Origin of the sequence: Pseudomonas sp. NyZ480, assembly GCF_029537255.1 — a bacterium.
GTDB classification, from domain to species: domain Bacteria; phylum Pseudomonadota; class Gammaproteobacteria; order Pseudomonadales; family Pseudomonadaceae; genus Aquipseudomonas; species Aquipseudomonas taiwanensis.
Genome location: NZ_CP120626.1, coordinates 2,729,423 through 2,787,093 on the forward strand (window position 1 = coordinate 2,729,423; position 57,671 = coordinate 2,787,093).

Below are 57,671 nucleotides of genomic sequence, written 5' to 3' on the forward strand. Positions count from 1 at the left end.
TGGGCGATACCTGCGCCCATGGCGCCGGCACCGATCACGGCAACCTGGGCAGTGATGGCGAGTGCGCTCATGTTCAATGCCCCTCGAACGCGGGTGTGCGCTTGTTCATGAACGCGCTTACACCTTCGCGGTAGTCATCGCTACGCCCAGCCAGGCGCTGCAGGTCGCGTTCGAGTTCCAGTTGCTGATCGAAACTGTTGTCGAAGCTGGCGTTGAGGCTGCGCTTGATCAGGGCAAGGCCGTAGGTAGGCTGGGTGGCCAGGTGACGGGCAAGGGTAAGGGCTTCGTCACGCAGGTCTGCGTCATCGACGACGCGATGGATCATTCCCCAGCGCTCGGCTTGCTCGGCGCTCAGTCGCTCGCCCAACAGGGCCAGGGCCTTGGCGCGAGCCATACCGACAAGGCGCGGCAACAGCCAGGTACCGCCAGAATCCGGAACCAGACCGATCTTGCAGAAAGCCTGGATGAAACTGGCCGAGCGGGCTGCCAGCACCAGGTCGCAGGCTAACGGAATATTTGCCCCGGCGCCGGCAGCGACGCCGTTGACGGCACACACCACAGGCATCGGCAGGTCACGCAAGGCGCGCACCAGCGGGTTGTAGAACTGGTCGATGGATTCACCCAGGTCAGGCATCGCCGCTCCCGGCGCGACATTGCGGTCTGAAAGATCCTGGCCAGCGCAGAACCCGCGGCCCTCGGCGGTCAGCAACAGGACCCGCGCCTCGGCGCTCTGGCGTACCTGCTTGATGGCTTCACGTACCTCCATGTGCATTTGCGTATTGAAGCTGTTCAGCTGTTGCGGACGGTTCAGTGAGAGGAGGGCGACACCGTCCTCGATGGAAAACAGGATGTGCTCGAAGGTCATGGCGGACTCGCTGTGTCGAACGATAAAGAAGGGGGATCAACGGCCTGTGAACCGGGCCGGGCGTTTTTCCATGAAGGCGCGTACGCCTTCGTCGCGGTCAGCGGTTCCGGCGAGCAACGTGAACGCATGGCGCTCGAAGCGCAGACCGCTGGCAAGGTCGATATCGCCGGCCTTGAGCAGGGCCTCCTTAGCCAGTCGCACGGCCAGGGGGGCTTTGGCGGCGATGCTTCGGGCGACCTGTAAAGCACGCTCTACAGTCAGTTCCGGCTGAGTGATTTCACTGACCAGCCCGGCCTGCAAGGCATGGCGGGCGCCAATGGCCTCGCCTGTCAGCACCATCTGCATGGCCAGCGGTTTGCCGACGGCACGCAGCAAGCGCTGGGTGCCGCCGGCGCCTGGAATGATGCCGAGGTTGATTTCGGGCTGGCCGAAGCGGGCATCCTCGCCAGCGATGACAATGTCTGAGCACATCACCAGCTCGCAGCCACCGCCCAGGGCATAGCCATTCACGGCGGCGATCAAAGGCTTGGCAAAGGTTGCGATCCGCTGCCAGTGCGCAACGCGGGGATCGTTGAGGATGCCCACCAGATCACGCTCGGCCATCTCGCGAATATCGGCACCGGCGGCGAAAGCCTTGCGGCTGCCGGTCAGCACGACCACCTGGGTGTGCTCGTCGCGTTCGGCGTCTTCAAGCTCGGCGGCAAGCTGCTCCAACAACTCGGTGCACAGGGCATTGAGGGCTTCTGGCCGTTGCAAGGTGATCAGACGCACGCCGCTTTCAGGGGCCTGCACATCAAGGTAACGAGGCATGTCGTATTCCTCAGGCTGCTCGCGCGGCGCAGTGGATGGCCGGCTTTTATTGGAATTGTTTGCAGGGGCGCGGCACGAACCACGCTCAGGTATTTCAGTATATGCCTTATGCGATACACAATATCAAGCATGAATACGTGATTATGTATCCAATAGTGCGCGTGATGCATTGATGGAACCGCGGCTTGACCTGACGAAATCCCGCAGAAAATGGTTGAAAGGCGATTTCTGGCGGGCGCTAATCACGCGCATCCACGCTGAAAAAAGCGATACATGGATGATGGCAATTGACGAAAAATATCGAAGTGATACAAGATCAAGCAACGCTTCAAATCATTTCTGGAGGTGCGAGATGCCTTGCTATCGTTTGGACGGGCTGACCCCCGTCATCCATCCAACCGCCTACGTGCACCCCAGTGCGGTACTGATTGGCGATGTGATCGTTGGCCCTGATTGTTATGTAGGCCCACTGGCGTCCTTGCGTGGGGATTTCGGTCGAATCGTGCTCAAGGAAGGCGCCAACCTTCAGGACACCTGCGTGATGCATGGTTTCCCAGGGGGCGACACCGTCATCGAGCGAAACGGCCATGTTGGCCATGGCGCAGTGCTGCATGGTTGCCAGGTGGGGGAAGACGCTCTGGTGGGCATGAATGCCGTGGTCATGGATGGTGCGCGCATCGCACCCCGCTGCATCGTCGCCGCCGCGGCCTTCGTCAAGGCCGGCTTCGAATGTCCCGAGCAGAGCCTGGTGGTCGGCTCACCAGCGCTAGTCAAACGTTCGTTGAGCGAGCAGGAAGTGGCGTGGAAACAGCGGGGTACCGAGGCGTATCAGCAACTGACCCGGCGCTGCATGGCGGCACTGGTTGAGTGCCCACCCTTGAGCGAAGTGGAAGCGCAGCGCCCGCGCATGGGTTATTCGGGCTTCAGGCCCAAGAGCGAGGCGGGCGCATGAGTGTGGGCGCGCTCGGCAATGGCCAGGCAGCCCGCCGCACAGGTATAGTCGGTACTTTATCTGCGCACAGTTCCTCCATGAGCAACCTTGCCCCACTCAATACTCTGATCACTCGCTTTCAGGAACAGACGCCGATTCGCGCCAGTTCGCTGATCATTACCCTGTACGGCGATGCCATCGAGCCCCACGGCGGCACCGTGTGGCTGGGCAGCTTGATCAACCTGCTGGAGCCGATCGGCATCAACGAGAGGTTGATTCGCACGTCGATCTTTCGCCTGACCAAAGAGGGATGGCTCACGGCCGAAAAGGTTGGCCGACGCAGCTATTACAGTTTGACCGGCACCGGCCGCCGACGCTTCGAGAAAGCTTTCAAGCGGGTCTATAGTCCAAGCCAGCCAGCGTGGGACGGTGCCTGGACACTGGTGCTCCTGTCGCAGCTGGAAGCGGTCAAGCGCAAAAACGTGCGCGAAGAGTTGGAGTGGCAAGGCTTTGGCGCCATCGCCCCCAACGTGTTGGGCTGCCCCCGTGCCGACCGTACCGACCTCGCCGCGACCTTGCGCGAGCTCGATGCCGACGAGGACAGCATCGTCTTCGAAACCCATGCCCAGGAAGTGCTGGCCTCCAAGGCCATGCGCGCGCAAGTTCGCGAGAGCTGGCGCATCGATGAACTGGGTCAGCACTACAGTGAATTCATCCGCTTGTTCAGGCCGTTGTGGCAGGGACTGAAGGAGCAGGAACAACTGGACGCCCAGGACTGCTTCCTGGCGCGCACCCTGTTGATCCACGAGTACCGTCGTTTGCTGCTGCGCGACCCGCAATTACCAGACGAGCTGTTGCCAGGGGACTGGGAGGGCAGGGCCGCACGCCAGTTGTGCCGCAACCTGTATCGTTTGGTATTTGCCAAGGCTGAAGAATGGCTAAACAGCGCACTGGAGACCGCAGACGGGCCGTTGCCAGAGGTGGGGGAGAGTTTCTACAAGCGTTTTGGTGGCTTGGTGTAGATGATGCGCTTTCGTTACCAGGCCTTAGTCAAGGCGAAAACAGCCGCGGAAGCGGAGTTTACGGGTTGTAAATGAGCGTTCCGAGGCTGTTTTCAACGCAGCATCACCGAGTATGAAGGCTTTTCGAACAGAGCCTATGAAGCAGAGGCGGTCTTGATGCCGTTGGGCACATGATAGGTTGGCCAAGGTCACCAGCGACCAATTGCGAGCAACCGCGCCTAGACGGATGCGTCGGGGTGCTCCGGGACTTGCAATTGACCAAGGTTCACCGACAATAGCCTCGCCCTCTGCAAGCCAACTGGAATGCCCCGTACCATGATGCTTACCCAGCAATTTTCTGATATCGCCCTGGCCGACACGCTATTCGTGTTCGCCCTAGAGGCAGAAGCTGGCAACCTGTTCACTGGCATGAACACCGTGTTCACCGGTATCGGCAAGGTCAACGCCGCCATCGGCCTGACTAAGGCCATTCAGCAGCGCAAACCCAAGCTCATCGTCAACCTCGGGTCGGCCGGCAGCCAGGGGCACGGCAAGGGTAGCTTGGTTTGCTGTACCCGTTTCGTGCAGCGTGACATGGATGTGACGCCGCTGGGCTTCGCCCGTTACCAGACGCCACTGTCGGAGATACCTGTGGTGCTGGAATATGGCGTTGCACTGCCAGGGATCGCCCAAGGCATCTGCGGCAGTGGCGACAGTTTCGAGGTCAACCACGGCCAAGCCCCTTACGATGTGGTCGATATGGAGGCATATGTCCTGGCATTGATCGCGCGCGGGGAGGGCATTCCTTTTGTTTGCCTGAAGTACATTTCCGACGATGCGGGCGACGACGCGGCCAATGACTGGTCGGTGCAGGTGCACCTGGCTGCCGAAGCGTTCAAGCGTGTGCTGCTCGACTGACGTTCTAGACTGTCGCGAACGGGCGATAAGACGTTTTCGTACCTTCTGATTGTCGACAGCTGGCGCGCTACGGGAGTTTCGCGAAGTGCACACGTCTGTAATGGAAGCGAGATTGAATAACCCAAACTTTATTAAGGGTGGAGTCGGGTTATTCAACGGACGGGGATTTACTATATCTTAATTACACTAAATGATTATTTAGTCGAGTTAAAGGAAAAACGCCGGCAAGTGAGTTTGCCGGGGACAACGTCAGAGCAGCGGTATTGCTGCCTCCAACTGGATGTTTTTGCTGATGTTGTAGCCTACCACGCGCCATTGATCATCCTCTTCGACGAGCAACACAACTTCAATCACTTCGAGATTAGAAAAGGACGACTGTATCTGGACCGCGGCGTAGAGCCCTGGCGGTGCATCAGGCATTTCTCGAGTGAAGCTGATCTGTGCATGGTTACGATGTTTGAACTCGCCAACACCCGTGCGCAAACCACTGATGCCTTTGACCCAGTTGGACTCGGAGGTCGACGCCTTCAGCGCCGAACCGGCTGGGAGCCAAGTCAAATCGGCCCGTCCTTCATCGAGCAACATCAGGAACTCTAAGGCTCTGCTAACGATAACGCGCTGTTGCGGCGTGATAGCGGCATCTGGCTGGAGTGCCGGCACAACGACCGGAATGACTGGAGCGTTGGTATTGATTGAAACATCGCATGCTGAGAGTAACGACAGGCAGATAATCAGAGTGACGGATTGCTTCATGCAAATAGAGCCTCGTGGCGTAGAGCGGGCGTGATAGGCATTAGAGCGGATTGGGGTTGAGACGGATAGTCGAAGGTTGGGATCGGGCTTGTAGTATGAAGAGTGATTCTTGCATCACCTAGCTCAGGTGCCTGCATATGGATCTGCGCATAATGCATATTATGTTAAATACAGTGTCACGTTCGAGCGCTCTTGATAAACTCGCCTCAATTGTTCGCGAGCCCTGTCGCGTCAAAGAATGTCTCAACGCGATAGGATGTAGTGCCTTGTCGACCGATCAGAACCTGATATTCAAAGCTCCTGCAACCACCCGCGCACAGGCTGTCGCCGACCGTGGCAAGGCACAAGTGGCCCCTACCGGCGTGCAACCTGCCTTGTACCGCGCCGATATCGATGGGCTGCGTGCCGTTGCCGTCCTGCTGGTGCTGATTTTCCATGCTGGACTGGCGGTGTTCCCTTCCGGGTTCATCGGCGTCGATATCTTCTTCGTGATCTCCGGCTACCTCACCACCTCGATCATCCTGAGCGCGGTCGGCCGGGGTGACTTCAGCCTTGGGCAGTTCTATGTCAAGCGCTTGTGGCGCCTGCAGCCAGCGATATTGGCGCTGTTGATCGTTACGCTCGGCGCGGCCAGTGCGCTGTATCTGCCCAAGGACTTCATCGACTTTCTCAAAAGCGAGAAGTACACCAGCCTGCTGCTGTCCAATCAGTATTTCTCCAAGTCCACCGACGGCTATGCCACCGCCGAGGCGGCGACCCTGCCCTTGCTGCACACCTGGTCGCTGGCCATAGAATGGCAGTGGTACATCTTCTTGCCGCTTGGGTTGCTGGTACTTACGCGCCACCTGAAGCCCCATCGATTGAAAACCGCTGTTGTGGTGCTGACCATCGTCTCCATCGGCATTGCACTGTTCATCGCAAGAACATCCCCGGATAAAAGCTACTACGCGTACCTGGCGCGGATCTTCGAGCTGCTGGTCGGCTCGTGCACGGCCGTGTTCGCTAACGACCGCCTCCGCCTCGGCCGTGTCAGCGCGTCCGCACTGGGGCTAGGCGCCTTTGGCGCGGTCTTGTTCAGCGCCACACTATCCATACCGACCACCGCCTATCCTGGCTTCCCCGCCATCGTGATCTGTTTGGCGACGGCGGTACTGGTCTCGAGCCAGGTTGGGCAAGTGGGCATCACGTCAAGGCTGCTGTCATGGTCACCGCTGGTATTCGTCGGAACGATTTCCTACTCGCTATACCTCTGGCACTGGCCTGTCATCGCCATCGTGGAGTACCTGGGAGTTGTAAAGACGCCGGCCATCCTTGCTGGCTACTTCATCGCCTCGTTTGCCCTGGGCACCACCTCGTACTACCTGGTCGAAAAGCCCCTGCGCCGTACCCGGCTGGGTTTGGGCAAGACGCTGATCCTGCTGCTCGTCGTACCGGCCATCGCGTTTTCGGCGCTGTACTCGGCGGGCAAGTCCGCCGATGGCTGGCTGGAGCGTTTCGGCAGTGACCCGGCAAACATCCTGCCGCGCCTGAAGGCAAGCGAAATACCCAAGCGCGAGCCGTGCCTGGGCGGTGCCAGCGATGGCTCTGATAGCAGCTGTCTGCTCGGGCACGTCAACGCTAGCACCACCGCGCTGTTGATGGGCGATTCCTATTCCAACCACTTCTGGGGCTTTATTGACACGCTGGCCAAAGACGCCAACGTCTCCGTCATGGCCCAAGGCAGCCCAGGGTGCCTGGCTCTGCCGGATGTCTATCTCTACGACTGGTGGAAGTACAAGAACACACTCTACAAGAAGTGCCATGATGCCGCCGCCGAGTACCACAAGCTGATTGCTCGCAGCCACTACGACTACGTGATCATCGGCCTGACCTGGGAGACCTACGCCGACAGCAGCGCAGTGGTGTTGTCGATCGATGACCAACGCTCCCAGGCCCTGTCGCGCGAGCGCATGAAAGCCGCCCTGCTCAAGAGTCTCGATATCATAACGCGCTCCGGTGCCAGGCCCGTACTGATCAAGAGCAACATCGTCATGCCCGAAGGCGCCAATGACTGCCTGTACCGCAGCATCAAGCTCAGGGGCACGATCGAGGAGCATCATTGCGCGACGAGTATCGCGCAACCGGAAGAAAACCCCTGGCTTGCGCAGTTGTTCCGGGACGCCAAGCAAGCACATCCGGACTTGCTGATCATCGACCCCAAGGACGTGCAGTGCGTCGATGGCCAGTGCAAGCTGTCGATCGACGGCCTGCCGATCTACCGGGACATCGGGCACATCACCGATTTCGCCTCCACGGCAATGGGCAAGCTGTATTTACAGGCCAAGGGCAATCCCTTTGCCCAATACAAGCCTTGAACCCCAGGCCGGACAGCCGCTGCATCTGCCTGTCCGGCCGCGAACGGCCAAGCGCTAGAGGCCCGGTTCACTCAAGCCTGGTTAGCTGTCGTCATCAAGCGCCGGGCATCCCTTCGTATCGTTTGAGGCGGTACGCCGAGACCGCGAATGAACACCTCGCGCATATGCCGGCGATCCCTGAATCCGGTTTCCTTCGCCACCACGTCCAGGCTGTGTCGGCTCTGCTCTATCATCAAGCGGGCTGCCTCCAGGCGCAAACGTTCCACGGCCTTGGCCGGAGATTGTCCCGTCTCGGCAGTGAATACGCGGGTAAACTGGCGGGGGCTCAAATGCACGGTTTCGGCCAGTTCCTCGACACTCAACGGGCGATTCAGATTCTTGCGCGCGAAATCCAGGGCGCTTTGAATTCGATCTGACTTCGGCGAAAGCGTCAGCAGTTCGGAATGTTGGGACTGCCCACCGGAGCGGCGTTGATGCATCACGAGCTTTCGTGCCACTGATCTGGCCATCTCAGTGCCCAGATCCTTTTCCACCATACCCAGCGCCATATCCAGGGCGGCGGTCATGCCCGCAGACGTCCAGATCTGTCCGTCCACAATGAATATCCGATCTTCTTCGACCTCGATCTTCGGGTGAAGCTCACGCATTTTTTTCGCATAGGCCCAGTGCGTGGTGGCGCGCCGGTTATCCAGTACCCCCGCCTGGGCCAAAACGAAACAGCCGGTACACAGCCCGGCCGTGCGCCGGGCACCGTCGACAAATCCTCGCACGCTGGCCAGCACTTCCTCACTCGGCGGCGTCAACGGGGTCAATGTTCCCGTAACCATCCAGGTGTCAGCCAGGCCAGGTGTTCCTAGTGGGAGCGTATCCATGTACATCCCCAGTGAAGAGCGGACGGTGCCGCCTTCGATGGAAAAATTCTGGATCTTGTAAACGGCTTCGCCCGCGACGATGTTCGCAAACTCGAATACGGCCTGCGTCGCCAACGACATGATCTGGAAGCCTTCGGTGATCAGATAGCCGACCCGGTGCACAGTGGAAGCTCCAATAGGTGATGACCTAAAAACGTATCCTATACGTCGTTTGAGACGAAAGCGATCGACTGCATCATGCGTCCATATCAAACAGCGGAGCACGACCATGACGCAGCAATCAAAAGGCACTGCCCTCATCACCGGCGCCTCCACCGGCATCGGCTCCATCTACGCAGAACGCCTGGCCCGCCGGGGATACGACCTGGTACTGGTCGCCCGTAATCGGGAGCGCCTCAACACCTTGGCAAATCGGCTCACCACCGAAACCCGCCAGAGCGTGGAAGTCTTCCCGGCAGATCTGGCCAACCCGGAAGAACTGGCCAAGGTGGAACACAAATTGCGCGAGGACGCCACCGTCACCTTGCTGGTGAACAACGCTGGGATCGGCACCCACACCAGCCTGCTGGAAAGTGACGTGGAACGGATGGCCGAAATGATCACCCTCAACGTCACCGCCCTCACCCGCCTTACCTATGCCGCTATCCCGGGATTTGTAGCCCGCAATCAAGGCGCCGTGATCAACATCTCGTCCATCGTTAGCCTGGCGCCAGAGCTGCTCAATGGCGTTTACGGCGGCAGCAAGGCGTATGTCACTGCCTTCACGCGGTCTTTGAGCAAGGAGCTCGCGGACAAGGGCATCCAAATTCAGGCGGTGCTGCCAGGGGCGACTGCCACCGACTTCTGGCAAATCGGCGGTTTGCCGGTCGAGCACCTCGACCCGGGGATCGTGATGTCGGCCCAGGATCTGGTGGACGGGGCCCTGCAAGACTTCGACGACCAGGTACTCATCTCCATCCCCTCAATGCACGACCTTCAGGCATTCGAACGCTACGAAGCCAGCCGGCAACACCTGTTCAGCCAGCTGTCGAGCAATCGGCTTGCCCCGCGTTACACCACCAACTGATCGGAAAAAGGAAACGGATCATGAAACTCAGTGCTAACACCATTTTCATCACCGGTGGAACTTCAGGCATCGGCCGAGCCTTGGCAGAGGCCTTTCATCAGCGCGGCAACAAAGTGATCGTTGCGGGGCGCCGCCAGGCACTGCTGGATGAAATCGCCCAGGCCAACCCAGGCATCGATACCGTGCGCCTGGACATCAACGATCCGCAGCAGATCAAGGCGGTGGCCCAAGAAGTGATCCGCCGCCATCCTTCACTGAACGTGATCATCAACAATGCCGGCGTGATGCCATTCGACAACCCGGCCTCAGGAGACCATGACGACGAACAAGCAGTGAGCCTGCTACAGACCAACCTGCTGGGCCCGGTACGCGTCAGCGCTGCCTTCGTCGAGCACCTCAAGCGACAACCGGATGCCTACATCATCAACAACAGCTCGGTACTGGCCTACCTGCCGCTAGCGGCCACCGCGCTGTATTCGGCGACCAAGGCGGCCATACACTCCTACTCGCTGTCACAGCGATTCAGCCTGCGTGACACTAGCGTCAAAGTGTTGGAAATCGCGCCGCCTTGGGTCGACACCGACCTGATTCACAAGAGCGGTGATGAGCGTGCCATGCCATTGGGTGACTTCATCCAGGAGACCCTGGCCAAGCTCGAATCCGCCACTACAGAGGTCCTGGTGGATCGTGTCGTCCCACTGCGCGCTAATCAGGGCGCGAACGAGCACGAACTGATTCACCAATTCAACCAGTCGCTGGTTGACAACCCGATCCCCGTAGCCTGAACCCAACTCACCGAATCCGCGCCTGGATTCAGGCATGGCTGAACCTGAGCTCAGGGACAACAGTCTGTTCCGGTGAGCGTTTCGTCACGCTAATCGCCGAAGTCTTTTTCAAGTGGGTAGGACGTGCCATTCGCCAGAGCGATGCAGCGCTTGGCACATCCCCATCCATGCTGTTGGATCTGAGCTTGCCTCCCGTCGACAAACAACTCTGCACCATTCACAAAGCTTGAATCATTGCAGGGCAAGAACACCGCCGCGTTGGCGATCTCGATGGCTCAGCACCCTGCCCCCGCGGCACCTGCGATGCGAGGTAGTCGAGCAAACGGGGGTTGATACCCCACAGACACCAGAAGCTCCCCAATATGCCCCATCTCACGTTGGAAGCTTGTGCCATTGAGGCTCCTTCGCGGCTTGGGTTCCCCCCGGCCCTTCTCGTATGATCTGCCCATTCTGTTCTGGAACCAGACACGTGAAGTCGTTACCTGAAAACTTGCCAACTGGCCCACAAGCCGCCAAGGATGCGAAATGGAACGTGGGCGAGGCTGCCAATCAGCTTTCCTGGGATGATCTGCGGATCATCAAAACGCTGAGTGAATGCGGTAATCGCGCTGCCACGGCCAAGAAACTCGGCATCAACGTATCAACCGTCTCGCGTCGGGTTTCCCAGGTGGAAAAAACACTGGGCGTGGCTTTGTTCGATCACCGCAAGTCAGGCTATCTGCTCACCCTCGAAGGCGCGGAATTGCGAGCGCTCGCCGAGCGTGTGGAACTGGACATCGTCAGCGTGACACGGCGAGTATCACGTGCCGGCCAGGGGCCGCTCGGTAAACTGCGCATTACCACCAGCGACTCACTGCTTCTGTACTTTCTCACCCCAATCATCGCGGACTTCAAAGCCCTCAACGAAGGCATCACGATCGAAGTGCTGGTGGGCAACGAATCACTGAGCCTTGCCCGGGATGAATCGGATATCGCCGTTCGGGCGACCAAAAAACCCGCCGAGAGCCTGGTTGGTCGCAAACTGGCCTCGATCGCCTGGGCTCCCTATGGCAGCAGCAATCACATGACGCCTGCTGCGCTCTTCGCTGAAGGCCAGGCTTGGGTTTCCTATTCCGCCGCGCTAAGAGGCTTGAAAGCGACGAGCTACGTCGAAAACAGGGTCGCTGCCGAGTGCATCGCCTTCCGCACCGACTCAGTCGCAGCCGCAAGCGCTGCCATAGCCGCAGGACTGGGCGTGGGTTTTCTGCCCTGCATGCTCGGCGATATCACGCCAGGGTTGGAGCGCATCGGCCCGGTGGTGCCCGAACTTCAGGATGAACTGTGGTTGCTGACTCACCAAGACATCCGCAAATCCTGGCGGGTCAAAGCATTCATGACGTTCTGTGCTGCCGCCGTTGCCAACCAGAAGCCTTTGATCGAGGGTCAACGGGAACTCCCGGTCCCTTAGCCCGAGACCGGGAGTGCCGCTCACTCAGCCCGTGACCCGATCACTGCTTTGCAAGCAATTTCGATCAACTGAGGGCGTTGGGCCAGCCTCGATACGCCGATGATGTTGCTCGCGCATTGCGGCCGCTCGGTGCCGTAGGCAGCCTTTCGTACCTTTCCGACCACTGCGAATGCAGCGTCCATGTCCAACACGTAGAGCGTTTCCTCAACGACATCCTCGAGCGTCGCACCGTACAGGGCGAGTAACTTGGCGATATTGTCGTACGCAGCGCGCATCTGGTCGCCCATCGAAGAGAAATCGCTGGGCTTCCCGTCACGATCCAGGGGGGCCGGCGCGATCAGGCTGCCCTCCTCGTCATGGTTGAACTGGCCAGAGACATAAATGTCGTTTCCTACCCGCCGTGCCTGCGGGTAGCCGTAACTCTTCTCCCATGGCACGCCCCAATAGGCGGTTTGTTTGTTGAGCGGTTGTGAAGCTGTCATCGCATTCTCCTGAGGCGAACCGGATCAGGTGGATCCGCCTTTGCGTGCGAATCCTAGCAGGCAGACGAACAAGTCTGTGGCGCATTAGTGCGCTCCTACTGGCGCAAAAGTGCGCCACCGCTTCGCGTTGGGTTTGGCTATCTTGTACTCGGACTCAAGCAACGGGCATCGCCGAGGACATCACCCGATGGCTCAGCGAAGCCTGCCGAACGCGGGCGCCGAGGCTTGTGCGATGACCTTCATCTAGCAGACAGGGAGCAACAATGAACAATCCAAAAACTGAAGTCCTGACCCCGCTCAACAGCCAGCTGATCTTCATCGATCAGCAACCGCAGATGGCTTTTGGCGTACAGAGCATCGATCGTCAAACGCTCAAGAACAACACGGTGGGCCTGGCCAAGGCCGCCAAGATTTTCAATGTTCCCACCATCATCACGACGGTGGAGACTGAAAGCTTCTCTGGGCATACCTACCCCGAGCTGCTTGCTGTCTTCCCCGACGCTCCGCTGCTGGAGCGGACCTCCATGAATTCCTGGGACGACCAGAAGGTGCGAGATGCGCTGAAGAAAAACGGTCGCAACAAGATCATCGTTTCCGGCCTATGGACAGAAGTCTGCAACACCACCTTCGCCCTGTCGGCAATGAACGATGCCGGCTACGAAATCTACATGGTCGCAGATGCCTCTGGTGGCACGACCAAGGAAGCGCACGACTACGCAATGCAACGCATGATTCAGGCGGGTGTGATTCCTGTCACCTGGCAGCAAGTGCTGTTGGAATGGCAGCGTGATTGGAAAAACCGCGACACCTACGACGCCGTCATGGCGCTGGTCAAGGAACACTCCGGCGCCTACGGGATGGGTGTCGACTACGCGTACACCATGGTGCACAAAGCGCCTGAGCGCGTTCAGCATGGGCCTACCCTAGCCCCAGTCGCTGCGCCTGTCTGACCGTCACCAGCCCCTTGCGTCAAGGGGCTGCTCATCGCCCCTGTGAGGGGTACGCCAATCGGTCGTACCCCTCTTCATTGAATAAATGGACTTGTATGAACAGTGACAACTGCACTGTGCTGGCCAGTGCCGCACTGAAAACCACCGGGCGACTTAAACCCTGGCAGGTGACGACCGCGAAGAAGTTGATGCTGGACAATCTGGACACCGGCATATCCGTTACTGAGCTAGCTCAAGCCTGCGCCCTATCGCGCAGCCATTTTACCCGCATGTTCAGGGATACCCTGCAGATGCCCCCGCAGCAGTGGATGCGTGCGCAACGGTTGAAGAAAAGCAAGGAGCTGCTCGGAGGCTCGGGAATGTTGCTGGCCGAAATTGCACTGGAGTGCGGCTTTTGTGACCAGTCCCACTTTTGTCGGACATTTGCCAAGGCCGAAGGCATTTCACCGCTGGCTTGGCAGCGGCAAGCAACGCTTTAGCACCAAGCCGCCGGCCCGCGAGTCGCACAAGTTGCCGATTCGCGGACGCTCTTGGCATCAACGGGTTTTCCATTCCCGACATTGGGCCGTTCTAGAAACTGGCGCCAACACTGAACGCCAGATAATCGCGATCGCCGCGGGTGCCATAGTCACCGTCGATGAAGTCGGTGTAGGCAACGCTTGCCCAGTACTTGTTTGCCAATGTGGCATCCACACCCACGCTGATCGAGCGCGACCCTTCATTGAACGCGGAGCCATCGGTGGGGGAATAGCCCTTCACGTCATGAGCCCAGGCCAGGTTTGGGCGGATGTCCACGCCCTGGAGCAAACTCGGGTAGCTCAAGGTTGCCCGCAGCCGATAACCCCAGGAGAATGGCGTGACGAACCCCTCCCCGTTGCAGTCACCTGGACTTCTTGAAATTTCCAGGCACACGTCGTTGTCCGCAAGCTCGCCATTACCGTAGGCGCCAGAGCGGCCATAGCGCGGGCCGAAACGCCCCTCTAGCCCACCTACATAGGTGGCCCCCACCTCCCCGATCAGCAACAGTTGGTTAGCGCCCATCACCTGGCTGAACGTCTGCAGCGCCGACACCTGGGCTTGGGTCACTTCCTTGCGCCGGTAGCCGTTGAACAAGGTATTGTCGGTCGGCGGTCGCAGTCCATCGGCGTTGAGCGGGCTGCGCCCCGGCGCATTGAGCAACGACTGCAGCAGATCGTTTCCGTTCAGCTGTACCGGCATGTTCGGGCGATAGCTCACCTCGCCTTGCACGGCGGTGCCGTTGCGCAGCGTGGTGGCAAAGGTGATGCCATAGAGGCGAATGTCCTCGGGGTACTGCGCAACGTACTGCGAGGTACCCATACGCAGCGCACCGGCCAGAGTCTGCCCGTTGCTCGACGTCAGGAAGGCCCCGCAGTTGGACAATGGCACGCCGATGCTGCCGCACAAGCGCCTGGCAAAGTCGGTATTGGCGTAATAACGGCTGCTGACCGTGCCCAGGTACGGAGAGCGACTGTGATAGTTGGCCGCGTACAAACCAAACTCGGTATCCATCGGCTCGACGTACCAGTGCAGCGAAAAGCCCCACTGGCCACCATTGCGCGCAGTCTGGTCGGCGCCACGCGGCACACGCACGCCCTCCTCGGTCAGCGTCACGCCAAAGGGGGCCAGTGCTTGGGTAACCGCTGGGTTGGTGACCATCTGCCCACCGACGTCCAGCCCCTGACAACCTTCTGGCATGAAATCGTTCGCGGCGAAGAAAGTTGCACAGTTATCCAGCCGGGTCTGCTCCCAATCGAGCTGGTAGAAAGCGTCGAATGACACGGCCTGGTTGAGGTTCTGGGTGATATACAGCAGGTTGACCGGCACCAACGCATCCTTCACTTCGGTGCCAGGTCGGCGTAGCGCGGCCTGGTTGAACGGACTGATTACGTTCAGACCACCTTGAATGAACAGGCTTTCGCCCCAGTTCACGACCTGTTTGCCCAGGCGAAGCGAACCGGGCTCACCGTCGATGTCGTAGAGAGCATAGGCAAACGTGTCCAGCAACTCGGCGCCCGCGGTCTTCGTCGAAACCAGACGGTTGTTGTCGTCGATAGCGACCGCGCGCTGTTGGTGATCACGCTGCATTGTGTCGTACCAGTAGCTGCCACGCACGAACAGACCGACGTTATCGTGTCGTAGCTCCAGGTCGTGCGTCCCTTTGAAGATCGCCGAGAAGACATCACCCGAACGGTAGTTTCGCCGCCCATCGTTGCCATTGGCGTACTGAAGTTGCTGCTTGTCCGGGTTGGCAGTGCTGATGGCTGTAGCGAACGAAAGGGCCGAGTCAAGCCGCCCTTCGAGTGGGCCGACATCGAATTGCAAGGCAGTGGCCGGTGCGGCGAGCAGGCAGCAGAATACCGCCAGCGGCGCTCGGCGCCGGCAGGAAAGGTTGTATACGCTCACTCTTAACCTCTTGTTGTTGTATTCGAGAGTGACAAGACAAGTTCAACGGGGAAAACGCCGGCCGCACTGGCCGGCGGTAGTGGTGGGAAGATTATTAGTGAGGTGGCGCGGCGGTCACAAATAGCGTCTTCGGATCAGTGCCATGCCGGTTCGTTATGGCTGGTGGGCGCGTTCAAAGCACCTCGAACAATCCGGCCGCGCCCATGCCTCCGCCAACGCACATGCTGACCACTACGTAGCGCACGTTGCGCCGGCGGCCTTCGAGCAAGGCATGGCCGACCATGCGTGCACCGCTCATGCCATACGGGTGCCCGATGGCGATGGCGCCGCCGTTGACGTTCAGGCGTGCCGGGTCGATGTCCAACTGCTCGGCGCAATACAGCACCTGGCAGGCGAATGCCTCGTTGAGCTCCCACAGGCCGATGTCTTGCACCCGCAAGCCGTGCCGAGCCAACAGGCGCGGTATCGCCAGTACAGGCCCAATGCCCATTTCCTCCGGTACCAGGCCGACCACCGCCATCCCTCGGTACAGCCCCAGCGGCCGTTGCCCCAGTCGGGCCGCGCGGTCACCGCTCATGAGCACGCATGCACTGGCGCCGTCGGACAACTGGCTGGCGTTACCGGCAGTCACACAGCCGCCCTCGATCACCGGACGCAGCGCCTGCAAGTCCGCCAATTGCGTGTGGGGCCGGTTGCCTTCGTCCTGGGTCAGATGCACGAGTTGATGAGTCTGGATGCCGGTAGCCGGATCCACCAGCTTGCGCTGAGCGGTCACCGCAACAATCTCGTCGGCGAAGAGTCCAGCGTGTTGCGCGGCAGCCGTGCGCTGCTGCGACAGCAAGGCGTAGCGGTCCTGCGCCTCACGGTCGATGCCGTACTTCTGTGCCACACGCTCAGCCGTTTGCAACATGGGCATATAGGCGTGCTCGCACATGCGCCGCACCGTGGCATCTTGCGCAGCGTTGGCAGCCTGCATGTGCGCCTGCTGCACCAGGCTGATCTGCTCTTGCCCTGCCCCGACCACCACCTGCATACCCTCGCTGCGAATCTGCTGGGCGCCGATGGCGATGGCCATCAACCCCGAGGCGCATTGGCGATCGATGGTCTGCCCGGCCACCGACAGCGGCAAGCCGGCCGCCAACGCCGACAGGCGCGCCGGGTTGATCGCGGCAGTGCCGCTTTGCATGGCGGTGCCGAGCACCAGGTCCTCCACCTCTTGCGGTTCTATGCCGGCGCGCTCGACCGCCGCACGGATGGCGATGGCACTCATGCTTGGTGTAGTGAGGTCGTTGAAGGCGCCCCGCCAGGCTTTGGCGATAGGCGTACGCGCCGTGGATACGATGACTGCGTCTTGCATGAAACAGCTCTCCTTGTGCAATTACGCCGGCAGCAAGCGTTCGAACGCGCTGCGCAGTTTGGCGGGAATGGGGACAGGCCGGTGGTCGCGGCGGTCGACGAAAACATGGGTAAAACGACCGGCAGCACAGGCTTGGGGTTGGCCCGCGACGAACACGGCCAGCGCGTACTGCACCGAACTGTTACCCAGCTTGTCGATAGCGATACCCACCTCGATGCGCTGCGGAAACGCAACGGAGGCGTAGTAGTCGCACGCCGAACCGGCCACATAGGCCACAACTGGGTCGCTGTGAACGTCCAGGCCGGCATGCTCGATCAGCCAAGTGTTCACGGCGCTGTCGAAATAGCTGTAGTAGATGACGTTGTTCACATGCCCATACAGGTCATTGTCATGCCAGCGCGTGCTGATCGGCTGGAAGTGACGGTAGGCGCCGCGCAGCGGGCGCTCCCTGGCCATGTTCAGAACGCCGCCTGGTAAAGGGCAAGGGCATCGTCAAGGGTCACCTTGCGCGGGTTGTTGACCAGCAACCGTTGTTGCTGCATGGCGTCCTCGGCAAGCAGCTGCAGACTGTGCCGGGGGACGCCAACGTCACGCAGCCGGCTGGGCAGGCCGCAGCGCGGCGCAAGTTTCTCCAGTTCATCGATGAACTGGCAGCACAGTTCGTGCGGATCACCCGGCAGCAATCGCTCGCCCAACAGTGCTGGAGCCAACGCCGCGTAGTCGGCGAACGCCTCGCGCCGGTTGTAGCGCATGACGTGAGGCAGTACCAAGGCATTGGCCAGCCCGTGTGGTACGTGATAACGCGCCCCTAGCGGGTAAGCGAGCGCATGCACCGCCGCCACCGGGGCATTGGCGAACGCCTGGCCGGCCAGGCAGGCGCCCAGCAGCATGGCCTGGCGCGCCTGTAGATTGCCGCCGTTGTGCACCGCCTGGTCGAGGTTGCGCGCCAGCAGCGCCAGGGCCTCGCGGGCCAACAGGCTCGACATTGGATTGCGCTTGAACTGGCTGGTAGAGGCTTCGATGGCGTGGACCATCGCGTCGATACCCGTGGCGGCGGTGATCGCCGGTGGCAGGCCCAACGTGCGCTCAGCGTCCAGCAATGCCAGGTCAGGCAGCAACAGCGGCGAAATCACCGCCATCTTCGCCGACTCGCCAGTGGTGATCACGGCGATGGGCGTTACCTCCGAACCGGTACCGGCGGTGGTAGGGACCTGGATCAGGGGCAGACGCTGGCCCTTGGCTTGGTTGATGCCGTAGACCGCTTCCAGGCTTTGCTCGCAGTCAGGGTGCGCCAGCAGCGCAACCAGCTTGGCGACATCCATGGAGCTGCCGCCGCCAAAACCGACGATCAGCTCGGCCCCGATGTGGCGGGCACGACCGACCGCTGCCAGTACGCAGGCATGACTGGGGTCGGCACTGACTTCACTGAAAATCGCCGCGCTCAGGTTCGCCTGGGTGAAGCCGGGCAACAGGTCATCGAGCATGCCCAGGCTTGTGATGCCCGGGTCGGTCACGATCAACACGCGACGCGCGCCGCGTTGCTGACACAACTGGGCAAGGCGCCCCGCGGCGCCGACTTCGCACAACAGGTGGGGGGTGGTGGCAAAACTGAATGGCTGCATGTCCGAATTCCTTTTGTTCTTGTAGGGGAACGGCAAACCGGTCAGAAGGCGAAATGCGCTTCATCCAGGCTCATCAGGCACTGAGCACCGCCACGCAACGCCTCGCAGTGGGCACTGGCGCGCGGCAATATCCGCCGCCAGTAGAAAGCCGCCGCATGCAATTTCGCCTGGTAGAACGCGCCGTCGCCGCTACCTGCAGCCAAGGCAGCGCTTGCGCGCTCGGCTGCCCGGAGCCACAGCGCTGCCAGCAGCACGTAGCCTGAATAGGCGAGGAAGTCCACCGACACTGCACCGATCTCCTGAGGGTCGCAGCGGCAGGCATCGAGCACTTCAGCGCTCAGGTTGCGCCACTCTTGTAGACGCTGGATCACCGCCTCGGACATGCCCACCAGTTCTTTTGCGTGGCATTGGCGCGCCGCCGCAAGTAGCTGATCGATCAACAGCCACAGCTGCTCGCCGCCGTCGGCCAATACCTTGCGCCGAACCAGATCCAGGGCTTGGATGCCATTGGTGCCCTCGTACAGCTGGGTGATTCGGCTGTCGCGCATCAGTTGCTCCATGCCCCATTCGCGGATGTAGCCATGCCCGCCATAGAGCTGCACGCCAAGACTGGCGACCTCCTGGCCGACGTCGGTGAGAAATGCCTTCACGATGGGGATCAACAGTGCCGCCTGCCGGCCGGCGGCGGCCCGGTCCTCTGGCTGCTCGCCACCATGCTCCAGGTCGAGCGCCTGCGCCGCGAAAGCCGCCAACATGCGGCATCCTTCGCTGAGGGTTTTCTGGGTCAGCAGCATGCGCCGCACGTCAGGGTGGCAGATGATGGGGTCGGCACTGAGTTCGGGCGCCTGCGGCCCTACGAGGCTGCGCGACTGAAGACGCTCACGGGCATACGCCAGGCCGCCCTGGAAGGCCGCCTCGGCAATGCCCAGACCTTGTAGGCCGACCTGGAAGCGCGCGTCGTTCATCATGGTGAACATACAGGCCAGGCCCTGGTTGGCTTCGCCCACCAGCCAGCCACGGGCGCCGTCGAAGTTCATCACGCAGGTGGACGCGCCCTTGATACCCATTTTGTGTTCCAGCGCGCCGCATTCGAGCGCGTTGCGCGTGCCCAGTCCACCCTCGGCTGAGCACACGAACTTCGGCACCAGGAACAAGCTGATGCCGCGAACCCCGACGGGCGCATCCGGAAGGCGTGCCAACACCAGGTGGACGATGTTGTCGGTCAGGTCCTGATCGCCGCCGCTGATGAAAATCTTGCTGCCGCTGATGCGATAGCTGCCATCGCCGTGCGGCTCGGCCCGAGTGCGCAGCAACGCCAGGTCGGTGCCTGCTTGGGGCTCGGTCAGGCACATGGTGCCGGTCCATTCACCGCTGACCAGCTTGCCCAGGTAATCACGCTTGAGAGCGTCGCTGCCATGCCGGTGCACGGCCAAGGCTGCCCCCTCGGTCAGACCGGAATAGATCCGGAAAGACAACGAGGCGCTCATCAGCATTTCGTGAAAGCATGCCGAGACCATCTGCGGCAAGCCTTGCCCGCCGTATTCCAGCGAGCCGGTCATACCGCCCCAGCCCTGTTCCACGTACTGTTGGTAGGCATCGCGGAAGCCATCGGGCGTGATTACACGGCCCTGTTCGAGGCGACAGCCCTGCTCGTCGCCTTGGCGATTGAGCGGTGCCACCACCTCGCTGGCAAAGCGCGCACCTTGATCGAGAATGCCGTCGATGGTTTCACGGTCCAGCTCATTGCCCAAGCGGGCGCAATGGGCCGTCACGTCGAAGACTTCGTGCAGGACGAACTGCATGTCACGCAGGGGGGCCAGGTAGTTCATGCGCGGCCCTCGCGGACATTGGCCAACGGCTTACCCTCGGCCGCCAGACGCATCAGCAACCCAGACGGGCGCCAGTGCTCGCCGAACAGGCCTTGCAGACGCTCCAGGCGCCCCAGCAACGACCCCAGTCCCTGTTGGTCGGCCCAGCGCATGGGCCCACCGATATCCGCCGGGAATCCATAGCCATGCAGGTAGACGCGGTCGATGTCATCGCTGCAACTGGCAACCGACTCCTCGAGGATCTTCGCACCTTCATTGACCAGTGCCAGCAGGCATCGCTCGCGGATCTCTGCTTCGCCGATCTCACGCGGGCGCACGCCCAGGTCGTGGGCAACCTTGAGCACCAGCGCATCGACCTCGGGGTCGTGCACGGCTTCTCGGCTTCCAGGGGCGTAACGATAGTAACCCTTACCCGTCTTCTGTCCGAAGCGACCCAGCGCACACAGGGCATTGTCGACCTGGGCCAGGGGGGCCTCCATTCCTACGCCGGCCAGCTGGCGGGCACGCCACTCCAGGTCGATGCCAACCACGTCGTACATGCGGAACGGCCCCATGGCCATGCCGAAGGCTTGCAGCGCCTCGTCCACCTGCCTTGGCGTCGCACCTTCCAGCAGTAGTTTGCGGGCCTCGGCGACATAGGTGGCAAGCATGCGGTTGCCGATGAAACCCGGACAGTTGCCAGCCACCACGACTTCCTTGCCCATCCGCTGCCCCAGGGCCTGGGCCGCATCGAGCACGGCAGGCGATGTGCGCTGACCACGTACCACTTCCAACAGCTTCATCACGTGCGCCGGGCTGAAGAAATGCAGCCCCAGTACCTGCTCAGGTCGCTGGGTCACGGCAGCGATCGCGTCTATGTCCAGCGCCGAGGTATTGCTGGCCAGGATTGCTTCAGCTTTGAGGGTATCGTCCAGCGTGCGAAAAATCTCCTGCTTGAGGGCAAGGTTCTCGTACACCGCTTCGATCACCAGGTCGACCTGGGCGAGGTCTGCATAGGTGGTTACCTGGCTCACGCGCGCCAGGCAGGCATCGGCCTCTGCCTGGTCGATGCGACCCTTGGCAACCTGCTGCGCCCAAGTCTGCTTGAGCATCGCCAGGCCCGTCTCCGTGGCGCGCGGGTCGTTATCCAGCCACAACACGGGCAGCCCTGCACGGGCCAGGCTGATGACAATGCCGCGACCCATCGTCCCGGCACCAATCACCGCCGTCTGCTCAACGTTATAGGGAGTATTCACGCATGACGCTCCTGATTCTCAGTGTGAAGGCATTGCCCCCACCCTAGTCAGGCGCCTACTATTTTTGAAATTTTCATTTTCCATCCCATGTATTTTTCGCATGAATATTGGCAACTTCGATCTCAACTTGTTGCGCGTGCTAGACATGCTGCTGCGCGAGCAAAATGTGTCTCGCGCCGCCGAGCGCCTGGCCCTGACCCAGCCCACGGTGAGCAACGCACTGGCCCGCTTGCGCGACCTGCTCGATGACCCATTGCTGGTACGGGTTGGCCGACGAATGCGGCCTACCCCGCGCGCGCTGGCCTTGGAGGGCCCGATCCGTGCGGCCTTACAACAGATAGAGCAGACCCTTGGCGGCGGAGACAGCTTCACGCCATCGATGAGCCACCGGCAGCTGCGCATCGCCCTCACCGACTTTGCCGAACAGCTATGCATGCCCGGGTTATTGACCACCTTGCACAACCAGGCCCCCCACCTGCGCGTGGATGTCGTGCATCTGGCGCCCAACCTGCCGGCCGAAGCCCTCGACCGGGGTGAACTGGACCTGGTACTGGGGCGCTTCGACGAAGTGCCGGCACGCTATGAGCGACGCCACTGGCGCAGCGAGACCCTGCATGTGGCAGTACGCCAGGGACACCCCGACGTCGATGGCGCACTCGACCTGCAGACTTTCCTGGGCTTGCGTCATCTTTGGGTGCACGGCGGCCAGACCCGTGGCATGGTCGATCAGTGGCTGGGCGAGCAGGGTCTAGCCCGGCGTATCGTCTACACCACACCCAACTATCTGCAAGCCGCACACCTTGCCGCCAGTTCTGACTTGTGTGTGGTATTGCCCACCGCGCTGGCGCGCCATTTCGCCCAGTTGCTGCCGCTGCAGGTATTCGACCTGCCCTTCGCCCTGGAACCGTTCCAGCTGGAGCTGGTGTACCTTGCCCACCGCCAGCACGATCCGGCGTTGGCCTGGCTGGTGGCCCGTATCATGGACATACGCGCCGGCTGAGCCATCGCATCCGGGCATGGCAGGGCATACAGCAGAGGTATTGGTTAGGCGCCAAGCTCTGTCCTTAGAGTGGTCGCCCTCAAAACAACAAGGAATGCCCCATGCGCCTACGATCTCTGCCCTACCTGCTGGCCATCGCTCTGCCCTTTACCGCGCACGCCGATTCGCCCGGCAAGGACGCTACCGACCTCACCCGCCAGAGTAATCAGCAATGGCTTCAACGCCTGCCGTTCGCCGACCGTAACGACTTCGCCGATGCTCGCCGCGGCTTGCTCGAAGCCGTGGACCAAGCCGTAGTCACTGCCGATGGCAAAACCGTCTGGGACCTGCAGCGCTATGCATTTCTCAACGGCGAGGCACCGGCCACGGTCAACCCGAGCCTGTGGCGTATCGCCCAGCTCAATACCATCGCAGGCTTGTTCAAGGTCACCGAGGGCATCTACCAGGTACGTGGCCTTGACCTGGCCAACATGACCCTGATCGAAGGCGAGCACGGCCTGATCGTCATGGACCCGCTGCTGTCGGTCGAGACTGCCAAGGCCGGGCTGGCGATGTACTTCCGGCATCGCCCGCAGCGTCCGGTGGTGGCGGTGATCTACACCCATCCCCACGTCGATCACTTCGGCGGAGTGCGCGGCGTGATCGACGAGGCCGACGTCAAGGCCGGGAAGGTTCAGGTCATCGCCCCGCAGGGCTTCTTCGAGCATGCCATCAGCGAAAACGTGTTGGCGGGGCCTGCAATGAAGCGACGAGCGCAGTACATGTATGGCGCACCGCTGCCACGCGGGCCGCGCGGCCAAGTGGACGCTGGCCTTGGCAAGGGTGTACCGGCCAATGCCACGGTCAGCCTGATCGCCCCCACGCGGCTGATCGAAAAACCCATCGAGACGCTGCGCATCGATGGTGTCGATATTGAGTTCCAGCTCACGCCCGGCACCGAGGCACCTGCCGAAATGAACCTGTGGTTCCCTACGTTCAAAGCCCTGTGCATGGCCGAGAACGCCTCCCACGTGCAGCACAACGTGCTGACCTTGCGCGGCGCCCAGGTGCGCGATGCCAAGGTCTGGGCGTACTACCTGGATCAATCGCTGTTGCGCTACGGCAACCAGGCCGAAGTGGTCTTCGCCCAGCACCACTGGCCGACCTGGGGTGGTGAGGCGATCCGCGAGTACCTGGCCGACCAGCGCGACATGTATGCCTTCATCGACAGCCAGACCCTGCGCCTGATCAACCGGGGCCTTGGCCCCACCGAGATCGCCGCCGAACTGACCTCGCTGCCGCCTCGGCTGGCCAGCAAATGGTACAGCCGCGACTATTACGGCTCGCTCAGCCATAACGTGCGTGCGGTTTACCAGCGCTACATGGGCTTCTACGATGGCAACCCGGCGACGCTGAACCCGCTGCCGCCACGCGAGACTGGCGAACATTACGTCAAGGCCCTCGGCGGTGCCGAGCGAGTGCTGACCTTGGCCAAGCAAGCGTATGACAACGGCGACTACCGCTGGGTAGCAGAGCTTACCCGCCACCTGATTTTTGCCCAGCCGGACCATCGCGCCGCGCGCGAGCTGCAAGCCGACGCACTGGAGCAACTGGGCTATCAAAGCGAAAACGCCACCTGGCGCAACGCCTACCTGACCGGCGCGCAGGAACTGCGTAACGGTGTGGCAACCACCGCCAGCAGGGGCGGTAGCGCCGATGACCTGGTGCGAGCCCTGACCCCATCGCTGTTCTTCGACTACCTGGGCGTGCGTGTCGATGCAGCCAAAGCTGCCGCGCAGGACCTGACCATCAACTGGCGCTTCACCGACCTGAACGAGTCCTATGCCCTGACCCTGCGCAATGGCGTGCTTACCCACCGCGACCATACGCAACACGCCAAGGCGGATGTGCAAGTGTCGATGAGCAAGGCCACCTTGGACCTCATCGCACTCAAGCAGACCGGTTTCCTCAAGGAAACCAAGTCAGGTGGCATCGTCATCAGCGGCGAGCGGGAGAAATTCATGCGCTTCATGGCGCAGTTGGACGAACCAGATGGGCGCTTCAACATCGTCACGCCCTGATTGACTCGACAGCGCCGCTCTAGATTGAGCGGCGCAACCACACACACAGCACCAGCAGCGCCACCCCTATGGCACAGAGCGGCACGATGCAGGCGCCTGCGCGTCCTTGCTCGCTGCACAACATGCCCAGTCCTCGGCGGTAGATCCCCCGCTCCCGCACCCGCCCCAGCAACGCCAGCAGCACGCCCATGCCCGCAATGGCGAGCATTTCGCCGCGCCAGGCCAGGCATGCCACTAGCAGCAATGAGACTTGGGTACGCCGCCAGGCCAGCACCGTGCGTTCTGCCTGCAGTCCCTGGTCGACACTGCAATCAACCATGCCAACGCCCCCACAACGCCTCTACCAGCGCAATGCTGGCCAGCGCGCATGCGATGCTCAGCAGCGGTACCAGCCGAGGTAACGGCAATGGCGCTTCGCAACGCAGTGCGCGTTCCACCGTTAACCAGCGCCAGCCAGCGCCCAGGCTTACCAGCAAGCTGGCTGCCAGCAGTGCCATTTCCATCGCCACCCGACCCGGCTGGGGCCAGGCGTGAGCAGCGAATGTCTCGATGGCAATGGCCCCGCCGAGCAACGCCAGGGCTGTGCGGATCCACGCAAGAAAGGTGCGCTCATTGGCCAGGGTAAAGCGCGGGTCGGGAGGCTTGCCCTGACCCAGCAACCAGCGTTCCCACGTACGGTGACGATGATCAGGATTCATCTAGGGTCCTTTTTCAGCGCAGCCCCTGGCTACGCAGTGCGCCGGGTGAGAAGTAAGATGCACTGGTGCGTACATTGAAGGCGAAGGGCCTGGGTTGCTCGTTGGTCAGGCCTGAGAGCTGGTAGCGGCCACTGCGTAGGTCGTAGATCGCCTCCATGGCGTTGACCAGTGACTGCCCCGCCACGTGGTAATAGCTGTGGGCCTGGGCAGTACGCCAAAGCTTTCCCTGGCGATCGTAGAAGTCCGCCTCGACGATGGCCCAGCTGTCCTCGTCCAGGTAGTAGCGACGGCTCGCATAGATATGCTTCGCCCCCGGCTTCAGGGTGCCCACCAGTTCCCAGACCCGGTGCAGCTCGTAACGGGTCAACTGCGGGGTGACATGGCCTGGGCCGACCAGTGCTGCATAACCGACCAGCGGCGATGCCAGGCGATAGCTGTTATAGGGCACGTGCAGGGTCTTCTTACCGACCAAAGTCCATTCATAGAGGTCTGGAGCGCCGTTGAACATATCCCGGCTGTCGGCGGTTCGCAGGCCGGCAGTGCCCGGGGTGATGCTGTCATAGGCCAGCGCCGGTGCGCGACGAACCCGCCGCTGGCTGCTGCTGTACAACCACGACAAGCGCGGCTGCGCCACCTGGTCGAGGGTTTCGTGCAGCACCACGGCGTCGCCGGCCAGGCGCGACGGCGCGGTCAGACGGTAGCTCAGGTAGTACAACACGTTGCCGGTCCGACCTTCGGCCAGTACATCGGGTCGGGCGAAGGTCTGTTGCATGCTCATCGTGACGAAGCGTCCGTCTCCCCGTGGGGTGACACTGTCCGAGGCCAGGCTGTAGCTGCCATTTCGCGGTCGCGTGAGGTGATTCCATAGCACTTGCAGGCCGTTGCTCGGCTGCGGAAATGCGAGCACTCCGGCAAAGCCCTGCAAGCCATTGCCATCGTTGGTCAAATGAACGCTGCTAGCGTTGTGCCGCGCCCACTCGGCCACTTGGGTCGACACCGCGACACTGCGATGCGACGGGTAGACAGGTAGGCGAAACGACTGGGGATAACGCTCGATCAAGGCCACTTGTCCATCCGTGAGCTGCTGACGATAGCGCTGGTAGTTCTGCGCGGTGATGACGTACAGCGGCTGCTCATCGGCGTAGGGATCCAGTGGCGTACCGTTGACCGACAGCGATACCTGACCCGCTTGCAAACCGCCAGTCCATGCCGGGACACTGCCATCGCGGGTAGGCCCTCGTTCGGCGCCCACGGGTGTCAGTTCCTCGGTCATCGGTGTCGCCCCCAGGTGCAGGGCCAACAGGCTGGCGTGGACGAGCAGGATGCAGCGCAGCAGTGCTAAAGATTTCATATCGCGTGGCCTCTTGTATTTACCGGACCTGACCGGGCTTGCCTTGGCCTGCCCTTTCGGGGTGATACTAGGAGCCGCGCTTCGAACCCCACAAATAACGTGTTCGGATACGTGCCATATCAGTTCGGCATACCCTTGGAACCGCTCCAATGACCTTGAAACAGCTCCGTTACCTGATCGCCATCGTCGAAGCTGGCAGCTTCTCTTCCGCCTCACGCCGGTCCTATATCGCCCAACCTGCGTTGAGCAGGCAGATCGGCCTGCTGGAGAGTGAACTGGAGATGCAGTTGCTCGACCGCCAGCACGACGGCATTGCCCTGACCGACGCCGGGCGCCAGTTGTACGAGGTGGCCCGCCAGGTTGTGCAGAAACTCGACTCGGTCAAGGACGAGCTGAAATCCAGCCGCGGCGACCCTAAAGGCCATGTGGCCATCTCCATTCCGGCCACGGCCGCCGACTTGCTGCTACCGGAAATCGTCAGGCGCGCCGAACAACGCTTCCCCGGGGTGACCCTGACGGTGTGGGATGGCCTGAGCCGAGAGGGTGGCCAGGCCATCGAACTGGGCAAAGTGGATTTTGGTGTGGTGCCCAACGCCGAGGAGCTCGAGCATGTGGAAGCCGAGGCAATCTTCACCGAGGCCCTCTACTGGGTCGGCGCCAGCGCGCCGGGTGCCGCCGACACCATCACCCTGGCCGAAGCGGCGGCCACCCGGTTGGTCCTGCCACCCCGCGCGCTACACCTGCGCCGCCGCATCGAGCAGGCAGCCATGGAAGCGGGCGTGCCCTTGGCAGCGGCCTATGAACAGCAATCGGCTCCCGGCATCGCCAGCCTGGTGCGTGCAGGCCTGGCGGCGACCATCAGCAACTGGCCGCCGCTCAGTGAACTGCTTGAACCCACGGCGGCGCGACGCATTGTCGAACCGCGCATCAGCCGCACCATCGCCTTGGCCCATTCGCGCCACAAGCCGCTGTCGTTCGCCGCTGGCTGCCTGCGCGACCTGGTGCGAGGCGTGTTGGTCGACCTGGTCAACAGTGGCCGTTGGCGGGGCGAGCTGATTGGGTGTGAGGCTGAGCCATTGGAGTCCGTGCTTGGTGTTCAGCTTGCGGTCTGAGAGCGCACCCGGACACCCCGCTTGACCACAGCTGGCTCGCGCAAGCGCTGTAACGTGCGCTGCGGATTCAAGGTCGCCAGGCCAACCAATCCGGCCAGCACCAGCACCGCGCCACATACCAGGAAACCCTGGGCGTAACCGGCCGGGTGTTCGGCCCCCGCGCCCTGCACCAGCAGACCAGTCACCACCGGTGCTGCCAGGCCGGCCAGTGAAGCGATACCATTGCCCATCGCGAGGATGCCGCCACGCTGGGCCGCCGGGGTGAACTCGGCGAGCATCGCCGGCCCCACCGAGTACATCACCAACGCCAGGCCCCCACTGAAGGTTAGCGCGGCAACCCGTACCGCAGTGCTCAGCCCAGGCAGGATCAACGATGCCGACAGTAGCCCTCCCAGCACCAGGCACAGCGAGACGAAGACTCCGCGCGCCACCCGCGACGGCATGCCTCGGCGCATCAGACGCTGCGATAGCCAGGCCAACAACAGGCTTAGCGGCGTGGTCACCACCACGAACATGACGAAGATGTGCCCCGTCTGCAGCGGATCGATACCCAGGCCGACCTGCAGGTAACTGGGCACCCAGGTCAAGGTCAGGGCCAGCGACCAGTTGGCTGCGAAGTGGCAAAGGTAGTTGCCAAGGACGCTGGGGTCGCTCAACAACCTGCGATACGGTATCGCCGTGTCATCCGCCCTGAGTTGGCTGGCACGCAGGCGCTCGAGGGTGCCCTCCTTACCCAGTCGCCACCAGAGCAGGCACCAGACCAGGCCGATCAGCGCAAGGATAATGAAGTTGGTGCGCCAGCCATAGTGCAGGCTGACCCAGGGGATCATCGCGCCCGCCACCAGCAGCCCCATGGCACTACCGGCATGCAGCAACGCTACCGGCAGGTTGCGTCGGTCATTGGGGAACCACTTGTACAGCGCATGGGTCGCCACCGGTGATGCCGGTCCCTCACCGATGCCCAGCAACACGCGGCAGGCAACGATCGCCCAGAGTGAGGTGGCGAACAGCATCGGCAGTTGTATCACTGCCCAGAAAAGGCCCATGCCCAACAGCAAGGTCCGTGTCGGGCGCCGGTTGGCCATGAAGCCACCGACCACGGCCGATGCGGCAAAGCACCAATGCAAAGCGCCACCGATCAGACCGAACTCAGTGGCCGTCAGGCCCAATTCGGCGCTCATCGGCACCGCCACCAGGCCGATCACCACCTTGTCGAGGAAGTTCACCAGCATCAGCAATGCCAGCAGGACGGCCACCAGCCAGGCCGTACGAGGGTTGGGCAGCGAAGAATCTGCAGTCATGGCAAGTACTCTTGTTCTTGTTGTGGGGTGTTGCAAGGCCGCCCCAAGGGCGGCCCGACGGTCACGCAGGCATCAATACGCCTTTGGCGATGGTGTTGCGTTGGATCTCGCTGGTACCGGTGAGGATACGCATCATCCGCGTGGCGCGGAAAATCCACTCCACGGGATGGCCCTGCATCAGCCCGGCCCCGCCATGCACCTGCACCGCTTTGTCGGCGATACGAAACGCCGCTTCGGAGACGAACAGCTTGCACATCGGCGCCTGGGTGCGAATATCGCCTCCGGCGTCGTTCACCTGGGCGGTTGCATACACCATGCTGCGCGCGGCATGCAGTTCGGTGGCCATGTCGGCGATCATATGGTTCACCGCCTGGAACATGGCGATCGGCTGGCCGAACTGCTTGCGCGTACGCGCATGCTCGATCGACAGGTTCAGGGCCAGGCCGGCCATACCCAGCAGGGTTGGGCAATGTAGCAAGCGATTGAGGGTGATGCGGCCCATGGCGAGCTTGAAGCCCTGCCCCTCCTCACCGATCAGGTTGGCCGCGGGCACACGCACTTCGTCCAGCACGATATCGCCATGGGCTCCGCCGCCGGACATCACTGAATAGTCGCTCTCGACACGTACGCCCCGAGCCTTCAGGTCGACGAAGAACGCCGAAATCCCCTGGGCGCCCTGCCCCGGACCGGTCACCGCCAGCAGCACTGCCAGGTCGGCATAGGTCGCACCGGAAATGTAGCGCTTGCTGCCGCTGAGCACATAATGATCGCCTTCACGCCGAGCCTGGGTGCGAATGGCCGTTGCATCCGAGCCTGCCTCGGCCTCGGTCAGGGCGAAACACACGGCTTTTTCGGCGCGGCACACTGGCTGTAGGAAGGTCTCGACCTGATAAGGGCTGGCTACTTTGAACAGGTGGCCGACGCGCGGCGGCCCGGACAACTCGCCCAGTACATGCGGCGCGAGCATCGACCCGGTCAGCACCGTGGCCTCCTTCACCGCGCACAGGTCCGCGACGTTCAGGCCGGCACCGCCCATGCTTTCTGGCAACATGACCTTGTAAAGACCTTGTTCACTGGCGCGTTTCCACACCTGGCGCAGCACTGCCTGCGGGTGCGGACGTGCCCAGTCCAACTGTGCCTCTTGCTCCAGCGGACGAACCTGGTCGCGGACGAAACCTTCGATGGCTTCGATGATCTGCGCAGCCTTTGCACTTGGTTGATACATGCTGATGCTCCCTGATTAGATACGACGTTCGCTGTGTTGCCAGTAGGCTTCGCGGACCAGTCGGCGCACGACCTTGCCATTAGGGTTCTTCGGTAGTTCGGCGACGAAATCCACACCGCGTGGCTTCTTGAATCCGGCCAGGGCGCGGCCGCAGCGCTCGATCAGCTCGGCCGCATCCAGCTGTGCCCCAGGCTTGAGCACCACCACCGCGCGCACCGCTTCGCCCCACTGTTCGTCGGGGACGCCGACTACCGCCGCCTCGAACACTTCGGGGAAGCCATAGATCACCTGCTCCACTTCGCTGGGGTACACGTTGAACCCACCGGAGATGATCATCTCCTTCTTGCGGTCGACGATGAACACGTAGCCCTGGGCATCGACGGTCGCCAGGTCGCCGGTGAGGTAGTAGCCGTCACGCATGACTTCGGCGGTGAGCGCCGGCGCACGCCAGTAGCCCTGCATGATGTCTGGCCCCTTGACGACAATCTCGCCGACCTCGCCCGGCGCCACATCCTCGAAGGCCTCGTTCACCACCCGCAAATCGGTCTCGAAATAGCACCGCCCGCATGAAGCCAGGCGCTGGTAATTGCCATCCTCGACCAGATGGTCCTGCTCGGTCAGCACGGTCACCAGCGAACAGGTCTCGCCAGCACCGTAACCTTGCGCGAGGATCGGCCCGAACAGTTCGATGGCCTTCTTCACCAGGGCCGGCGCCATGGGGGCAGCGCCATACATGACCAGCTTCAGGCTGGACAGGTCGAAGCGCTCGACACCAGGGAAGTTCACCAGCCGGTTGATCATCGCCGGCACCAGGAACAGCCGGGTCACCCGCTCACGCTGGATGGTCTCCAGCAACAGCGAATCGTCAAAACGGTCCAGCAGGAGGTTGCATGCGCCGACTGCCAGCAGCGGCATGATCTGCATACCGCTGGCATGGGTGATCGGCCCTACGTGGGCCATGACGTCATCAGGTCCGGAGCGACGCGTGGGGCTGGCGATACTCTTGCGCACCAGGGCCTTACGGTTGCCGAACGACAGCATGGCCGCCTTCAGCACACCGGAGCTACCCGAGGTATAGTGCAGCACCGCCAGCGCATCGTCGTCAGGGTCCCGGCAAAACGGCGCTTCGCTACCGAGTTCGAGCAGCGCGTCGTATCGCAGGTCACCGTCATCGCCTTCCAGCGCGATAACCTTGCGCAACATCGGTAACGTCTCGCGTCGCTCGGCCAGCGCGCGGGCGAAGGTGGCATCGGTGATCAGCGCAACGCTGCAAGCGTCTTCCAGCACCCGCACCACTTCATCCAGCGACAACCGCGCGTTGATCGGCACCTTGACCATCGCCGCCTTGTACAGGGCGACCTCCGCCTCCACCAACTCCACACGGTTGGCTGCCAGGATCGCCACATGTTCACCGGCGGCCACACCCAGTGCCCCCAGCCCCGAGGCCAGTCGGTTGCTACGGTGCTCCAGCTGGGCGTAGGTCAAGCGCGTCTGACGGTCCGCCACGGCGGTGTGGTCAGGCCAGTAGCGGGCACTGCGGGTAATGATCTTTCCAAGGTTCACGTTGTTGTTCTCGTCGACAGGAAGACGTCGACGATGCTAAACAGCGCGGGCCGGACAGATGTAATACCAGATTCCGATGCCGGCCATATCGAATTTGACTGGCTGGCGTTGGAAACGCCGAACGACACCAGCCGAAGTGTTTATGGCCCCTTGCATGACGCTCCGGGGTAGGCAGCCAAGCCAGACATTGGCTACCGTACCCTCTATTGCCCAACACCGAGCCGCCCATGACCCGCCCTCCTTCATCGACCAAGCCCAGCCACCTCGACAGCGAAGGCTGTGTGGTGGTGCGCGGCGCACGTGAACACAACCTCAAGGAGGTGGATGTCGCCATCCCCCGCGATGCATTGGTGGTGTTTTCCGGCGTGTCCGGCTCGGGCAAGTCTTCCTTGGCCTTCGGCACCCTGTACGCCGAAGCGCAGCGGCGCTATTTCGAATCCGTGGCCCCTTATGCCAGGCGCCTGATCGACCAGGTGGGCGTGCCGGATGTCGACGCCATCGATGGTTTGCCGCCGGCGGTGGCACTGCAACAGCAACGCGGGGCAAGCAATGCCCGCTCCTCGGTCGGCAGCGTCACCAACCTGTCCAGCCTGCTGCGGATGATGTACTCCCGCGCGGGCCACTATCCGCCCGGGCAGAGCATGCTGTATGCCGAAGATTTCTCGCCCAACACACCGCAAGGTGCCTGCCCGGCGTGCCATGGGCTGGGGCATGTCTTCCAGGTCACCGAAGCGACCCTGGTCCCCGACCCATCCCTGAGCATCCGTGACCGGGCGATTGCCGCATGGCCTCCGGCGTGGCACGGGCAGAACCTGCGCGACATCCTGGTGACCTTGGGCTACGACGTCGACAAGCCCTGGAAGGATCTGCCGCAGAAGGACCGCGACTGGATCCTGTTCACTGAAGAGTCGCCCACGGTGCCGGTTTACGCCGGACTCACACCCGCCGAAACCCGTATTGCGCTCAAGCGCAAGCTCGAACCCAGCTACATGGGCACCTTCACCGGCGCCCGGCGCTATGTGCTGCATACCTTCGCCAATAGCCAGAGTGCCCTGATGCGAAAGCGCGTGTCGCGCTTCATGCAAGGCCACCCCTGTCCGGCTTGTGCCGGCAAGCGCCTCAAGCCCGAAGCGTTGTCGGTGACCTTCTGTGGAGTGGATATCGGCACCCTGGCGCAGATGCCGCTGGACCAGGTGGCAGCACTGCTCGAACCGGTCGCCCAGGGCGAGACCAATGCGCATTTCACGCGCTCGGCAGAAAAACAACTGGCCGCGCAGCGCCTGGCCGAAGGCGTGCTGACGCGCCTGCGTACCCTGCAGCAACTGGGCCTTGGCTACCTCACCCTGGAGCGCGCCACACCGACATTGTCGACCGGCGAGCTTCAGCGCCTGCGCCTGGCCACGCAACTGAGTGCCTTGCTGTTTGGCGTGGTGTATGTGCTCGACGAGCCCTCCGCCGGGTTGCACCCTTCTGACAGCCAGCCGCTGTACGATGCCCTCGACCGGCTGCGCGTTGCTGGAAACTCGGTATTCGTGGTCGAGCACGACCTTGAGTTGATGCGCCGCGCTCAGTGGTTGGTGGACGTCGGCCCCGATGCCGGCGAGCGCGGTGGACGGGTGCTGTACAGCGGTCCGCCGGCCGGTTTGCGTGAAGTGGCCGAGTCCCACACTGCCCATTACCTGTTCGAGCAGTTGCCCACCCCCGCCAGTCATGCCCGCACGCCCACCGGTTGGCTGGAGCTACAGGGGATCCGCCGGCACAACCTGCAGGGCGTCGATACCCGCGTGCCACTTGGCGTGCTCACGGCGGTCACGGGTATTTCCGGCTCCGGCAAATCGAGCCTGATCGCCCAGGCTTTGCCTGAGTTGATGCTGCTTCACCTGGGGCACGAACCGGAAGAGAACACCGACGACAGCAGCGTCGAAGGGCCGACCATCATCGAACGCACCAGCGGCCACCTCGGTGGTGACGTGCATGCCGTGCAACGTGTCGTGCAGGTGGACCAAAAGCCAATCGGCCGCACCCCACGCTCCAACCTTGCCACCTACACCGGATTGTTCGACCCGGTTCGCAAATTGTTCGCCGCCACCGAGCAGGCACGCAAGCGCCGCTACGACGCCGGACGCTTTTCGTTCAACGTGGCCAAGGGACGCTGCGATACCTGCGAAGGTGAAGGCTTCGTCAGCGTCGAGCTGCTGTTCATGCCTAGCGTCTATGCCCCCTGCCCCACCTGCCACGGTGCCCGTTACAACGAAGAAACCCTCGCTGTCCGCTGGAACGGCCACACCATCGCCGACGTGCTGCGCATGACTGTGGAGCAAGCCTGCGACAGCTTCGCCGATGAACCGGCCGTATTGCGCTCACTGCAGGTCCTGCGTGAGATCGGCCTGGGCTACCTGCGCCTGGGTCAACCGGCCACCGAGCTGTCCGGTGGCGAGGCCCAACGCATCAAGTTGGCCACTGAGCTGCAGCGCAGTCAGCGCGGCCGCACCCTGTATGTGCTCGACGAGCCGACCACAGGCTTGCACGTAGCCGATGCCGACCGCCTGATGGCGCAACTGCAGCGCCTGGTCGATGCCGGCAACAGTGTAGTGGTGATCGAGCACGACATGCGCGTGGTTGCACAGGCTGACTGGGTCATCGACATCGGGCCGGGTGCGGGACATGCAGGTGGCCGGGTCGTGGCGACGGGGACAGTCGACCACGTCGCTCAGGTCAAGGGGAGCCGTACTGCACCGTACCTTGCACAAGAGCTGGCAAGGAGAGTCTGAAACTCCGGCCTTGCCAACCTACAGTCATCACTTGGCTAACGGCGGTCCCGGCTAGCCTCGACGAACGTCGCGTCAACCGTCCGCCGACGCCCACTGACGCGATGATTCACTCTACCGGGTGCTGGCCATACAACCCGGCGCTCGCACTAGCCGGTCGGCTGTTGACCATGCAGTACAGCGCCCCAGCCAGCACCAAACCCATGGCCCAGCTGATATCAGCGTCCAGCCACTGGGCAATGAATCCGGTGTAGAACGACAGCTTCATGAACGGTATCGTGCCAATGATGGAGACCGCATAGACCGCCAGGGTCCGCCGGTTGAAGCGCCCGTAGCGGCCCTTGATATCGTAAAGGTCAGCCACCGAGTAGTGGCCTCGGCAGACCCAGTAGTAGTCCACCAGGTTGATCGCGCTCCAGGGGATCAACAGGTACAGCTGACCGATCAGAATGTCGGCGAAGAAGGTGTCGAAGTGGTACTGGGTGGCAATCGCGATCAGGGTTGCGGCAATGCTCAGTACCGCCATCACCACGGCTTTGGCTGCTGCTGTGACCTGCTTGAGCTCGCCGAATGCACCGAAGATCGTCACCGTGGACATGTAAGCGCTGTAGAGGCAAAGCACGTTGTACTGGATGACGCCCAACGCGATCACAGCCAGCGCCAGCGGTGCCCACGGTCCGAACAACGAGGCAATCGCGGTGGCCGGGTCGTGGCCGAGCGCGGTGGGTATGGCCACGGCCAACAAGGCACCAAGCGCCATCATGGCGAATGAACCCAACGCACAACCGCAATAGGTCGTCCAGAATGTGTCGCGGGTGCGTACATTGGCCGGCAGGTAGCGTGAATAATCAGCCACATAAGGGCCATAGCCCAATGTCCATGAAGCTGCCTGGGCGATGACCAAATTGAACGCTGCGAACGAGAAACCGGTGCTCGGCGCCATGGTCGCGGCCGGGTCCAGCGGGTACAACAGGATCAGCACCATGGCGGTGGCGAACACCAGCGTCGACAAAACGCTCATCCAGGCGCCCAAGCGGTGGATCAGTTCATAGCCAACGAAACCGATAACGAAGGTCAGCACACCAACCAGTACGATGGCCTGGTCATCGCTCATCGGCATCAGCGCCTTCAAGGCATCGCGCATGAGCACGCCACTGGCGGCCAGAAACAACACTGCCGCAACAACCATCACCAACAGCGGAATGGCTGCGCCATAGACGCCGAATTGCGCGCGGCTCTGGATCATTTGTGGAATGCCCAGGTGCGGGCCCTGGGCCGAGTGCGCGGCCATGAACACGGTGCCGACCAGGTTACCGATCAACAAGCCCAGCAATGTCCAGCCGAAACTCAAGCCTGACGCAATACCCAGCGTGCCGACCATCAAGGCCGTGACCTGGAAATTGGAACTGAACCAGATAGTGAACAAACGTCGGGGGGTGCCGTAACGCTCGCTATGGGGGACAAACTCGATACTGCGCTTTTCCAGCTTCACGACAGCCTCCTGATTCATTTTCACGATTATCAGTGGGTTATCGATGGCCTCTCGGCCTGTTAGCGAACGCCTCATAGCTAGTAACGCCATGCCTCGGCGCAATGACCGACGGCCACCCCGGTCCTCGACGCTGCAGTCGTGGATTGTCTAAGATGCCCCCTTTACCGTTTCAGCATGTTTCAATAAGGATCTCGATGTCTGTTATTCAAGCGCCACCGCCAGTGCGCAGCACGTCCACCGTTGCCAAGATGGAGGCCGCCCTGGCGCTGGGCAGCTTCGCCATCGGTACCGGCGAGTTCGCCATCATGGGCTTGATGCCCGATATCGCCAATAACCTGCAATTGAGCGAGCCTCAGGTGGGCCATGCGATCAGTGCCTACGCCCTGGGGGTGATGGTCGGTGCACCGACACTGGCTATTCTGGGCGCCAGGCTGCTGCGCAAGCACCTGTTGCTGTGGTTGATGGCGCTTTATGCCATCGGTAACCTGGCCACAGCATTCGCACCCTCGTTCGCCAGCCTGGTCGCCTTCCGGTTCATCAGCGGGCTTCCCCATGGAGCATACTTTGGTATCGCGGCGGTAGTGGTTTCGAGCATGGTGCCGACCGATCAGCGTGCCAGCGCGGTGGCGCGGGTCATGATGGGGCTGACCTTGGCGATGTTGCTGGGCAACCCGGTCGCCACTTTCCTCGGGCAATTCTTTGGCTGGCGTTCCGCTTTCGTGCTGGTCGGGATGATCGCCCTGTGCACCATCGCCATGGTCTGGCGCTTCGTGCCCCAGCGCCATGACGAGGTGCGCAGCGACCCACGCAAGGAGCTGCAGGCCTTCCGGCTGCCACAGGTGTGGATGGCACTGGCCATCGCCTCCATTGGCTTTGCGGGTATGTTCTGCGTGTTCAGCTACCTGGCCCCGACCATGCTCGAAGTCACCCAGGTGTCACCGCAGTGGATTCCATTTGGCCTGGCAGCATTCGGGGTCGGCGGCATCGTCGGTAACATCGCAGGCGGCAAGCTGTTCGACCGTTGGCAGTTCCGCGCCGTTGGGCTGGTGCTGGTATGGTCGATGGCGGTGCTGCTGTTCTTCTCGTTCGCCGCCAGCGCACTGTGGTCGCTGCTGCTGGGGATTGGCCTGGTCGGCACCATGATCGCATTGGCAGCGCCCCTGCAGATTCGTTTGATGGATATCGCCCATGAAGCCCCAAGCCTGGCAGCGGCGTCGAACCATGCAGCATTCAACCTGGCCAATGCGCTCGGTCCCTGGTTTGGCGGAATGGCGATCACTGCCGGCTTGGGGTGGACGAGTACGGGTTACATCGGCGCTGCTGCCGCCCTGGTTGGCCTGGCGCTCTACCTGTGCGCGCGCCGCATGAAAGGTGGGCACTGAACCGTGAGCAGTACGGCCGTGGGGCTCCCCCACGGCCTTTTATGTATACTCCGGCGCCCCAGAGTCAAATTACCGTGCGCCATGAAAAAACTGTTGTATGTCATAACCTTAGCCTTCTCTGCCATTCCCTGCGCCTTCGCTACTCCACCCGCCACGTTCACCGAAGCCAAAGTCATCGCCAAACAGCAGGTCTACCTTGACCAGGCCAACAGCGCCATGGGGGACCTGTACTGCGGCTGCAAGTGGACCTGGGTTGGTAAATCCGGCGGTCGGATCGATCCCGCCTCCTGCGGCTACGAAACCCGCAAGCAGAAAAACCGGGCCGAGCGCACCGAATGGGAACACATCGTCCCGGCCTGGACCTTCGGCCATCAGCGCCAATGCTGGCAGAACGGTGGGCGCGAGCAGTGCGTGGACGAAGACCCTATTTTCCGCGCGATGGAGGCAGACCTGTTCAACCTCTACCCTGCCGTGGGGGAAGTGAATGGCGACCGCAGCAACTTCAACTACGGCATGGCCTCGGGCGTCGCCCCGCAATACGGTCAGTGCACGACCAAGATCGACTTCCAGCAGAAGGCCGCGGAACCCCGCGACGAAGTCAAAGGCCTGGTTGCCCGCACCACCTTCTACATGTTCGATCGCTACAAGCTGAGCATGTCGCGTCAGCAACAGCAGTTGCTGATGGCCTGGAACAAGCAGCACCCGGTGTCCGCCTGGGAAAAAGAACGCAACGCCCGCATCGCTCGGATCATGGGGCACTCCAACCCATTCGTGACCGGTGAGCGCACCTGGTCGCTCGGCTACAAGCCAGTGGGTGACGGTGTGGTCGCCGCCGTGGCGGCAAAAAGTGCCACGGCCAAGCCTGCCGAGCGTACCGTTGCCAGCAACGCGACTTCCGGTGCCGTGCTCGGCAACCGCAACAGCCATGTGTATCACCTTGCCACTGGTTGCCCCGGCTACTACCAGCTCTCCCAAAAGAACCAGGTCATGTTCGAGTCGGAATCCCAGGCTCAGGCTGCCGGGTATCGCAAAGCGGGCAATTGCAAGTAAACGTGCAAGACAGGGAGCTCCAAGGCTCCCTGACCCTTCCCACGGCGATCAGACAACTCACGAGCACATCAGTGCTGCGTCCAACAACCTGCCCTTGTCGTACCAGGCATCGCGTTGATAAGCGGAATAGTGATGCTGCGTGCCAGACGGGCGAATCTCGACCAGGCCGGTGGACTGTCGTGGGTCCGTGCTTTCGAGGAACAGCGCCAGCGCATGGTTGTCTTCGCGCATGAATGCCTTCTCACCCGCAGGAAGCTCATCCCGTACGCATTTTATGAAGTCGGGCGGGCTTTTCAGCGTGGTCCCCGCCACATTGTCATGCCCCATCCGGATATCCGGGTCATGGGCGCACCCCGTCACCAGTAGGGCCGCAAACAGCGGTACCAGCGCATGACGGGTAATGGAAAGTGATGGACGAATGCTGGACGTGCGTTTCATGTGGCAATTCTCCGACGCGCCCCGATAGGAAAATCAACGTTCGGCGGATACAGCCCTTTTTTATTGTAGCGTCAGCAGGTCGACAGGCTCAACCTGATCAGTCTAGCCCTGGGCATCCGCTGGCCATAGGCAGGTTCGCTATAGACGTTATGAAGGTTCGTAGCTCAAGACCCCGCGCCGCCTTCGAGCGGGCTCATTCCAGACCTTCGAGCAGGCCATCGGCGCGAAGCACTTCGGCAATCACCGAGTCATCGACCGCGTACACGCCTCGCGAGGCTTTCCACACCAGTTTCTTCTGCTGTAGCGCGATCAGGGCCTGCTGCACGCCGGGAACCTCGACATGGACGTCACTCGCCTCGATGCCCGCCAGGGTCATGGCCTTGCCGTAAAGCACCATGGTCGGCGCTTCGAAGGGCGCGTAGTCATCGCCCTTGACGCTCATCACCCGAATCACCGCCGACTGGATCGGGGTCAGGCTGTGAATCACCTTCCTGAGGTTGGCGTTCAGTTCATCGGCCTGGGCGCGCACCCGTTCGGCAAAGCGTGCAGGAATCGCATCCGGCTCGATGACGAAGTCGAATCGGATCTCGTCGGCTGCCGCGCCCAGCAGTTCAGGACGATAACCACTCTCCTTGAACAGCTGGAACACCTGTGCAGGGTCCAGTGCTCCGGCAAGATCGACGTTGGCGCAGAACCAGTCGATGAAGTCCTGGTCCAGCGTTGGAAACTGCACCATCGAAGCGCCAAAGAATGCCTGGTCCTTGCTGTTGCGCAACATCGCCAGCTTGTCCCGATTCGAACCGGTGCAAACGATGCGCAGGCCGTAGTGCCTTGAGCTGTTGAGCTCGTCCCTCGCCGCCTTGAGCGCGAACAGTGCTGCCACGCCTTCGTCAGTGGTGATCGCATGTTGCGCTTCGTCGATGATCAGCACGATGATCTTCTTCGACTCATCGGAAAGTGCCACCAACGCTGCCGTCAGGTCGATGTCCTTGCCCAGGCCAATCTTGTCCAGGCTGAAGTTGAGGCCACCGACTACGACCCTCTCCATCCCCGACGACCGTGCCAGCCGTGTGATGAAACCCTCATTGCGCCCGACCGCTTCGCGTACCGCCTCGACGATGACCTGGCCAGGGTCTTTCTTCAGGTCTTTCCACAAGTCGGCGTACAGCACGATCGCCCCTGTCGCCTCCAAGGCAGGCCGCAGGTCTTCACGGGCGAAGGTGGACTTACCGGTACGCCGTGGCGCCGCCAGGAAAACGCCCGAGCTGGCAGCACTGCCCACCGCGACCTGCAAGATCAGTTTGGAAAGCCGCGCAGCCAGGGCGGGTCGGTGATAGAGGGTTTCGGTCATTCCGGTCCTTTGAGCGTCGGTTATAGGAAACTATAGAGCAATTATAGACCAATTATAGAAGCGCGCGATTTTACAGACGATTATAGGCCGACTATAGAACGCAGCGAAACGGAAAGAGAACATTTGTACCCCTCGATATTGGCGCTGCAAAATCGGATCCAACGCGTTAAGGTAGGGAACAGGGACGGACCAATCGCCACGGAGCTCGCCATGACCACCCTCTCACGCCTCAGTTTGTTGGTTTTAGTCCTCGGCATGGTCCTGGGCGACATCATCGTGGCCAGCGTGGGACTGGTTGGCCTGTGCGGCGCCGCCGTCTACTTCACCCTCAAGCAGGATGCTCAGGACCCGCCCACCTCACCCGGATTCCTCGCCTAGGAAGACGCCGGCAGACGAATCCTGAACTGCGCACCCCCTAACGCCGACTGCGCCACGGTCAATGTCCCGCCCTGCCCCTCGATCGCCCTTCGGCTGATCGCCAGCCCCAAGCCAAACCCACCGGTGTTGCGGTCACGGCTGCGATCCAGGCGATAGAACGGCTGGAAGATGCGTTCGCGTTCTTCGGGCGGAATACCGATGCCATCATCCTCCACGGTCAGCAGGCAGGCCCCGTCCTCCTCCTGCCGCAAGCGCAGCAACAGGCTCTGGTCGCAATAACGCATGGCGTTGCGCACGAGGTTCTGCACCGCACGCGCGGTCAACCTCGGGTCGAGCACGAAGCGCGGCAACATGCCCTCTGCGCGCACTTCCCATTGGATACCACGGCCGTCCAGCTCCTCGGCAAAACCGCCCAGCACGCTGTCGACCAACTCCAGCAGCGACACCTCGACCCGCTCACGGGCCTGGTCGGCGTTGTACAAGCGGCTATAGGACAACAACTCAAGCACCAGCTCATCCAGCTCGCGCACATGCCCAACGAGCTCAAGCAGGCGTTTGCGACTGGCTGGCGGCACTTCATCGAACAGCAGCACGAGGCCGAAATCCAGGCGGGTCAGCGGCGTGCGCAGCTCATGGGAAACCGCGTTCAGCAGTTCACGTTGCTGATTCACATGCCGTTCCAGGTCACTGGCCATGGTGTCGAACACTCCCGCCAGTTCTCCGATGTTGGAATGCGGCGAAATGTGCGTGCGCTCGGCCATCTGCCCTTGGCCCAGACACCTTGCGGTCTCCTTGAGTCGCTCAAGGTCACGCCAGTGCGGCCACACCCACAGCAGCAGGCATCCCAGCATGGCCGCGCCAATCAACACGGTAACGCCCCAGGACAACAGGTTGATGTCCAGCGGATCGGGCGGCGCATGCAAACGTACCAGCCAGTCATTGTTCAGCGGGGCCAAAACGGTCTCGTAGTAACCCCAATCGCCGATACGCACCGCATAAAGCCCTTGCGCCAGGCGCGCCTGTTCGTCGCGGCTCAAGCCCGCCTGGTCATTGCGCAGCAATTGGACCTGGAGCGGCTCGAACACCTTGGCCAGGTCCCGCTCCACCGTCGGCCACTGCTCGGACGGGGTCTGTTGGAACTGGCGGACGATCAAGGTCTGTACACCTTTGGCCTGCTCCAGGTTATAGGCCATGAAGCGGTCCTGGAACAGTCCGACGATGGCATCCGGAATCAACAGCAAGGCACCGGCGTAGGCGACGATGATCACTAGGTACAGGCGCACCAGGATTTTCAGCATGCGGGTTCAGCACTCCCACTCGACACGACTGAACAGGTATCCCTTGCCCCAAACGGTCTTGATCTTGCGCGCTTCGCCGGCATTGTCGTCGAACTTGCGACGCAGCTTGGAAATGGCGACGTCCACCGAGCGATCGGTGCCGTTGAATTCGATACCCCGCAGTTCCTGCAGAATGCGATCGCGGCTCAGCACCTCGCCGGCACTGCGCGCCAACACCACCAGCAGGTTGTACTCGCCGCTCGACAGTTCCACTTCTTCGCCCCGCCACGTCACCGCGCGTTCGGCCAGGTCGATGCGCAAACTCCCCACCTGGATCAGATCACTTTCCAGGCGCGGCTCGTTGACGCTGCTACGGCGCAACAGGGTGCGCACGCGGGCCAGCAATACCCTGGGCTCGCAGGGCTTGGTGACATAGTCGTCCGCGCCCATCTCCAACCCCAAGACCTGATCGTGACTGTCATCACGGGCGGTGAGCATCAGAATGGGCAGGCTCTGCGAGGCCTGGCGCAGCAAGCGACACACCTGCAGGCCATCGAGGCCCGGCAGCATCAGGTCGAGTATCACCAGGTCGGGCTTTTGTTGATGGAATGCGTCCAGGACATGGTCGCCACGGGCAATCACCTGCACATGGTAGTCGTTTCGTTGGAGGTAGCTGGCAATCAGCTCGGACAACGCGCTGTCGTCTTCGACCAGAAGAAGGTTTGGCATACGCACTTTGATACATAAAAAGAGGCAGGCAGGATATAGAATCCTACGCTTCGTCAGGGCCATTCTTCACACTTTTTCACACTCGCCCTACAGCTGGTAACAGGCAGCCAGCCCTCGGCTGCCTTAGGATACGCACGCTCATCATCGGAAGATCGGTATGCCTATTTCTTTCCCTTCGCGCCTGCGCCCCATGGCGCTTCTGGCGCTTGTCACCCTGACTCTGGCCGGATGCGACGACAGCTCGCAACCCAATGAACAAACACCCAAGCCCCAGGTGCGCGTGGAAACCGTGCAGCTGCAGCCTCTGGCAGTCAGCACTGAGCTGAGCGGCCGGCTGCTCGCCCCGCGCACCGCCGAAGTTCGCGCCCGGGTGGCGGGCGTGGTGCTCAAGCGTGTGTACCGCGAAGGCAGCGACGTCAAGCAAGGCGATGTGCTGTTCCTGATCGACCCGGCACCGTTCAAGGCTGACCATGACAGCGCCCGCGCTACCCTGGCCAAGGCCCAGGCTACCTTGTACCAGGCCCGGCTGCAGGAGCAACGCTACCGCGAGCTGGTCGACGACAAGGCCGTCAGTCGCCAGGAGTACGACAATGCGCGCGCGGCGTTCCTGCAAGCCGATGCGGCGGTCGCCGAAGCCAAGGCGGCGCTCGAGCGGGCACGCCTGAACCTGGGTTACGCCACGGTCACCGCCCCTATCTCGGGGCGCATTGGCCGAGCGCTCGTCACCGAGGGCGCACTGGTCGGGCAGAACGAGACCACGCCCCTGGCGACCATCCAGCAATTGGACCCGATCCATGCCGACGTCACCCAGTCGACCCGCGAACTCAACGCCCTGCGCCGCGCCTTGCGGGCAGGCGAGCTGCAACAGGCAGGTGATGGCCAGGCCCGTGCCACGTTGATCCAGGACGACGGCAGCGCCTACCCGCTGCCGGGGAAGTTGCTGTTCTCCGACATCAGTGTCGACCCGAGCACCAACCAGATCACCCTACGCAGCGAGTTCCCCAACCCGGATCTCGACCTGCTGCCGGGCAGCTACGTGCGCGTTCGCCTCGAACAGGCGCTGCAACCCAAGGGTATCAGTGTCCCGCAACGGGCCATCCTGCGTGACAGTGCCGGGGTACCGAAGGTGCTGGTGGTCGACCAACGGTCCCAGGTCAGCGAGCGCCAAGTCGCGCTGGGCAACGCCCAAGGTGACCGCTGGGTGGTCAGCGAAGGCCTGGCCCCTGGTGAGCGCGTGGTCATCGAAGGGCTGCAACACATCAAGGCCGGCGACCAGGTGCAAGTCGACGCCCCCCAGGGTGCCCAGCCCATTGCCCAACACCTCGGCCAGTGAGGGCCTGATCCATGCCGCAGTTCTTCATTGACCGCCCCATCTTCGCCTGGGTGGTGGCGCTGTTCATTCTTTTGGCCGGAGCGCTGTCGATTGTGCAGTTGCCGGTGGCCCAGTACCCCAACGTGGCGCCACCGCAGGTCGAGATCTACGCCGTCTATCCCGGCGCTTCCGCGGCGACCATGGACGAGAGCGTGGTCAGCCTGATCGAGCAAGAGCTCAACGGTGCCGACAACCTGCTTTACTTCGAGTCGCAAAGCAGCCTGGGCAGTGCCACCATCACCGCCACCTTCGAGCCCGGCACCCATCCGGACATGGCCCAGGTCGACGTGCAGAATCGGCTCAAGGTCGTCGAGTCGCGCCTGCCCCGCCCCGTCACCCAACAGGGCCTGCAAGTGGAGAAGGTCTCCACCGGCTTCCTGTTGCTCGCGACCCTCACCTCCGAGGACGGCAGCCTGGATGAGACCGCTCTGTCCGACATCCTGGCGCGCAACGTGATGAACGAGATCCGTCGCCTCAAAGGTGTCGGCAAGGCGCAGTTGTATGGCTCCGAACGGGCCATGCGCATCTGGATCGACCCGGCCAAGCTGATCGGCTACCAGCTCACGCCCAATGACGTCGCCGCCGCCATCGCCGCGCAGAACGCCCAGGTCGCGCCTGGCAGCATCGGCGACCTGCCCGCCCGTGGCACACAGGAGATCACCGCCAATGTGGTGGTCAAGGGCCAGCTGAGCACGCCGGAAGAATTCGCCGGCATCGTGCTGCGTGCCAATACTGACGGCTCCAGCGTGACCATCGGCGACGTCGCCCGGGTTGAGATCGGTGCTCAAGAATACCAGTACGGCACTCGCCTGAACGGCAAGCCAGCTACGGCCTTCAGCGTACAGCTCGCCCCCGGCGCCAACGCCATGGAGACTGCCGATCTGGTGCGGGCAAAAATGCAGGAGCTGTCACGCTACTTCCCCGAAGGGGTCCGGTACGACATCCCCTATGACACCTCGCCGTTCGTCAAAGTGTCGATCAAGCAAGTGATCAACACCCTGTTCGAGGCCATGCTGCTGGTGTTCGCAGTCATGTTCCTGTTCCTGCAGAACCTGCGCTACACCCTAATCCCAACCTTGGTGGTGCCAGTGGCGCTGATGGGTACCTTTGCCGTGATGCTGGCGATGGGCTTCTCGGTCAATGTGCTGACTTTGTTCGGAATGGTATTGGCCATCGGTATCCTGGTGGACGATGCCATCGTGGTGGTGGAGAACGTCGAGCGCATCATGGCTGAAGAAGGTCTTGAGCCCAGGGCGGCGACGCGCAAGGCCATGGGCCAGATCAGCGGCGCTATCGTCGGTATCACCCTGGTGCTGGTGGCGGTGTTCCTGCCGATGGCCTTCATGAAAGGCTCGGTCGGGGTGATCTACCAGCAGTTCTCGGTGTCCATGGCGGTGTCGATCCTGTTCTCGGCATTCCTGGCACTGAGCCTCACACCGGCCCTGTGCGCGACACTGCTCAAACCGGTGGCCAAGGGCGGGCATCATGAGCGCAAGGGGTTCTTCGGATGGTTCAATCGTCGCTTCGAAGCGACAAGCGAAGGCTACCAACGCTGGGTAATGGCGGCGCTCAAACGCAGCGGCCGTTATCTGCTGGTCTATGGCGCGCTGCTGGCGGTTCTGGGTTATGGTTTCAGCCAATTGCCCACCGCATTCCTGCCCACCGAAGACCAGGGCTACACCATTACCGACATTCAGTTGCCACCCGGTGCCAGCCGCATGCGCACCGAGCAGGTGGCAGCGCAGATCGAAGCCCACAACGCTCAGGAGCCAGGGGTGGGCAACACCACGGTGATCCTCGGCTTCAGCTTCTCAGGTAGCGGGCAGAATGCCGCGCTAGCCTTCACCACGCTCAAGGACTGGTCCGAGCGAGGGAGTGACGACAGCGCCCAGTCGATTGCCGACCGTGCAACCGTGGCCTTCAGCCAGATCAAGGACGCGATCGCTTTCTCGGTGCTGCCACCGCCCATCGATGGCCTGGGCGAGTCGACGGGTTTCGAGTTCCGCCTGCAGGACCGAGGTGGCATCGGTCATGGCGAGCTGATGGCAGCCCGTGACCAGTTGCTGGCCGGCGCAGCCAAGAGCAAGGTGCTGACCAATGTCCGCGAGTCATCGCTGGCTGAAAGCCCACAAGTGCAACTGGAAATCGACCGCCGCCAGGCCAATGCCCTGGGTGTGTCGTTTGCCGACATTGGCTCGGTATTGGATACCGCAGTGGGTTCCAACTACGTCAACGACTTCCCCAACCAGGGGCGCATGCAACGCGTGGTGGTACAGGCCGAAGGCGACCGGCGCAGTCAGGTGCAAGACCTGCTGAACATCCATGTGCGCAACAGCAGCGGCAAGATGGTACCTCTGGCCGCCTTCGTCCAGGCCAGGTGGGTCAGCGGACCCGTGCAACTGACCCGCTACAACGGTTACCCGGCGGTGTCGATCTCAGGCGAACCGGCGGCCGGTTACAGCTCGGGTGAAGCGATGGCTGAAATCGAGCGCCTGGTAGCCCAGTTGCCCGTGGGTACGGGTCTGGAATGGACCGGCCTGTCGCTGCAGGAGCGTCTGTCCGGCAGCCAGGCCCCCTTGCTGATGGGGTTATCGTTGCTGGTGGTGTTCCTGTGCCTGGCCGCACTGTACGAAAGCTGGTCGATCCCCACCGCGGTGTTGCTGGTGGTGCCGCTGGGTGTGCTAGGGGCGGTGCTGGCGGTGACCCTGCGCGGCATGCCCAACGACGTGTTCTTCAAGGTCGGTTTGATCACCCTGATCGGTTTGTCGGCCAAAAATGCCATCCTGATCATCGAGTTCGCCAAGAGCCTGGTCGACCAGGGGCATGATGCCGTCGACGCTGCGGTTCAGGCTGCCCGTCTGCGCTTGCGCCCCATCGTCATGACCTCCCTGGCGTTCATCCTCGGCGTGGTACCCCTGGCCATCGCCACCGGCGCCAGTTCGGCCAGTCAGCAGGCCATCGGCACCGGAGTGATCGGCGGCATGCTCAGTGCCACCCTGGCGGTGGTGTTCGTGCCGGTGTTCTTCGTGGTGGTGATGCGTCTGGCCGGGCGCGGCAGCGCCATCCAGGGCAAGCTGTTGACCGACGAAAACTGACTGGACAAGCAGCCCGTTGAATGAGAGGGTTCCCGGCATCGACTGCCCGGAACCCTTTTTCATGCCAGACGCCCTGCCCCCCTGCTCCATCCTCATCCTCGCCGGCGGCCGTGGCCAGCGCATGGGCGGCCGCGACAAGGGCCTGGTCGACTGGCAGGGCGAACCGCTGGTGGCGCATGTGCAGCGCGTGGTACGGCCTCTCAGCGATGACCTGGTGATTTCCTGCAACCGCAATCAAGACACCTACCGGGCCTATGCCAACCAACTGGTTGGCGATGCAGACCCGGATTTCCCCGGCCCCCTGGCCGGGGTGATCGCTGGGCTTGCAAAGGCACGTCATGAGTGGGTGGTGGTGCTGGCCTGCGACGCGCCGCTGGTCGACCAGGCACTGATCGACGACCTGCGCAAATTGGCCGTGCAGCATGACCGCTGCGCGATGGTTCGCCAGGGTGGGTTCTGGCAGCCAATGTTCAGCGTCCTGCCGCGCCGGGTATTACCCTTGCTCGAACAAGCCTGGGCAGCAGGTGAGCGGAGTTTGCAGAGAGCGCTGATGCGCCAGTCGATTGAAGGGCTGGACTGCGCGGAAGAGGATCCAAGGTTGAGCAACTTCAACAGCCCGAATCTGCTGAAGCGGACTTTGTAGGAGCGGGCTCGCCAGCGATCACCGGCCAAGCCGGTGCCACACGGCAACCCCGGTTTCCACAAGCCCCACGCCAGAGCGCAAACTGCACGGACTCACTCCAGCGCCAATTCCTCGACACTGATCTCACGCATCCTGAACTTCTGCACCTTACCGGTGACCGTCATCGGAAACTCATCGACGAGGCGGAAGTACCTGGGCACCTTGAAGTGGGCAATCCGCGCCCTGGCCCATTCGCGTAACTCGTCTTCGGTGGCCATATGCCCTGGATGCAACCGCACCCAGGCAACGATCTCTTCACCATACTTCTTGCACGGGACCCCGATCACCTGCACATCGGCAACCGCTGGGTGGGTGAAGAAAAACTCCTCCAGCTCACGCGGGTAGATGTTCTCTCCCCCGCGAATGATCATGTCCTTGCTGCGCCCGACGATCCGCACGTAGCCCTGCTCGTCCATCACCGCCAGGTCACCCGTGTGCATCCAGCCCTCGGCGTCGATGCTCTCGGCAGTGGCCTTGGGGTTGTTCCAGTAACCCAGCATCACACTGTAGCCACGGGTGCATAGCTCGCCGATCTCACCACGGGGCAAGGTGCTGCCCTCGGCATCGATGATCTTGTTCTCCAGCCTCGGCTGGGTGCGCCCGACACTGGTCACCCGCCGTTCCAGATCGTCATCGGCGCCAGTCTGCAGCGACACCGGGCTGGTCTCGGTCATGCCGTAGGCGATCTGCACTTCGGCCATGTGCATCTGGTCGATTACCCGACGCATTACCTCGATCGGGCAAGTGGCCCCAGCCATGATGCCGGTACGCAGGCTCGACAGATCGAATTCGCCGCGCTGTGGGTGGTCGAGTTCGGCGATGAACATGGTGGGTACACCGTACAGTGCGGTGGCCTTTTCTTCCGCCACTGCCCGCAGCGTAGCCAGGGGGTCGAAGGCGTCGTTGGGGTAGATCAGGGCACTGCCATGGGTCATGCAGCCGAGGTTGGCCATGACCATGCCAAAACAGTGATACAAAGGCACCGGCACCACCAGGCGGTCGTGTTCGGTCAGGCCCAGGCTTTCACCGACCATGTAGCCATTGTTGAGAATGTTGCGGTGGCTGAGCGTGGCGCCTTTGGGGAAGCCTGTGGTGCCAGAGGTGTACTGGATATTGATCGGGTCGTTGCACTGCAATTGCGCCTGCCGCTCGGCCAAGGCTTCGCGGCTGATGGCTTCGGCGCGGGCTTGCAGGTCATGCCAGGCCAGGAAACCTGGAGGCGGCGACAGCGCCAGGCTCACGACACCGCGCAGGTCGGGAAAGCGCTCGCAGATCAGCGCACCCGGCTGCCCATGGGAAAGGCCCGGGATCAGGCCCTGCAGCATGGCGTGGTAATCGGATGTCTTGAAGGCGTCCGCGCAGATTACCCAACGGCAGCCAGACTGGCCCAGGGCGTAGTCCAGTTCATTGGAGCGATAGGCCGGATTGATATTGACCAGAATGGCACCGACCTTGGCGCTGGCGAACTGAGTGATGCACCATTCGGCGCAATTGGGCGCCCAGATGCCCAAGCGATCGCCAGGTTGCACACCAAGGGCCATGAGCGCGCGGGCATGCTGATCGACCGCGTCAGCCAGCTGTTGCCAGGTGTAGCGCAGGGCCTGGTGGCGGACCACGAGTGCCTCGCGATCGGGGAAGCGGGCGACGGTGGCGTCGAAGGCGTCGCCGATGCATTGGTCGAGCAGGGCCTTGTCCGGGTTGCCCTGTGAGTAGCTTGGCTGGGGCATGGGCAGTTCTCTTGTTGTTCTTGTAATGACTGGACCGGCGCTTTCGCAGGCAAGCCGGCTCGTGCAGGAGAGCGATGCAGGAGCCGGCGTGGCGACGCCGGTTTAACGGACGAACACCTGAGGCGTGGTGGTGGACATGTCGCCACCGGGCAACTTGATGTTCTTCACCTTTTCCAGGGTTTGCGGGTTGAACACCGCCAGGTCGTTGAAGGTGCCGCCCAGGTACAACTTGTCGCCCTTTTTGTCGAAGGTCACGCAGTAGTAAGTGTGGTCCAGATTCGCCGCCTTGATCAGCTTGCGCTGCTTGATGTCGTACTTGGCCAGGCGGTTGAGCACGCCGTACATCTGGTTCGGGTCTTTCGGCGAGCGTAAGCCGGTGAAGTACAGCTCCGTCAGGTCGGCGAACTCAGCGGTATGACGCTTGCCCGTCTTCAAGTCGACGCTCAGGTAGCCATACAGCAACTCCGCGGTGTTGGGGTCCTGCTTCTCATCCTTGAACTTGGCGATGGTGTACAGCATCGAGAACTCATGCCGGGCGCTTTGGTGCGGCCAGAAATACAGCACGTCCGGAGCGCTGTAGCCCTTGCGGTTCCAATTGCGCAGCGGCAACGCCACTTCGTACTTGCCCGTGTTGACATCCATCTTGTAGAGGTCCGGCCCGGCCACGAACAGGCTGCCATCGTCGGCGGTGCGCATCAGGTAGACCTGGCGTGGCATCGGGAAGGTGCGCACGGGCTTGGCCTCCAGGCCATCAGCTGTACGGAATACCTCAAGGCGCGGCGGCTTGACCACGTAGTGGTCGTTCAGGCGCTGCGTCGGGTTGACCGTGGCATACACCTCTTTGCCGTCAGGGCTGATGGCGAACGAGTACATCGATTTGCCGACTTCGCCCGGCACGCTGGATAGGTTGGCGTGGAAGGTGGTCTTGCAGGTGTCCAGGTCGATGCCGTAGATGTCGGCAAAATGGTTGTTCAGCACGTAGGCGGTGCGGTTGTCCGGTGCCATCATCGCGGTGCCTGGGCCGAAGGCGTCAGGCATGCGGCAGCTCTTGTAGAGTGTGTCGCTGGCGACATCCACCACATGCAGGTTGTTCGGGTAGTTGGTGGCGATCAGGTATTCATGGCCAGCCTTCAAGGCGGGGCCGGTGTCTTCGGCCTGGGCTGCCCAGGCGCAGGTCATAGCGGCGATGGTGAGCGCGAGTTGCGCGCAGCGTCCAGCTTTCATGCGGTTTCCCCTTGTCATTCTTGTTGGACCGTCACTTGTCTTTCGGGAACACGGTGCCGAGGTTGCGCCAGTCTTCCTGGGAGTTGCTCGCCTGGGCGTTCCAGTCCTGGTAGGTGCTCATCATGTCCGGCACCTGGGCGGGCCACCAGCAAGGGTCGGAACAGCCATACAGGTCGGCTTCCATGGGCTGGCACAGCGAGCTCACGCCGCCAAAGGCGTCCACTTCCCAGCCCGGGTCGGTGGTGGCGGTGCAGCCGGCCACCGCGCTCATGGCCATGACTTCTTCGACGCGGTCTTCGGCGGCAGCCTGTTCGAGAATCCGTGCCTTGTTGTTCAGGGGCTTCAAATGCTTCATGTCAGTGCGCCTTCCGCGGAGTGATGTAGCGGTCGATGAAGGCCGGGTTGACGGCCATGATGCGGCTGTAGACCTCGATGCCGAAGTCGACCCAGTCACGCATCAGCTCGCAGTAGTGATAGGTCGGGTGCTGCGGGTCGCCGTAGCGGGCATAGCTTTCGTGGTAGCAACCGCCGGAGCACAGGTTGCGGATACGGCAGCTGTCGCAGCCCGTGTTGCTGCGGTCCAGACGTTGGGAGAGGAAGTCGTTGAGCTGCGCCTGCTTCACCCCCTGGTGCACATTGCCAAAGGTCGGCAGGCTGGAGCCGGTGAAGCGGTGGCACAGGTTCAGCTCGCCTTCGTGGTCGACGGCCAGCATCTTCAACCCGGCGCCGCACGGCAGTGCCTTCTTGTGGCCTTCGTGGATGTCCGTAATCAGTTGGTGCAGGTTGGAGAAGCCGATGTTGCGATGCGCCAGTGCCGCCTCAAGGTAGCGTCGACCCAGTGCCTTCATGTTGGCGAAGACCTCCACCAGTTCGTCACTGGTCAGGTTGAAGCTTGCCATGTCTCCGGAGGTGACCGGCGCAAAACCGACTTCGGCGAAACCCAGCTCGTTGAACAGGTGGTTCCAGATCGTCTCGACGTCGGTGATGCCACGGGTCAAGGTCACCCGCGCACCCACCGGGCGGCTGTGGTAACGCGACAGCAGCATGTCGACCTTGCGTCGCACCACGTCGTAGGTACCCTGCCCGCCCACGGTGATGCGGTTACGGTCGTGCACGGTCTTTGGCCCGTCGATGCTCACCGACAGACCAAAGCGGTGGGCGTTGAGCCAGTCGACGATCTCTTCGGTCAGCAAGGTGGCGTTGGTGGTCATGATGAACTCCACCTGCTTGCCGGCCTCGGCGAAGCGCCGCTCGCAGTAGCCCACCATGTGCTCGATCAATGGCCTGTTGGACAGCGGCTCACCGCCAAAGAACACCACGCTGTAGCGCTCTTCGTTGGGCGATTCCGTGAGCAGCATTTCCACCGAGGCCTCGGCGGTGGCCGTGCTCATCTTCTTCCCAGCCGAGGGTTTGTCCAAGTCTTCCTTGTAGCAGTAGGTGCAACTTAGATTGCAACCGGTGTTGACATTCAGTACCACAGTGTTCAGCGCCGTGCGCTCGACCTGCTTGAGGGCGATCTCCGGGGTCAGCGGCGAGCCGTCGCTGACCACTTCCAGGGCGATCAACTCCCGTAGGGTCTCTTCGATATCCTGCCCGGCGAACTGCTGGCCAAGCCGCTGCATCAGCTCTTCGGCCGAGCAGCCTCGTTGGCGCAAGGCATCGATGATGCCGCCAGTCACCGCATCCGCGGTGAACAAAGAGCTGCTGGGAATGTGAAACAACATACGGTCGGCATCGACCTGCACTTCGTGCAGGTTGCGTTCGACCAGGTTCAGTAGTGCGCCCATGGCAACCTCCCGATAATCGATCCGTTGGAATACGCGTCCGCCACAGCCCTTAAGGCAACGGCGGGTTGTTCCAGCGTTGTACGGTGACAATCAGGTGGCCTTCGCCCTGCTGGCCGCCATCTTCGAGTTGGGCGATGACCTTCAGGTTGCCGGCGTTATTGGTCATCATCTTGCGCGCAGGGTTGGGGCCTGCGCCTCCCGGCACGAACACACCGTCAGCCTGCATGGTGCCGGCGAACTTCACGTCTTCGTCCTCGATCGCGCGTTCGTTGAACGGCTCGACCTTCCACTTCGCCGGCAGGTAGCCGATGCGCAGCGGCTGGCCACTGGCGTCCTTGCCCCAGGCCTCGGCCTCGAAGCGCCCCTGAACCTTGGGCACAGAAGCGCCGTTCTCGCCGATACGGGCAATGGAAAACGCCGGCACGACCTTCACTTCGTCGACCTTGTCGTAAACCGCCAGGCTTGCGCCCTTGAGCGCACCCACGGTCACTTCGCGCTGGCCAGGCGTGGCATCGGCCGCGGCTCGCGCCTTGACTCGAACCCACGTTGGAGTCGACTCCAGCACCTCGGTCACCTGTACACCTGCGCCAAGGTCCGGCTTGCCAGCAAGGTCACTGCCTACCAGGGTGACTTCCTGTTCGGTACCGGCCTTGATGAAGGCCGGCTGCACGGCCAGCAGACGCGCCTTGCCCGCCTGGGCGGCACTGAAGTCCAGGCCGCGCTCGTCGTGTTCGGCCTCGAACATGCGGCCTTTCATTTCGCCATCCAGCACCGCGAACACCTGACGCAGGTGGCTGTCACCGACCTTTACGTTGCCGCGCCATTCGTAGCCGTTGTAGAGGATCGCCGAGCCGCTGCCATTGAACGGCGTGCCATCGGCGTAGGCGCCTTTGACGTCGACCTTGAAGGTGTCACCTTGGTCGGGGGTGACCGTCATCACGCCGCGTACATCACCTTTGGCCAACATATGGCCGCTAAACGCCCATTGTCCCTGAAGCGTATCGGCTTTGGGCTTGGCCTTTTCCCATGCCGCATAAGCGGGGCTCTCAAGCGGGAAGCGCTTGGCCAGGTCTGGCACCACTTGCTTGAGGGCGATTTCCAGCCAGTCGCGGTCACGGGCCTGGGCCTGGTATTCCAAGGACGGCCATTGTCCGAGGTGGAAGTTGACCAAGTGCTCCCATTCCTGGGCGGGACGACGTTGCAAGGCCACCCGGGCACCGGAGTGGCAGCGACCGCAGGTCTGGCTCAGTTGTTCGTCGAAGTGCTCGACGGTGTTGAGCCGGCGTTCCATGGCATAGCGCACGCCGTCGGTTTCACTCGGGGCGAGGCCCTGCTTGTCGGCCAGGTACTTGACCAGGGTGCGGCGATCGTCATCGCTGATCTGCAGGCCGTGCATGACTTGCATGCGGGCGATACTCATCAGCCAGCCTTCCGGAGTCTTGCGCTGGTGGCTGATGCGACTGTAGGTGTCGTTGCCTTCGGGGATATGGCACCCCATGCACTTGTTCTGTAACAGGCTCGGGCCCTGCTCGGCCGCCATGGCCTGGGTGCTCAGCAGTGCGGCGGCAACCAGTGCCAGCTTACCCGCATGCCGCCGGAGTCGAGTCGTCTTCAAGGTCAGACCTCCACGGTGTTTTTCTTATGGTTTTCGCACGCTTTGGTACAACAGGTGTGCATGTATCGGTTGCGATACAGAAACTATGCCAGGTCACGCAAAAACGTTGAATTTCAGGCGGTTGGACAGTTTGCACGGCCAACTCGAGGGATTGCCGCCTGAAGCGCAGCGTGCCATTTCGCGACACGGTGTTTCATCCTGAGACAGGGCCTGGCGGGCGGGGCGCGCGCGATCCCAGCCCGCGGCCACGAGTCCAAGGGCCAGTCAGGTACCTGCGAGCGCGCACTTGCTCGGGCAAGCGCGACAGTCACTGTTTCACAACCGTCTCACAGCGTCTCAATGTGCAACAGCGCAACGGCGCACCCCCTCGCGTGCAGCGCGACAAACCCTAGGCATTTCAGGCCCTTGCGCACACGGGGCGAGCTTGGCATGGCCATTGCGCCAGTGCCCGTCACATCCAATGACAAGAGGCTCAGCCCCATGCTTTGCGAACTGCCCATCCTGCCTGCTACCCGCGCCTTCCTCGAACGCAAGCTGAAGATGCGCATCGGCGCCGACTGGCAGGACGCCGCCAGTGGCCAGACGCTTTCCTTTCGCAACCCGGCCACCGGGGAAATCCTAGGCGAAGTGCCAGCCGCCGATGCTACCGACGTCGACCGTGCCGTGCAGGCCGCCCGCCAGGCCTTCGATGATTCGCCATGGAGCCGCATGCGCCCGCGCGAGCGTCAGAACCTGCTGTGGCGCCTGGCCGACCTGATGGAGCGCGACGCGCAGCAACTGGCCGAGCTTGAATGCCTGAACAACGGCAAGAGCGCGGTGGTTGCCAAGGTGATGGACGTGCAATTGGCCATCGACTTCCTGCGCTACATGGCTGGCTGGGCTACCAAGATAGAGGGTAGTACCGTCGAGGCGTCCATGCCGCTGATGCCCAACGATCAGTTTCATGGCTTCATCCGCCGCGAAGCAGTGGGCGTGGTCGGTGCCATCGTTGCCTGGAACTTCCCGCTTTTGCTGGCCTGCTGGAAGCTCGGCCCAGCCCTGGCTACCGGCTGCACCGTGGTGCTCAAGCCTGCCGACGAAACGCCGCTGACTGCCCTGAAACTCGCAGAGTTGGTGGATGAAGCTGGCTATCCTGCTGGTGTGCTCAACGTCGTAACCGGCACCGGCCTGAATGCCGGCGCCGCCCTTAGCCGACACCCTGGCGTGGACAAGCTGACCTTCACCGGCTCGACCGAGGTGGGCAAGCTGATCGGCAAGGCGGCCATGGACAACATGACCCGCGTCACCCTAGAGCTCGGCGGCAAGTCACCCACCATCGTCATGCCCGATGCCGACCTGCAGGAAGCCGCCGCTGGCGCTGCCACCGCGATCTTCTTCAACCAAGGCCAGGTGTGCTGCGCCGGTTCGCGGCTGTACGTGCACCGCAAGCACTTCGACAACGTGGTGGCCGACATCGCCGGAATAGCCAACGGCATGAAACTTGGCAATGGTCTGGACCCGGCGGTACAGATGGGCCCGCTGATCTCCGCCAAGCAACAGGACCGGGTCACCGGCTATATCGAACTGGGCCGTGAACTGGGTGCGACCATCGCCTGCGGCGGTGAAGGTTTCGGGCCGGGCTACTTCGTCAAGCCGACCGTGATCGTCGATGTGGACCAGCGCCACCGCCTGGTGCAGGAAGAAATATTCGGCCCGGTGCTGGTCGCCATGCCGTTCGATGACCTGGATGAGGTGATCGCCATGGCCAACGACAACCCTTACGGCCTGGGGGCGAGCATCTGGTCCAACGACCTGGGCGCGGTGCACCGGATGATTCCGCGGATCAAGTCTGGCTCGGTGTGGGTCAACTGCCACAGCGCGCTGGACCCGGCGCTGCCGTTTGGCGGCTACAAGATGTCCGGCGTCGGCCGAGAGATGGGCGCGGCAGCGATCGAGCATTACACAGAGCTGAAGTCTGTGTTGATCAAGCTCTGACCGTTCCTGTGCCGGCCCTTTCGCGGTGCTCCTCGAAAGGGCCGGCACAACCACGCCCAAAAATAACGACAAAAACAGGGAGCACACCCTTGGGCACACTCTCGCCTGCGTCCTCGCCCTGGTGGTCACCGCCCCCACCCAGGCCAACGAGCTGTACAACCAAAACGGCACGCCGTCAGGCCGTCGAATACGTGACCCAGGGCAAAACTGACGGGCGTTTGGTTAGGCTCTGTACGAAAAGCCTTGAAAGTCGGTGATAATGCGTTGAAAACAGCCGCGGAATGCTCATTTACAACCCGTAAACTCCGCCTCCTCGGCTGTTTTCGCCTTGCCTGACCTTCGTCTCAAGACTTTTCATACAGACCCTAGACCTGTATGTGGAGTGGAGGGTCATGCTGATCAGCCCGCTGATGGGGTTCTATTAGCCCCTGCGCAGTGCGAACAATGGCGGCAAAAACAGGGCGGGGAGATACCGGCGCCTACAGGGAGTTATTCACCGCTTATTGCTTCTAATTTGAAATGCCGAGGCTGCCGTAAAGGGCCATGAAGTTGCCCAACAACGCTGACCGCCTTAGGTCAATGTTACCAGTGCCATAACCTGCGCGGAACAATGAACGCGCTTCATAAATTAGCTCTTGCGCGATAAGCAGCAATTGATGTTTGGGCTAATTGCTCAAACATGCTTGCACTGCGCTCACGCCCCTCAGGCGTTGCATTAGTGAAGACGCGCAACAATCGCTCTCTGGTGACAGGTGTTACACTCCCATTTTCCAGGCTCAATTGACGAGCAATGAAGATGGGAACGATAGCCTTAGATAGTTCTGTCGGAGGCTTTCCGAATTTATGATTGGCTAGCGCATAGGCCAAAATACTATCTGTCATTTGTCGCTCTCCAGGCGTAAAGCCTTCCATCAGGCGATTGAGATTGCCTATTGTGGATGCGCCCGATTGCTGAACGGCTCTAGTTTGCTCCTGTCGCTGTACAGGTGCGCCGTTGTGCATAGGATTGACAACCGCGATTTGCCGGGGAGTCCGTGAATTTTGCCTTTCCGCGATTTCCCAGACAGTCCGTGAATTTTGCCTTTCCGCGATCTCCCGAAGAGTCCGTGAATTTTGCCTTCGCGCGAGATCCCGGAGCCTCTTGGAATTTTCCCTTTCGCTCATTATTCGATACTTAATATTCCCGCTCGGATCCGTAAAGTTGATCGGATCATCACCACAGTACGCATATGTATTTATGCCACCCAAGCCGAAGGGGCTGTAGGTGTCAGGAGACAAGAAGCGCATAAGCGTCGAGCTGTATAATCTTTTTCCGTTCC

At 61.9% G+C, this 57,671-nt stretch carries 49 protein-coding genes and 1 pseudogene (2 of these 50 running past the window's edge); 20 read left to right on the forward strand and 30 right to left on the reverse strand.

Annotated features, from left to right (window positions below; genetic code table 11):
- The 3 genes in view from paaH to paaF are tightly spaced (at most 36 nt apart) and all read right to left on the reverse strand, a layout consistent with a single transcriptional unit that may run on beyond the window.
- Positions 1 to 71: the start of a 3-hydroxyacyl-CoA dehydrogenase PaaH gene (gene paaH / locus P3R38_RS12455; protein ID WP_023380585.1), read on the reverse strand. The gene continues 1,447 nt to the left of window position 1, outside the view; the window shows 71 of its 1,518 coding nt (coding positions 1–71); the start codon lies at positions 69 to 71; the stop codon falls past the left edge of the window.
- 2 nt (positions 72 to 73) lie between these two features.
- Positions 74 to 865, reverse strand: coding sequence for a 2-(1,2-epoxy-1,2-dihydrophenyl)acetyl-CoA isomerase PaaG (gene paaG, locus P3R38_RS12460; protein WP_023380586.1), 792 nt, complete (start codon positions 863 to 865; stop codon positions 74 to 76).
- Between the two features lie 36 nt (positions 866 to 901).
- Positions 902 to 1,675, reverse strand: a complete 774-nt coding sequence (paaF, locus tag P3R38_RS12465) for a 2,3-dehydroadipyl-CoA hydratase PaaF (protein ID WP_023380587.1) — start codon at positions 1,673 to 1,675, stop codon at positions 902 to 904.
- 352 nt (positions 1,676 to 2,027) lie between these two features.
- Between paaF and paaY the strand changes: the two genes are divergently transcribed.
- The 3 genes from paaY to P3R38_RS12480 all read left to right on the forward strand — a co-directional run bounded on the left by paaY (position 2,028) and on the right by P3R38_RS12480 (position 4,525).
- Positions 2,028 to 2,627, forward strand: a complete 600-nt coding sequence (paaY, locus tag P3R38_RS12470; RefSeq protein ID WP_277686183.1) for a phenylacetic acid degradation protein PaaY — start codon at positions 2,028 to 2,030, stop codon at positions 2,625 to 2,627.
- Between the two features lie 77 nt (positions 2,628 to 2,704).
- On the forward strand, positions 2,705 to 3,628 hold the full coding sequence (gene paaX, locus P3R38_RS12475; protein WP_023380589.1) for a phenylacetic acid degradation operon negative regulatory protein PaaX: 924 nt from the start codon (positions 2,705 to 2,707) through the stop codon (positions 3,626 to 3,628).
- Positions 3,629 to 3,943: 315 nt separating this feature from the next.
- The gene (locus tag P3R38_RS12480; RefSeq protein WP_027906948.1) at positions 3,944 to 4,525 is read left to right on the forward strand and encodes a nucleosidase; all 582 of its coding nucleotides are present in this window, start codon (positions 3,944 to 3,946) and stop codon (positions 4,523 to 4,525) included.
- Between the two features lie 249 nt (positions 4,526 to 4,774).
- Here P3R38_RS12480 and P3R38_RS12485 read toward each other — a convergent pair whose 3' ends face one another.
- Positions 4,775 to 5,278 carry a DUF4019 domain-containing protein gene (locus P3R38_RS12485; RefSeq protein ID WP_277686184.1) on the reverse strand — a complete coding sequence of 168 codons (504 nt, stop codon included), beginning with the start codon at positions 5,276 to 5,278 and terminating at the stop codon, positions 4,775 to 4,777.
- Positions 5,279 to 5,544: 266 nt separating this feature from the next.
- On the opposite strand from P3R38_RS12485, the gene P3R38_RS12490 reads away from it, so the two are divergent.
- Positions 5,545 to 7,632, forward strand: coding sequence for an acyltransferase family protein (locus tag P3R38_RS12490; protein ID WP_277686185.1), 2,088 nt, complete (start codon positions 5,545 to 5,547; stop codon positions 7,630 to 7,632).
- 71 nt (positions 7,633 to 7,703) lie between these two features.
- On the opposite strand, the gene P3R38_RS12495 is transcribed toward P3R38_RS12490, so the two are convergent.
- Positions 7,704 to 8,666: a GlxA family transcriptional regulator gene (locus P3R38_RS12495; protein ID WP_277686186.1), complete on the reverse strand. Its 963-nt coding sequence runs from the start codon at positions 8,664 to 8,666 to the stop codon at positions 7,704 to 7,706.
- Between the two features lie 106 nt (positions 8,667 to 8,772).
- Here P3R38_RS12495 and P3R38_RS12500 point away from each other — a divergent pair, with 106 nt between their 5' ends.
- Together P3R38_RS12500 and P3R38_RS12505 are read left to right on the forward strand one after the other, a co-directional pair.
- On the forward strand, positions 8,773 to 9,570 hold the full coding sequence (locus P3R38_RS12500) for an SDR family oxidoreductase (protein WP_023380595.1): 798 nt from the start codon (positions 8,773 to 8,775) through the stop codon (positions 9,568 to 9,570).
- Positions 9,571 to 9,590: 20 nt separating this feature from the next.
- On the forward strand, positions 9,591 to 10,355 hold the full coding sequence (locus P3R38_RS12505; RefSeq protein WP_023380597.1) for an SDR family NAD(P)-dependent oxidoreductase: 765 nt from the start codon (positions 9,591 to 9,593) through the stop codon (positions 10,353 to 10,355).
- A 176-nt stretch (positions 10,356 to 10,531) separates the two neighbouring features.
- Here the strand turns inward: P3R38_RS12505 and P3R38_RS12510 are convergent.
- Positions 10,532 to 10,677: pseudogene (locus P3R38_RS12510) on the reverse strand (SDR family oxidoreductase); the annotation flags it as partial.
- 147 nt (positions 10,678 to 10,824) lie between these two features.
- Between P3R38_RS12510 and P3R38_RS12515 the strand changes: the two are divergent.
- Positions 10,825 to 11,802 carry a LysR family transcriptional regulator gene (locus P3R38_RS12515; RefSeq protein WP_277686187.1) on the forward strand — a complete coding sequence of 326 codons (978 nt, stop codon included), beginning with the start codon at positions 10,825 to 10,827 and terminating at the stop codon, positions 11,800 to 11,802.
- Positions 11,803 to 11,822: 20 nt separating this feature from the next.
- Here P3R38_RS12515 and P3R38_RS12520 read toward each other — a convergent pair whose 3' ends face one another.
- Positions 11,823 to 12,284, reverse strand: coding sequence for a Rid family hydrolase (locus P3R38_RS12520; protein ID WP_023380599.1), 462 nt, complete (start codon positions 12,282 to 12,284; stop codon positions 11,823 to 11,825).
- Positions 12,285 to 12,547: 263 nt separating this feature from the next.
- On the opposite strand from P3R38_RS12520, the gene P3R38_RS12525 reads away from it, so the two are divergent.
- Positions 12,548 to 13,234 (forward strand): hydrolase, encoded by a 687-nt coding sequence (locus P3R38_RS12525; protein WP_023380600.1) that lies wholly within the window; start codon positions 12,548 to 12,550, stop codon positions 13,232 to 13,234.
- Between the two features lie 95 nt (positions 13,235 to 13,329).
- Positions 13,330 to 13,713 carry an AraC family transcriptional regulator gene (locus tag P3R38_RS12530; RefSeq protein WP_277686188.1) on the forward strand — a complete coding sequence of 128 codons (384 nt, stop codon included), beginning with the start codon at positions 13,330 to 13,332 and terminating at the stop codon, positions 13,711 to 13,713.
- A 91-nt stretch (positions 13,714 to 13,804) separates the two neighbouring features.
- Here P3R38_RS12530 and P3R38_RS12535 read toward each other — a convergent pair whose 3' ends face one another.
- The 6 genes from P3R38_RS12535 to P3R38_RS12560 all read right to left on the reverse strand — a co-directional run bounded on the left by P3R38_RS12535 (position 13,805) and on the right by P3R38_RS12560 (position 21,701).
- Positions 13,805 to 15,658 carry a DUF1302 domain-containing protein gene (locus P3R38_RS12535; RefSeq protein ID WP_104881763.1) on the reverse strand — a complete coding sequence of 618 codons (1,854 nt, stop codon included), beginning with the start codon at positions 15,656 to 15,658 and terminating at the stop codon, positions 13,805 to 13,807.
- Positions 15,659 to 15,830: 172 nt separating this feature from the next.
- Entirely contained in the window at positions 15,831 to 17,015 is a 1,185-nt protein-coding gene (locus tag P3R38_RS12540) for an acetyl-CoA C-acyltransferase (protein WP_277686189.1), read from the reverse strand.
- A 21-nt stretch (positions 17,016 to 17,036) separates the two neighbouring features.
- Positions 17,037 to 17,471, reverse strand: a complete 435-nt coding sequence (locus P3R38_RS12545) for a thioesterase family protein (protein ID WP_023380604.1) — start codon at positions 17,469 to 17,471, stop codon at positions 17,037 to 17,039.
- A 2-nt stretch (positions 17,472 to 17,473) separates the two neighbouring features.
- Entirely contained in the window at positions 17,474 to 18,637 is a 1,164-nt protein-coding gene (locus tag P3R38_RS12550; protein WP_186598853.1) for an iron-containing alcohol dehydrogenase, read from the reverse strand.
- 41 nt (positions 18,638 to 18,678) lie between these two features.
- On the reverse strand, positions 18,679 to 20,466 hold the full coding sequence (locus tag P3R38_RS12555; protein ID WP_023380606.1) for an acyl-CoA dehydrogenase C-terminal domain-containing protein: 1,788 nt from the start codon (positions 20,464 to 20,466) through the stop codon (positions 18,679 to 18,681).
- A complete protein-coding gene (locus P3R38_RS12560; RefSeq protein WP_023380607.1) occupies positions 20,463 to 21,701 on the reverse strand; it encodes a 3-hydroxyacyl-CoA dehydrogenase in 1,239 nt (412 codons plus the stop codon). Before P3R38_RS12560 ends, P3R38_RS12555 begins: the two co-directional genes overlap by 4 nt.
- Before the next feature lie 100 nt (positions 21,702 to 21,801).
- Here P3R38_RS12560 and P3R38_RS12565 point away from each other — a divergent pair, with 100 nt between their 5' ends.
- Positions 21,802 to 22,701, forward strand: a complete 900-nt coding sequence (locus P3R38_RS12565) for a LysR family transcriptional regulator (protein WP_104881760.1) — start codon at positions 21,802 to 21,804, stop codon at positions 22,699 to 22,701.
- Between the two features lie 101 nt (positions 22,702 to 22,802).
- Positions 22,803 to 24,761: an alkyl sulfatase dimerization domain-containing protein gene (locus P3R38_RS12570; protein WP_027906940.1), complete on the forward strand. Its 1,959-nt coding sequence runs from the start codon at positions 22,803 to 22,805 to the stop codon at positions 24,759 to 24,761.
- Positions 24,762 to 24,780: 19 nt separating this feature from the next.
- On the opposite strand, the gene P3R38_RS12575 is transcribed toward P3R38_RS12570, so the two are convergent.
- From P3R38_RS12575 to P3R38_RS12585, 3 genes are read right to left on the reverse strand one after another with little or no spacing between them, the layout of a single operon-like run.
- On the reverse strand, positions 24,781 to 25,080 hold the full coding sequence (locus P3R38_RS12575; protein ID WP_023380610.1) for a DUF202 domain-containing protein: 300 nt from the start codon (positions 25,078 to 25,080) through the stop codon (positions 24,781 to 24,783).
- Positions 25,073 to 25,459, reverse strand: a complete 387-nt coding sequence (locus P3R38_RS12580; protein WP_023380611.1) for a DUF202 domain-containing protein — start codon at positions 25,457 to 25,459, stop codon at positions 25,073 to 25,075. Before P3R38_RS12580 ends, P3R38_RS12575 begins: the two co-directional genes overlap by 8 nt.
- Positions 25,460 to 25,472: 13 nt before the next feature.
- On the reverse strand, positions 25,473 to 26,810 hold the full coding sequence (locus tag P3R38_RS12585) for a DUF1329 domain-containing protein (protein WP_104883893.1): 1,338 nt from the start codon (positions 26,808 to 26,810) through the stop codon (positions 25,473 to 25,475).
- Positions 26,811 to 26,959: 149 nt separating this feature from the next.
- Here P3R38_RS12585 and P3R38_RS12590 point away from each other — a divergent pair, with 149 nt between their 5' ends.
- On the forward strand, positions 26,960 to 27,922 hold the full coding sequence (locus tag P3R38_RS12590) for a LysR family transcriptional regulator (RefSeq protein WP_104881756.1): 963 nt from the start codon (positions 26,960 to 26,962) through the stop codon (positions 27,920 to 27,922).
- On the opposite strand, the gene P3R38_RS12595 is transcribed toward P3R38_RS12590, so the two are convergent.
- From P3R38_RS12595 to P3R38_RS12605, 3 genes are all read right to left on the reverse strand, one after another.
- Positions 27,907 to 29,223, reverse strand: coding sequence for an MFS transporter (locus P3R38_RS12595; protein WP_023380614.1), 1,317 nt, complete (start codon positions 29,221 to 29,223; stop codon positions 27,907 to 27,909). The genes P3R38_RS12590 and P3R38_RS12595 overlap by 16 nt on opposite strands.
- A 61-nt stretch (positions 29,224 to 29,284) precedes the next feature.
- Positions 29,285 to 30,448 (reverse strand): acyl-CoA dehydrogenase family protein, encoded by a 1,164-nt coding sequence (locus tag P3R38_RS12600; protein ID WP_023380615.1) that lies wholly within the window; start codon positions 30,446 to 30,448, stop codon positions 29,285 to 29,287.
- Between the two features lie 15 nt (positions 30,449 to 30,463).
- A complete protein-coding gene (locus tag P3R38_RS12605) occupies positions 30,464 to 32,011 on the reverse strand; it encodes an AMP-binding protein (protein ID WP_027906936.1) in 1,548 nt (515 codons plus the stop codon).
- A gap of 227 nt (positions 32,012 to 32,238) precedes the next feature.
- On the opposite strand from P3R38_RS12605, the gene P3R38_RS12610 reads away from it, so the two are divergent.
- Positions 32,239 to 34,782, forward strand: coding sequence for an excinuclease ABC subunit UvrA (locus tag P3R38_RS12610; protein ID WP_277686190.1), 2,544 nt, complete (start codon positions 32,239 to 32,241; stop codon positions 34,780 to 34,782).
- A gap of 106 nt (positions 34,783 to 34,888) precedes the next feature.
- Here P3R38_RS12610 and P3R38_RS12615 read toward each other — a convergent pair whose 3' ends face one another.
- Positions 34,889 to 36,271, reverse strand: coding sequence for a cytosine permease (locus P3R38_RS12615; RefSeq protein ID WP_023380618.1), 1,383 nt, complete (start codon positions 36,269 to 36,271; stop codon positions 34,889 to 34,891).
- A 248-nt stretch (positions 36,272 to 36,519) separates the two neighbouring features.
- Here P3R38_RS12615 and P3R38_RS12620 point away from each other — a divergent pair, with 248 nt between their 5' ends.
- Entirely contained in the window at positions 36,520 to 37,653 is a 1,134-nt protein-coding gene (locus tag P3R38_RS12620) for an MFS transporter (protein ID WP_051376122.1), read from the forward strand.
- Between the two features lie 81 nt (positions 37,654 to 37,734).
- Complete coding sequence (locus P3R38_RS12625) at positions 37,735 to 38,703, forward strand: endonuclease (protein ID WP_023380621.1); 969 nt, start codon at positions 37,735 to 37,737, stop codon at positions 38,701 to 38,703.
- Between the two features lie 57 nt (positions 38,704 to 38,760).
- Here P3R38_RS12625 and P3R38_RS12630 read toward each other — a convergent pair whose 3' ends face one another.
- Both P3R38_RS12630 and P3R38_RS12635 read right to left on the reverse strand, forming a co-directional pair.
- Positions 38,761 to 39,030 (reverse strand): hypothetical protein, encoded by a 270-nt coding sequence (locus P3R38_RS12630; protein WP_023380622.1) that lies wholly within the window; start codon positions 39,028 to 39,030, stop codon positions 38,761 to 38,763.
- Positions 39,031 to 39,334: 304 nt separating this feature from the next.
- Positions 39,335 to 40,492, reverse strand: a complete 1,158-nt coding sequence (locus P3R38_RS12635) for an ATP-binding protein (RefSeq protein WP_186598848.1) — start codon at positions 40,490 to 40,492, stop codon at positions 39,335 to 39,337.
- A 210-nt stretch (positions 40,493 to 40,702) separates the two neighbouring features.
- Between P3R38_RS12635 and P3R38_RS12640 the strand changes: the two genes are divergently transcribed.
- Complete coding sequence (locus P3R38_RS12640) at positions 40,703 to 40,870, forward strand: hypothetical protein (protein ID WP_167332793.1); 168 nt, start codon at positions 40,703 to 40,705, stop codon at positions 40,868 to 40,870.
- Here the strand turns inward: P3R38_RS12640 and P3R38_RS12645 are convergent.
- On the reverse strand, positions 40,867 to 42,168 hold the full coding sequence (locus P3R38_RS12645; protein WP_027906933.1) for an ATP-binding protein: 1,302 nt from the start codon (positions 42,166 to 42,168) through the stop codon (positions 40,867 to 40,869). The genes P3R38_RS12640 and P3R38_RS12645 overlap by 4 nt on opposite strands.
- Before the next feature lie 6 nt (positions 42,169 to 42,174).
- Complete coding sequence (locus P3R38_RS12650; protein ID WP_023380626.1) at positions 42,175 to 42,876, reverse strand: response regulator transcription factor; 702 nt, start codon at positions 42,874 to 42,876, stop codon at positions 42,175 to 42,177.
- A 157-nt stretch (positions 42,877 to 43,033) separates the two neighbouring features.
- On the opposite strand from P3R38_RS12650, the gene P3R38_RS12655 reads away from it, so the two are divergent.
- From P3R38_RS12655 to mobA, 3 genes are all read left to right on the forward strand, one after another.
- A complete protein-coding gene (locus P3R38_RS12655; RefSeq protein ID WP_104881750.1) occupies positions 43,034 to 44,209 on the forward strand; it encodes an efflux RND transporter periplasmic adaptor subunit in 1,176 nt (391 codons plus the stop codon).
- An 11-nt stretch (positions 44,210 to 44,220) separates the two neighbouring features.
- On the forward strand, positions 44,221 to 47,343 hold the full coding sequence (locus P3R38_RS12660) for an efflux RND transporter permease subunit (RefSeq protein ID WP_277686191.1): 3,123 nt from the start codon (positions 44,221 to 44,223) through the stop codon (positions 47,341 to 47,343).
- Positions 47,344 to 47,404: 61 nt separating this feature from the next.
- Positions 47,405 to 47,986: a molybdenum cofactor guanylyltransferase MobA gene (mobA, locus tag P3R38_RS12665; protein ID WP_023380629.1), complete on the forward strand. Its 582-nt coding sequence runs from the start codon at positions 47,405 to 47,407 to the stop codon at positions 47,984 to 47,986.
- Between the two features lie 92 nt (positions 47,987 to 48,078).
- On the opposite strand, the gene P3R38_RS12670 is transcribed toward mobA, so the two are convergent.
- From P3R38_RS12670 to peaA, 5 genes are all read right to left on the reverse strand, one after another.
- A complete protein-coding gene (locus tag P3R38_RS12670; protein WP_277686192.1) occupies positions 48,079 to 49,752 on the reverse strand; it encodes a fatty acid CoA ligase family protein in 1,674 nt (557 codons plus the stop codon).
- Between the two features lie 102 nt (positions 49,753 to 49,854).
- Complete coding sequence (peaD, locus tag P3R38_RS12675) at positions 49,855 to 50,976, reverse strand: quinohemoprotein amine dehydrogenase subunit beta (RefSeq protein WP_027906929.1); 1,122 nt, start codon at positions 50,974 to 50,976, stop codon at positions 49,855 to 49,857.
- 31 nt (positions 50,977 to 51,007) lie between these two features.
- Complete coding sequence (gene qhpC / locus P3R38_RS12680) at positions 51,008 to 51,331, reverse strand: quinohemoprotein amine dehydrogenase subunit gamma (protein ID WP_023380631.1); 324 nt, start codon at positions 51,329 to 51,331, stop codon at positions 51,008 to 51,010.
- A gap of 1 nt (position 51,332) precedes the next feature.
- Positions 51,333 to 52,763, reverse strand: coding sequence for a quinohemoprotein amine dehydrogenase maturation protein (gene peaB, locus P3R38_RS12685; RefSeq protein ID WP_027906928.1), 1,431 nt, complete (start codon positions 52,761 to 52,763; stop codon positions 51,333 to 51,335).
- 49 nt (positions 52,764 to 52,812) lie between these two features.
- Positions 52,813 to 54,378 (reverse strand): quinohemoprotein amine dehydrogenase subunit alpha, encoded by a 1,566-nt coding sequence (peaA, locus tag P3R38_RS12690; RefSeq protein WP_277686193.1) that lies wholly within the window; start codon positions 54,376 to 54,378, stop codon positions 52,813 to 52,815.
- A 480-nt stretch (positions 54,379 to 54,858) separates the two neighbouring features.
- On the opposite strand from peaA, the gene P3R38_RS12695 reads away from it, so the two are divergent.
- Entirely contained in the window at positions 54,859 to 56,352 is a 1,494-nt protein-coding gene (locus P3R38_RS12695; RefSeq protein ID WP_104883887.1) for an aldehyde dehydrogenase family protein, read from the forward strand.
- A 621-nt stretch (positions 56,353 to 56,973) separates the two neighbouring features.
- Here P3R38_RS12695 and P3R38_RS12700 read toward each other — a convergent pair.
- A protein-coding gene (locus tag P3R38_RS12700; RefSeq protein WP_277686194.1) for an RHS repeat-associated core domain-containing protein crosses the window boundary here: on the reverse strand, positions 56,974 to 57,671 show its 3' portion. The gene runs 283 nt beyond the window's last position; the window shows 698 of its 981 coding nt (coding positions 284–981); the start codon falls outside the window, past its right edge; the stop codon is at positions 56,974 to 56,976.

Coding starts and splice junctions, on each gene's coding strand:
- paaG (WP_023380586.1), bottom strand. CDS start 865: ATGACCTTCGAGCACATCCTGTTTTCCATCGAGGACGGTGTCGCCCTC.
- paaF (WP_023380587.1), bottom strand. CDS start 1,675: ATGCCTCGTTACCTTGATGTGCAGGCCCCTGAAAGCGGCGTGCGTCTG.
- paaY (WP_277686183.1), top strand. CDS start 2,028: ATGCCTTGCTATCGTTTGGACGGGCTGACCCCCGTCATCCATCCAACC.
- paaX (WP_023380589.1), top strand. CDS start 2,705: ATGAGCAACCTTGCCCCACTCAATACTCTGATCACTCGCTTTCAGGAA.
- P3R38_RS12480 (WP_027906948.1), top strand. CDS start 3,944: ATGATGCTTACCCAGCAATTTTCTGATATCGCCCTGGCCGACACGCTA.
- P3R38_RS12485 (WP_277686184.1), bottom strand. CDS start 5,278: ATGAAGCAATCCGTCACTCTGATTATCTGCCTGTCGTTACTCTCAGCA.
- P3R38_RS12500 (WP_023380595.1), top strand. CDS start 8,773: ATGACGCAGCAATCAAAAGGCACTGCCCTCATCACCGGCGCCTCCACC.
- P3R38_RS12505 (WP_023380597.1), top strand. CDS start 9,591: ATGAAACTCAGTGCTAACACCATTTTCATCACCGGTGGAACTTCAGGC.
- P3R38_RS12520 (WP_023380599.1), bottom strand. CDS start 12,284: ATGACAGCTTCACAACCGCTCAACAAACAAACCGCCTATTGGGGCGTG.
- P3R38_RS12525 (WP_023380600.1), top strand. CDS start 12,548: ATGAACAATCCAAAAACTGAAGTCCTGACCCCGCTCAACAGCCAGCTG.
- P3R38_RS12530 (WP_277686188.1), top strand. CDS start 13,330: ATGAACAGTGACAACTGCACTGTGCTGGCCAGTGCCGCACTGAAAACC.
- P3R38_RS12540 (WP_277686189.1), bottom strand. CDS start 17,015: ATGCAAGACGCAGTCATCGTATCCACGGCGCGTACGCCTATCGCCAAA.
- P3R38_RS12545 (WP_023380604.1), bottom strand. CDS start 17,471: ATGGCCAGGGAGCGCCCGCTGCGCGGCGCCTACCGTCACTTCCAGCCG.
- P3R38_RS12550 (WP_186598853.1), bottom strand. CDS start 18,637: ATGCAGCCATTCAGTTTTGCCACCACCCCCCACCTGTTGTGCGAAGTC.
- P3R38_RS12555 (WP_023380606.1), bottom strand. CDS start 20,466: ATGAACTACCTGGCCCCCCTGCGTGACATGCAGTTCGTCCTGCACGAA.
- P3R38_RS12565 (WP_104881760.1), top strand. CDS start 21,802: ATGAATATTGGCAACTTCGATCTCAACTTGTTGCGCGTGCTAGACATG.
- P3R38_RS12570 (WP_027906940.1), top strand. CDS start 22,803: ATGCGCCTACGATCTCTGCCCTACCTGCTGGCCATCGCTCTGCCCTTT.
- P3R38_RS12575 (WP_023380610.1), bottom strand. CDS start 25,080: ATGGTTGATTGCAGTGTCGACCAGGGACTGCAGGCAGAACGCACGGTG.
- P3R38_RS12580 (WP_023380611.1), bottom strand. CDS start 25,459: ATGAATCCTGATCATCGTCACCGTACGTGGGAACGCTGGTTGCTGGGT.
- P3R38_RS12585 (WP_104883893.1), bottom strand. CDS start 26,810: ATGAAATCTTTAGCACTGCTGCGCTGCATCCTGCTCGTCCACGCCAGC.
- P3R38_RS12590 (WP_104881756.1), top strand. CDS start 26,960: ATGACCTTGAAACAGCTCCGTTACCTGATCGCCATCGTCGAAGCTGGC.
- P3R38_RS12595 (WP_023380614.1), bottom strand. CDS start 29,223: ATGACTGCAGATTCTTCGCTGCCCAACCCTCGTACGGCCTGGCTGGTG.
- P3R38_RS12600 (WP_023380615.1), bottom strand. CDS start 30,448: ATGTATCAACCAAGTGCAAAGGCTGCGCAGATCATCGAAGCCATCGAA.
- P3R38_RS12610 (WP_277686190.1), top strand. CDS start 32,239: ATGACCCGCCCTCCTTCATCGACCAAGCCCAGCCACCTCGACAGCGAA.
- P3R38_RS12620 (WP_051376122.1), top strand. CDS start 36,520: ATGGAGGCCGCCCTGGCGCTGGGCAGCTTCGCCATCGGTACCGGCGAG.
- P3R38_RS12625 (WP_023380621.1), top strand. CDS start 37,735: ATGAAAAAACTGTTGTATGTCATAACCTTAGCCTTCTCTGCCATTCCC.
- P3R38_RS12630 (WP_023380622.1), bottom strand. CDS start 39,030: ATGGGGCATGACAATGTGGCGGGGACCACGCTGAAAAGCCCGCCCGAC.
- P3R38_RS12635 (WP_186598848.1), bottom strand. CDS start 40,492: ATGACCGAAACCCTCTATCACCGACCCGCCCTGGCTGCGCGGCTTTCC.
- P3R38_RS12640 (WP_167332793.1), top strand. CDS start 40,703: ATGACCACCCTCTCACGCCTCAGTTTGTTGGTTTTAGTCCTCGGCATG.
- P3R38_RS12645 (WP_027906933.1), bottom strand. CDS start 42,168: ATGCTGAAAATCCTGGTGCGCCTGTACCTAGTGATCATCGTCGCCTAC.
- P3R38_RS12650 (WP_023380626.1), bottom strand. CDS start 42,876: ATGCCAAACCTTCTTCTGGTCGAAGACGACAGCGCGTTGTCCGAGCTG.
- P3R38_RS12655 (WP_104881750.1), top strand. CDS start 43,034: ATGCCTATTTCTTTCCCTTCGCGCCTGCGCCCCATGGCGCTTCTGGCG.
- P3R38_RS12660 (WP_277686191.1), top strand. CDS start 44,221: ATGCCGCAGTTCTTCATTGACCGCCCCATCTTCGCCTGGGTGGTGGCG.
- mobA (WP_023380629.1), top strand. CDS start 47,405: ATGCCAGACGCCCTGCCCCCCTGCTCCATCCTCATCCTCGCCGGCGGC.
- P3R38_RS12670 (WP_277686192.1), bottom strand. CDS start 49,752: ATGCCCCAGCCAAGCTACTCACAGGGCAACCCGGACAAGGCCCTGCTC.
- peaD (WP_027906929.1), bottom strand. CDS start 50,976: ATGAAAGCTGGACGCTGCGCGCAACTCGCGCTCACCATCGCCGCTATG.
- qhpC (WP_023380631.1), bottom strand. CDS start 51,331: ATGAAGCATTTGAAGCCCCTGAACAACAAGGCACGGATTCTCGAACAG.
- peaB (WP_027906928.1), bottom strand. CDS start 52,763: ATGGGCGCACTACTGAACCTGGTCGAACGCAACCTGCACGAAGTGCAG.
- P3R38_RS12695 (WP_104883887.1), top strand. CDS start 54,859: ATGCTTTGCGAACTGCCCATCCTGCCTGCTACCCGCGCCTTCCTCGAA.